Genomic DNA, 56,418 nt, shown 5'->3' with positions numbered 1-56,418 from the left:
GTCCTTGCTCGCGGCGATGGGCGTTCCCGCCTCGACTTCCCACTCCTGCGCATGGGCGATCATGTCACGCAACTGCGCCGTGTTCAATTGCGTGAAGAAAGGCGTCTTGCGCAGCAGGTGCAGATAGGTGACAGATGCTTGCATGGCAACTGGTGGATGCTTGGCGTTAAAGGAATAGGCGTAGCGGGCCAGCGGCAACAGCAGCGCGCCGGCGGCAAGCAGAACCAGGGACAATCGTTGAAACATGGTGGCCTCCAAGGGAAACCAGCACTGTAGGCGAGTCGGCAAGGCCGATAAAGGGGGCATTCCTGCCTGCACTGTGCCATGCAGGCCAACAATCATTGTTATTTCTGTTTGCACAGTAAAACCATATTAACCATCTTTATCCACAATCAAACAAAGATCACAATGACTGCACTGGCTCGGCATTTCGGGCCTCCCACCACGACAGGAGAAGCACCATGAACACAACACCCCATCCCGACAAAGTTGCCATCGTCACGGGCGCCTCGCGCGGCATTGGCGCCGCCATCGCCCGCCGCCTGGCACGCGATGGCATGCAGGTCGTCATCAATTACGCCAGCGGCAAGGACGCGGCGGACGAACTGGTGGCGGCCATTCTTGCCGACGGCGGTGCCGCCATCGCGGTCAAGGCCAACGTGGCCGATGCGGACGACGTGCAAGCCCTGTTCGATGCGGCCGAAGCGGCCTTCGGCGGTGTCGACGTGCTGGTCAACAACGCCGGCATCATGCCGCCCGTGCTGCCCGCCCTGGCCGACACGGACAATGCCACCTTCGACAGCCTGTTCGCCATCAATGTCAAGGGCAGCTTCAACACCATGCGCCAGGCGGCGACGCGTTTGCGGCACGGCGGCAGCGTGGTCAATTTCTCCAGTAGCGTGATCGGCCTGGCCCTGCCCGGCTACTCCGTCTACGGCGCCACCAAGGCAGCCATCGAGGCGATGACGAATATCTTCGCCAAGGAATTGCGCGGCAAGAACATCACCGTCAATGCCGTCGCCCCCGGCCCCACGGCCACCGCCCTGTTCTTGAACGGCAAGACGGAGGAAATGATAGAACGCATGAGCAAGATGGCACCCCTGCAACGCCTGGGCACGCCGGACGACATCGCCGCCGCCGTGGCCTTCCTGGCTGGCCCGGATGGCCGCTGGGTCAATGGACAGACATTGCGCGCCAATGGCGGCCTGGTATAACACCTGGCTAAACCTGCTGCGCGTCGGTTTTGCCAGGTGTCGTGAATATTCAATCAAATCCTTTACGAGCCATATCATGAAACAAGTCATTTTGATTACCGGCGCCTCGACCGGCATCGGCGCCCTCTCCGCCCGTGCCCTGGCCGCCGCCGGCCACACGGTCTACGCCAGCATGCGCGACACACAGGGCCGCAATGCGCCACGCGTGCAAGAGTTGCGCGATTTCGCCACGGCCCACGGCACCGACCTGCGCGCACTGGAACTGGATGTGCTGTCGCAAATATCGGCCGATGCGGCCATCGCCACCATCCTGGCCGAACAGGGCCGGCTCGACGTCATCATTCACAATGCGGGCGGTCTCGTCACTGGTCCCATGGAAGCGTTTTCACCACAAGAAATCGAACACGTCTTCGACACCAACGTGATCGGCGCCCAGCGGGTCAACAAGGCCGTCCTGCCCGCCATGCGGGCGCACGGCAGCGGCTTGCTGCTGTGGGTCAGCAGTACCACCACGCGCGGCGGCTTTCCGCCGTTCATGGGGCCATACGCGGCCGCCAAGGCGGCCATGGATTCGATTGCCGTCACCATGTCGTATGAATTGACGCGCTTTGGCATCGAAACGTCCATCGTCACGCCCGGCGCCTTCACGCGCGGCACGGCGCACTTCCCGAACGCGGGCAAGCCGGCCGATCTCGCCACCAGCGCCGCGTACGCGCGCTATGACGGCTTGATGGACCAGGTGGGCGCGCGCCTGTCGGCGCTGACGCCAATCGGTGCCGACCCGCAGGCCGTGGCCGACGAAATCGTGCGCGTGGTGGGCCTGCCCGCCGGCCAGCGCCCATTTCGCACGGTGATCGATTTTATCGGCGACGGCGCGCGCGAAGTATCGGCAATCGCCGAACAGGTGCGCATCGACTTTGCACGGCGCATCGGCATCGACGATTTGCTGTCCATCCACGCCGCAGCCTGAAGCAAGGGGTGAAAAAAAAACGCTGCCAGTTCGCACTGGCAGCGTTTTTTCTTGAACCGTCTCAAGCCGTGATCAGGCGCCGGCTTTTTCCAGCTTCTCGAAAATCTTGTTCAGCTTTTCATCGAGAGTCGCGGCCGTGAACGGCTTGACGACATAACCGCTGGCGCCAGCCTGGGCGGCGGCGATGATGTTTTCTTTTTTCGCTTCGGCGGTGACCATCAGCACAGGCAGCTTGGCCAGTGCCGGATCGGCGCGGATATGCTGCAGCATCGTCAGGCCATCCATGTTTGGCATGTTCCAGTCCGACACGACGAAATCGTACGATTCCGCGCGCAGCTTGGCCAGGCCCATCACGCCGTCTTCCGCCTCATCGACGTTGGCATAACCCAGTTCCTTCAACAGATTCCGGACAATGCGGCGCATCGTCGAAAAATCGTCAACGACTAAAAATTTCATCTTTGGATCAGCCATGAATAACTCCGTTGTTTCTGTAGCGGTTTGTTAATAATATCGACATGAATGCCGACATTATGGTCGACACTACGGCAGCAAGTTGTAGGATAGCATTTTCGTTGCTTTTAGGCGAACAAACTTGCCTCAGATCATATAAAACGTGGCTTACACGCGCAAAGCACGCATGCCATGCGCGGCCAGGTGTCCCAGCACCATGCCAGGCAACGCCGTCAGAGCGCCAACCTCATGCGTGGCACCGACGGCGATCGCCTCGCGCGGCATGCCGAACACCACGCAACTGGCTTCATCCTGCGCAAAATTATACGCTCCTGCGGCCTTCATCTCCAACATGCCTTGCGCGCCATCCTTGCCCATGCCGGTCAGGATCACGCCGACGGCATTCTTACCGGCAGATTGCGCGGCCGAACGGAACAGCACATCGACGGACGGGCGGTGGCGGTTAACCGGCTCGCCCTGGTCGATCTTGGTCATGTAGTTGGCGCCGCTGCGCGTCAGGGTCAGGTGCGAATGGCCGGGCGCGATGTAGGCGTGACCGGGCAGCACCCGTTCGCCGCCCGCCGCTTCCTGCACCGATATCTTGCACAGCGAATCGAGGCGTCGCGCGAACGAACGCGTAAAGCCTTCCGGCATGTGCTGCGTGATCAGGATACCAGGGCAATCGGACGGCATCTGCATGAGGAATTCGCGGATCGCTTCCGTGCCGCCCGTCGAGGCGCCCACGATGATCAGCTTTTCGCTCGACGTCAAAGGGCTGCGCAGCGCAGGCAGCGGCGCGGCCACCTTGTCGCTGGCCGACGGCAGGGTGCGCGCGCGGATGCGTGCCTTCGAAGCGGCGCGGATCTTGTCGGCGATCATGTCCGTGTACTCGCGCATGCCGCTCTGGATGGAAATCTTCGGCTTGGTGACGAAATCGACGGCGCCTAGTTCCAGCGCGCGCATGGTGATTTCCGAACCACGCTCGGTCAGCGACGACACCATCAATACCGGCATCGGGCGCAAGCGCATCAGTTTTTCCAGGAAATCGAGGCCATCCATCTTCGGCATCTCGACGTCGAGGGTCAGCACGTCGGGGTTGGTCTGCTTGATCATCTCGCGCGCCACCAGCGGATCGGGCGCCGCGCCCACCACTTCCATGTCGGGCTGGCTGTTCACGATTTCCGTCATGACGCTGCGGATCAACGCCGAGTCATCCACGATCAAAACCTTGATCTTCATATTCTTCCTTCCAGGCCTTGCGGCCCTTATTCTTTATTAAATTAGTACACCGGACAGACCGCCGCAAGCCGCACAGCACGACGCGCAGCAGGTTTGCTCTGGTGCTTATCAGAACAGCTCGACCTCGCCACCCACCGGCGCGACTTTCAAGCGGCTGGCGTAATCGAGTTCGCGGCGCACCAGCGTATCGTTATGCGTCTGCATCAGCTTTTTCACCAGCACCTTGCCGCTGCGGGGGAAGAAATACACTTTGCGCGGGTGGATGTCGTTGAGGTCTTCCGCCACCACGCGCATCTTTTCCGCCTTCAGGTAATTGATGACGAAAGCCGCATTGCGTTCGCCCACGTTGATCGCCGTGAAGCCGCGCAGCACGGCGCCGCCGCCGAACACTTTCGCTTCCATGTTCTCGCGCCGCGCACCCGCCTTCAGCAAATCGTTGATCAGGATTTCCATGGCGTAGGTGCCATAACGCATCGACGCGGAAATCGGGCTATTCGGGTCGCTGCCGCCATCGGGCAGCATGAAGTGGTTCATGCCGCCCAGGCCCGTGACGCGGTCGCGGATGCAGGCCGAGACACAGGAGCCGAGCACGGTGACGATCAGCATGTCCTTGTTGGTAAAGTAGTACTCACCAGGCAATATCTTGGCGGCGTCACAATTGAACGTCCTGTCGTAATAGACGTTAGTGGCGAATTGCTCTTTGGATTCCAGGCTCATATTTCACTCTCATGTACGATGCGACGATGCCTTGGGCGCGGCGCCCCGAGGCTGATCGAGCTCATAGACTGTTTTACCGCGCAGCTTCAATGAATCCGACACGTACAGAAAATTCTCCGAATGGCCCGCAAACAGCAAGGCATCCGGCTTCATCAAGGGCACAAAGCGCGACAGGATCTTGCGCTGCGTCGCCTTGTCAAAATAAATCATCACGTTACGGCAAAAGATGACGTCGAACTGGCCCGTCAATGGCCAGCTGTCGGCCAGCAGGTTGAGCGGCTTGAAGGTGATCATCTGGCGCAGCTCCGGGCGCACCCGCACCTGTCCTTCGCGATCGCCCTTGCCGCGCAAGAAAAAGCGCCGCGCACGGTCGGCCGGCATCTTGTCGAGCCGGTCCAGGTTGTAGACGCCATTGGCGGCCGTGGCCAGCACGTTCGTGTCGATGTCCGTGGCAATGATGGTGACCGGCGGCGTGAGCGTATTGAACGCCTCGCACACCGTCATGGCGATCGAATACGGCTCCTCGCCGGTGGAACTGGCCGAACACCAGATGGTGATCGGCCCGCTCAATTTTTTCACATGCTCGGCCAGCAGCGGGAAATGATGCGCCTCGCGGAAGAACGACGTCAGGTTGGTCGTCAGCGCATTCGTGAACGCTTCCCACTCGTCGCCCATGCGGCCCGCTTCCAGGTCGTCCAGGTAGCGGACGAACGAGGAGATGCCGGTCGCGCGCAGGCGCCGCGCCAGGCGGCTGTAGACCATCTCCTGCTTGCTGTCGGCCAGCGCGATGCCGGCCCGCTTGTAAATCATGGCGCGGACCCTTTCGAAGTCCTTGCCGGTGAAATCAAATTCCTTGACCGAATCCGTTTTAGTTTGCGGCATTTTGTTTTTACCTCTCTATGACTACTCTGACCAATGCCTTTGCAAGTATAACTAGCGGGACCGGGTTGGCGTCAGAACTCTTCCCAATCGTCGCCGCCGGCCGCCGCCAGCTTTTTCGCGGGCGGTGGCGTGCCGGCTTGCGCCGTCTTTGCCAACCGCCGTGTAGTTGCCGCCACACTCGGCGCCGGCCGTGCCGCCGCCTTGACTACTGGCGCGGGTACGGGCATGGCCGCCGGCGCCGCGCTCTCGCCATCGAGCTTGAAGATGCTGACGGCATCGGCCAGTTTCTGCGCCTGGTCCTGCATGCTTTCGGCCGCCGCTGCCGCTTCCTCGACCAGCGCCGCGTTCTGCTGCGTCATCTGGTCCATCTGCGCGATGGCCTGGTTCACTTCCTCGATGCCATGGCTCTGTTCCTGCGTTGCCGCCGTGATTTCGCCCATGATGTCGGCCACCTGCCGGATCGACGTGACGATCAGGCCCATGGTCTGCCCCGCCTCGTCCACCAGGCGGCTGCCGGCATCGACCTTGTCGACCGAGTCGCCGATCAGGCCCTTGATCTCTTTCGCTGCGCCAGCGGAGCGTTGCGCCAGATTGCGCACTTCCGACGCCACCACCGCAAAACCGCGTCCCTGCTCGCCTGCGCGCGCCGCCTCGACGGCCGCATTCAAGGCCAGGATATTCGTCTGGAACGCGATGCCGTCGATGACGCCGATAATATCGACGATCTTGCGCGAACTGTCCTTGATGGAGCCCATGGTATCGACCACTTGCGCCACCACCTTGCCGCCCTGCTCCGCCACCGAGGACGCCGACACGGCCAACTGGTTGGCCTGGCGCGCGTTGTCCGCGTTCTGCTTCACGGTCGACGTCAGTTCTTCCATTGACGATGCCGTCTCTTCGAGCGAACTGGCCTGCGTTTCCGTGCGCGCCGACAGGTCCGCATTGCCGCTGGCGATCTCGCGCGACGCCACGGTAATCGTGTCCGTCCCATTACGCACGTCGCTGACCGTCTGCACCAGGCTCTCGTTCATGTCCTTGAGCGCCTGCTGCAAGGCGCTCGTTTCATCCTTGCCTTCGACCACCACGCGCGACGTCAGCTCGCCGGCCGCCACTTTCTGCGCCACGGCCAGGGCGCCCGACAGCGGCACCGTGATCGAGCGCGTGATGAAGATGGCGCACCAGGCGCCGATCGCCACCGCCGCGCCGCCCAGGATGAACAATACCGTCATCAGGCGCGCATCGGCCGCCAGCGAGTCGTCCATGAAGCTTTGCTGCGCCACATGCTGCAAGTCGAGCAGCTTGTTGATATCGGCCAGGGTCTTCTTGTTCAAGGGGTCGATGCGGGTGGCAATCACCTTCGCCGCACCCTCGCTGTTAAACGCCAGCACCTGCCCCATCGCTTCCTTGAAGGCCGCATCGACATCGCCGTCGACCTTGGCGATATTGGCCAGCAGCGCCTTCTCGCCCTCGGACAGGCCCAGGCTGGCCAGCTTGCCGCGCGCGCCGTCGTACAGCTTGCGCTGCTCGCGCACCTTGCCCTCCTCCACCTGCATCAGGCCCACATCGCCCTGCAGGCCGATATTGCGCATGGCGATACCGGTTTCCAGCATCGCGCTTTTCATCAGCGACGCCTGCGTATTCTTTTCGCTTGCCAGTTCCAGGCCCGTGAGCAACTGGGCCTTGTTACGGTAATTCAGTGCATTCGCCGAAACGATCACTACCACCAGGATGGCGAGGATGCTGCCAAAACCTATCCCCAGCCGGGTGCCTATCTTGAAATCGCGCAAACTCATTACAGTCTCCAATATTTATGTGAACGGCGCCCGTTCAACCGGACGGCGCCGTGTTGTGGCCTGGTCTCTGACGGACCTTGCAGCCTGCCGGCGCGCCTCTGCCCGCGCCGGTACATGCATATCTGTAGTGATTCTTTGCGTGCCAAAACGGCGGCGCACCGGGCGCCGCCTTGCTGCCGCTTACGCCGCCAGCTTGTCGATCAGGCCCATCTCGCTGCTCGACATCAGCTTGTCGATGTCGACCAGGATCAGCATGCGCTCGTCGATGGTGCCCAGGCCGATCATGTAGTCGGTCGAGAAGGCGGTGCCCATTTCCGGCGCCGGTTTGACCTGCTCCGGCGTCAGGGTGGTGACGTCGGAAACGCTGTCGACCACCATGCCGACGATGCGACCGCCGATGTTCAGGATGATCACCACCGTGAACTGGTCGTACACGGGCGTGCCCAGGTTGAACTTGATGCGCATGTCGACCACGGGGATGATGATGCCGCGCAGGTTGATCACGCCCTTGATGAATTCAGGCGCATTGGCGATGCGGGTAACCGCTTCGTAACCGCGGATTTCCTGGACCTTCAGGATATCGATGCCGTACTCTTCGGAGCCCAGGGTGAAGGCCAGGAATTCACGGCCGGCGATGTCCTTGCCGTCGCCCGCATTGCTTCCGGATGTTTGTTGAGTATCTGACATGGTGCGTTTTCCTATCTTTATCTATCGGTATTACGAAAAAATGGACTCGTCGGCCAGCTGGCGAGAGGAACGGATCAGGGCGGCGACATCGAGAATCAGCGACACGCCGCCATCGCCCAGGATGGTGGCGCCGGAAATGCCCACCACCTTGCGGTAATTCGATTCGAGGTTTTTCACCACGACTTGCTGCTGTCCCACCAGGTCGTCGACAAACAGGGCCGCCTTGCGCCCTTCCGTCTCGAGGATCACGCAGATGCCTTCCGAGGGACTGGTAAAGCGCGGCGCGATGTCGAACATCTGGTACAGCGGGATCAAAGGCAGGTATTCGCCGCGCACTTTCACCACCTGCCCCTTGCCACTGATGTCCTTGATATCCTCAACGGCTGGCTGCAGGGATTCGATGACAAAGCCCAGCGGTAAAATATACACTTCGTCGCCGACGCGGATCGACATGCCATCGAGGATGGCCAGGGTCAGCGGCAGCGAGATCGAAATCGTCGTGCCGAAGCCCTTGGCCGAACGGATGTCGACGACGCCGCCCATGGCGCTGATATTGCGCTTGACGACATCCATGCCCACGCCGCGGCCCGACACGTCGGTGACCGCTTCGGCGGTGGAAAAACCGGGCGCGAAAATCAGCTGCCACACGTCGGCGTCGCTCATCGTCTCGGACACGTCCAGGCCCTGCTGCGCGGCCTTGGCCAGGATACGCTCGCGGTTCAATCCAGCGCCATCATCGGATACTTCGATGATGATGTTGCCGCCCTGGTGGCTGGCCGAGAGGAACAAGCGGCCAGCTTCGGTCTTGCCGGCGGCCACGCGGGCAGCCGGCATTTCCACGCCATGGTCGATGCTGTTGCGCACCAGGTGCGTAAGCGGATCGACGATGCGCTCGATGAGGCCCTTGTCCAGTTCCGTGGCGGCGCCATTCGTGATGAAGTCGACCTTCTTGCCCAGTTTCGTCGCCAGGTCGCGCACCATGCGCGGGAAGCGCGAAAAGACGAAATCCATCGGCATCATGCGGATCGACATCACCGCTTCCTGCAAGTCGCGCGTGTTGCGCGTCAGATGGCTGACGCTGTCGAGCAGTTTTTCATGCAGCATCGGGTCGAGCGCGCTGGCGCGCTGCTCGATCATCGCCTGCGTGATCACCAGTTCGCCCACCAGGTTGATCAGCTGGTCGACTTTCTCGATCGAGACGCGGATCGACGACGACTCGGCGCCGGCCTTGTCGCCCTCTTTCTTGGCCGGTTTCTTTTCCTGCTCCGCTTCGGCCACGGCGCTGGCCACGGCCGGCGCAGCGGCAGCGCTGGCGTTGCCCGCCCTGGCCGCGTCGGCGCGAATCTGTTCGAGCGGCTGGAAGAAGCCGTAGCCCTGTTCGGTATCGTTCTGCACGCCGGCGGCGGCGCGGATGTCCTCGAGCGGCTGGAAGAAGCCATAGCCGGGATCCGCCGCGCCCTGCGCGCCTGGCGTGCCTGGCAGCGGGTCGAAGAAACCGTAACCTTGCGCTTTTTCCTGCGCCGCGCGGGCCGCTTCGGCTTCGCCTGGCGCCAGTGGCGGCGCCTGCGTGATCACCATGTCGTCCGGATTGAGCACGAACGAGCAGATGGCCAGGATATCGTCCAGGCTTTCATGCGTCGTCACTTCCAGCACCTTGCGCGCGTCGGGCAAGGCGGACACGACGACGTCACCGAGCAAGCCCAGTTCGGCCGCCAGCGCCTCGACTTCGCGCGGCTCCATGGCCGGCAGCTCCAGGCGGATGCGATGGCCGCCGGCATGGCTGACGGCGGCCTTTTCCGCCGTATGGAAGGCTGGCGCGACGGGTGTAAGCGCGGCCACGGGCACGTCCTGCGAGAACGACTGCAGCATCATGCGCACATTGGCCACGGCATCCTGATCGACGGCGCTGCCCAGACGATGGCCGTCGAGCTGCATCTTGAGGATATCCTTGGCCGCCAAAAAGGCGTCGACATGTTCCGCCGTCAGGGCCATCTGGCCCTGGCGGATGCGGTCGAGCAGCGACTCGAGGATGTGCGTCACCTCGCTCATGTCGGAGAGGCCGAACGTCGATGCGCCGCCCTTGATCGAATGGGCGGTGCGGAAAATGGCATTCAGGTCTTCGGCGTCGGGCGCCGCAATATCAACGGCCAGCAGCAGCCGTTCTTTTTCAGCCAGCAGTTCTTCGGCCTCATCGAAAAAGACCTGAAAAAACTGGCTAATATCGATGGTCATAGGGTGACTCCGTCAATTGCATCGTTGTGCTGCGCGGCTGGCATCAGCCGATCACCTTCTTGACCACTTCGATCAGGCGTTGCGGATCGAACGGCTTGACCAGCCAGCCATTGGCGCCGGCGGCACGTCCCTTCGATTTCATCTCGTCCGACGACTCCGTCGTCAGCATCAGGATGGGCACCTTCTGGTAGGTCGGCAGCTCGCGCAGCAGCTTGATCAGCTCCAGGCCATCCATGCGCGGCATGTTCTGGTCCGTCAAGACCAGGTCCACGGTTTGCAGCTTGGCTTTTTCCAGTCCGTCCTGGCCGTCGACGGCCTCCACCACCTGGTAACCGGCGGCTTTCAGGCTGAACGCCACCATCTGGCGCAATGAGCTGGAATCGTCCACTGCAAGTATCGTTTTGGCCATCTTTGCTCCCACTTATTCCGGGCATCCTGCCCGAGTATTTGATTAATCAATCCATGCAACCACAAGCGTTCCACACTGGCATGCTAGAACAGCTCGATGTCGCCACTTTCCAAATGCTGTTGACTGACAGCCTTGCGCAGCACGCTGCGCAACTCCAGGCTTTGAATCGCCAGCGCCATGCTGACCCGCCCCAGCAAGGCGACAATTTCTTCATTGTCGCTCTCCGGCAACATCTCCGCGCCATGCTCGCCCAAGGTCCCGAGGAACTCGCGCAAGCCCGTCACGCGCTTCAAGGTGCGCTCGATCAGCTGGCTGGTCATGTCCTGGAACTGCAGGCTGGTGATGGCGGCATTCACGTAGCCCCCCACCTCCTCCTGCAACGCCAGCAGTTTTTCGCGCTGCTGCTCGGCCGGAATACCGCCGTCGAGCAGCAGGGCGATGGTGTCTTGCTGCGCAGCGACGGCTGCGTGTATCGCCATGAAATTGAAGGACAGCTTCTCGATCGCCTCTTCCAGCAAGATGCCGGTCTGCACCAGGTCGGTTTCCACCTCCGTCAAGTGCTTGCGGCCATGGTCCGACACGCCAGACAGCAGGCGCTTTACATGCGAGCCAAGTATTTTCTTTCTTGTCATAAAGGTCTCATTGTTTCAATACACCACGCGTCGACAGCCTTGCGTGTTATTTTTTCGCCGCTACCGGGCTGGGGGCTGGCGCCGCCGCGGGCGGCGCACCGGCCGCCAGCCCTGAAGCGACTGCGGCGGAAGCGGCATCGGTCACCGGCAGCTCGATCGCCGAACCATCGCGCAGGACATTTTCTTCCGTGCGTTTGTTCATGACGATGATGCTGATGCGCCGGTTGATCGGATTGAAGGGGTCGAGCTTGTCCAGGTGGGCGGCCGAACCCAGTCCCACCACGCGCAATACTTTCTCTTCCTTCATGCCGCCAATCACCAGTTCGCGCCGCGACGCATTCGCGCGGTCGGCCGAGAGTTCCCAGTTGCTGTAGCCGGCATCGCTCATGTAGGGCGTCGAATCCGTATGCCCGGACAGGCCGATGCGGTTCGGCACTTCATTGAGGACCGAGCCGATGGCGTGCAGGATTTCCTTGGTGTACGGTTGCAGATTCGCATTGGCAAGCGCAAACATCGGACGGTTCTGCTCGTCGACGATCTGGATGCGCAAGCCTTCGCTGGTGATATCGAGCAGCAACTGGTTCTTGTATTTTTTCAGCAGGGGATTGGCGTCGATGGTCGCTTCGATGCGCGCCTTGAGCGCCTGCAGGCGCTTGCCTTCCTCGCGTTCGAGCGCGGCCTTGGCAGAATTGAGGTCGAACGACTTGCGCTGCTGCTCTTCCTGCGCCTTGCGCACTTGTCCATCCTGGCGCGACAAGTCCTGCCCGCCGCCCTGGATCACGGAATTGCTCTCGCCGCTGCCGGAACCGCCCGCCATCGCCACTTTCAGGGGTGTCTTGAAGAATTCGGAAATGCCGTTCAAGTCGCCCTTCGAGGTGGAACCCAGCAGCCACATCAGCAGGAAGAAGGCCATCATGGCCGTGACAAAGTCGGCGTAGGCGATTTTCCACGCCCCGCCATGGTGTCCGCCAGCCGTCTTCTTGATACGCTTGACGATAATCGGGCGCATGCCTTCATCGGCCATGGCGTCCCCCTTCCGTGTGCTGCAAATGACTCATGGTGTCCAGGCGTATATTCACTGCTTACTTCGTTTTCGATTTCTTGATGTGGTCTTCCAGCTCATTGAACGTCGGGCGCTCGGTCGAGAACAGCACCTTGCGGCCGAACTCCACGGCCAGCGCCGGCGCATAGCCGTTCAGGCTGGCCAGCAGGGTCACTTTCACGCATTGGAACATCTTGCTCGACTCTTCCAGCTTCTGTTCCAGCAGGCTGGCCAGCGGACCGACGAAACCATACGCCAGCAAGATGCCGAGGAAGGTACCGACCAGCGCGTGCGCGATCAGCATGCCCAGCTCGGCCGGCGGAATGCCCACCGATTCCATCGTGTGCACCACGCCCATGACGGCGGCGACGATACCGAAAGCGGGCAAGCCATCGCCCACCTTGGCGATCACGTGGGCCGGCACGGCGCCTTCGTGATGGTGCGTCTCGATTTCGTTGTCCATCAGGTTTTCGATCTGGAACGCATCCATGTTGCCCGATACCATCAAGCGCAGGTAATCGGTCATGAATTCAACGATGTGGTGGTCGGCCAGCACGGCCGGATACTTGGAAAACAGCGGACTTTCCTCGGGCTTGTCGATATCGCCTTCGATCGACATCAAGCCTTCCTTGCGCACCTTGCTGAGCACTTCGAACAGCAGCGACATCAGTTCCATGTACAGCTCTTTGGTATAGCGCGAACCCTTGAACAAGCTGGGCAAGGCGGCGATCGTCGCCTTGATGGCCTTGTTATTGTTACCAACAAGGAAGGCGCCCAGGGCGGCGCCGCCGATCATCAGCAACTCCAGCGGCTGGAACAGCGCCGCCAGATGGCCGCCGGCCAGCGCGAAGCCGCCAAAGACCGAGGCGCAGACGATGATGTATCCGATTATGACTAACAAGTGCCCTGACTCCCAATAATGGCCGCGGCTGTGTGCCCGGCATGTTCAAACCTGTTCCTGTCTTCTGGCGGCTGCGCCGCCGGCAAAGACAGCGGCAAAAAAAGCAACCGGAAGTTAATTGAAATGCGCTGCTTTTCAATGCAAATCCGAGAAAATGCCGTGTGGAACTACAATAACGTGAGATTGCCCTACGGGCAAGCAAATAACGCAGACAATTGCTTAAAAGCACCATATGTAAAGTAAAGGGCCACCCTCTGTGGCGGCGATGGTCTTATCGGGCGCGCGTGCCGCGATCTGGAATTCGTAACTAAGAAGCATGCTACCGGGCAACATTTCCCTTTCCGCCTTGCGCCACAGGGCCGCCATCGCCGCCGGCGACAGGTAGGCAAAGACGGCATCGTAGCGGCCGAAATCGAGCGCCTCGTAATCGCCACGCAGGAAGCGCGCGCGGCTGCCCGCCAGCCCCGCGCGCACGCGGCTTGCCAGCCACGGCAGCGGCGCCAGTTCGATGCCGGAAAACTGCCCGTCGGGCCGGCGCCGCGCCAGGTCCAGCACCAGGCCGCCCAGGCCGCTGCCGATATCGACCAGCCGCACGCCGGGACGATCCGCGATGAGCTCGGCCACCGCCTGCCATACCTTCGGCCCCGACGGATAAAACGGCACTTGCGTACGGAACGTCGACCAGTACATGCTCAGCAGGAAAACAAAGGCCGCCAGGAATACGGCCGGCGGCAGATCGAGCAGACTGGCTGCCAGCAAGGCAGGCGCGAACAGCAGGCCGATGGCGCACCACCACCGCGCCAGTCCCGCGCGCCACGTGATGAGCGCCGCCAGCACGCCCTGCACCAGCGCCACGGCCGGCAACGACATGGCCACGCTGGCACGCGCCAGGCCATATACCAATAGCAACATCAAGGGAAAGGCCAGCACCTGGATCAGGATGGCCTTGAGCGCGGGCGCGCGCAGGATTTGTTGCAGCATGGGACAGTCAACGGAAGAAAACGCCAGTGTAAGCGAAAGCACCATGAAAAAACCGGAGTCCGGTCTGGCGACCGCTCCGGTTTTCACTGAGGCTATTATTGGGACAATATCAGGCGGTGACGCTCGGCGGCGCGACAGCGGCCGCTTCATCGCGCGCCTTCTTGGTCTTGCCGGCACGCGAAGGCATGTGGCACAGGCCGCAGACATAATCGGCGTTCAGGTCGAGGCAGTTGACGACAAACTTGCCGCCGCACTTGCCGCAAGGGGCCATGTCCAGCATCTTGCTGCTGAAAAAGCGCACCAGGGTCCAGGCCCGCGTCAGCGACAGCAGGGGCTCTTCACCCGCTTCGGGTGGCATCTGTTCCAGATACAGCTTATACGCCTTCATTACGGCTTCGATGCCCGTGGCGCCGGCGTGGTCAACGAGGAATTTGTGGATATTGATGAACAGCGAGGAATGGATATTCGGTTGCCAGGTGATGAACCAGTCGGTGGAAAACGGCAGCATGCCCTTGGGCGGCGAGACGCCCTTCAATTCCTTGTACAGATTCAGCAGGCGTTCGCGCGACAGCGAGACTTCGGTCTCCAGCAGTTGCAAACGGGCGCCCAGCTGTATCAATTCGATGGCCAACTGGATTTCCTGCGCTTCCGATACGACACTTTTCTTGGCCATGCTGCTTGCTCCGCGACTGACGAGTACTAATTTAAAAGCTTAAGCGATTTCTTCGACGCCTTGGCCGGCCATCAGGATAGCCGCGTGCGATTGTGCCAGCGAGCGGTCTTTATTGTAGTTCGTCAACATGCCCAGGATGGCGCTGTCGTCGAAGCGGAAGCGGGCCAGCATCATGTTGCCGCCAGCCAGTTTCAGGATCTGCGCATTGCTCATGCCTTCGATCAATTCCGCGATTTCGGCGGCAATGCCCAAACGGAAGATGGCCGTTACCTTGTCCGCACGAATCATTTGCTGGGCCAGCATCAGGTAGCTCAGGTTAGCGTCGCGAATCTCAGCCATCATGTCGTTAGCAGTCATTTCCATCTCCTCAATCCGTTGAATTCAGCTGGCGCTGTGTGTTGCCAGTGAGATACATTCTGCAGGAGCAACATTAAACGCAACAGAGGCGTAGCGCTGTATTTTTGGTCGGGGAATAGCGGATGGGATCGTAGGTGTTTGTCTGACAAACACTGCTCGATCATGCTCACACGCCAGCAATGGCGCGGATGTGGGAGGTTGGCTCTGTGTCGGATTTAGCCGACTTTTGGCCTGTAAAAAATATCACTTTTTTACAACAACTTGATAAGAATCAAGTCTATCTACCTAGATAACGGCTGCCCTGGCAGGAACTTTAGGGCTTTTTTGAAAAATATTTAAAAAGCCCGCATTCTTTTTCCGTCGGTTTGACACCATTCATGTAATCGTTGACGGCGGCGTCTGGCAAAACTTTAGGGTTATTTGAAAATATTTTAAAAAAATCGTGATCTTTTTCGTTGACGCCCCACAAACGTGCATTTTTTCACTACCTGCCCATGCCAGGAAACACGTTTTTGCGGCGGGGATTTGCTACACTGCCACTTCCGCGTGATACTTTAAGCCTCAAGCAATATCATGCCACCCAGACAAGTATCAATATGAAAGCCACCATGATTTCTCGACATGACTGCAGCGCGCGCGACCTCGATGACCCGCTGGCGCCCCTGCGCCAGCAATTCGACTTGCCGCAAGGCGTGATTTACCTCGACGGCAATTCCCTGGGCGCGCGGCCGAAAGCGGCGCTGGCCCGCGCGCAGCACGTCATCATGGCCGAATGGGGCACCGACCTGATCCGCAGCTGGAATACGGCGGGCTGGTTCGACCTGCCCAAGCGCCTAGGCGACCGCCTGGCCCCGTTGCTGGGCGCCGGCACGGGTGAAGTGGTGATCACCGACACCACCTCCGTCAACCTGTTCAAGGCCCTGGCCGCCGCCTTGCAGATGCAGGCCAGCGATCCCGCGCAGGCCGCGCGCAGAATCATCGTCAGCGAACGCAGCAACTTCCCCACCGACCTGTACATGGCGCAAGGCCTGGCCGCCTGGCTCGACCGCGGCTACCAGCTGCGCCTGGTCGACAGCCCGGACGAACTGGCGCAAGCCATCGACGCCGATTGCGCCGTCGCCATGCTCACGCACGTGAACTACCGCACCGGCTACCAGCACGACATGGCCGCCATCAGCAGCCATTGCCACGCACAAGGCGCGCTGGCGCTGTGGGACCTGGCCCATTCGGCCGGCGCCGTGCCGTTGGACCTGAACGGCGCCGGCGCCGACCTGGCCGTCGGCTGCACCTATAAGTACCTGAACGGCGGCCCCGGCTCGCCCGCCTTCATCTGGGTGCCGGAAAAACACCAGGCGCGCTTCCGCCAGCCTTTGTCCGGCTGGTGGGGGCACGCCACGCCATTCGCCATGGAGCCCGGCTTCGCGCCAGCCGACGGCATCGCCCGCGCCCTGTGCGGCACGCAGCCGATACTCTCGCTGGCCCTGGTCGAATGCGGCCTCGATATCTTTGCGCAAACGAGCATGGAAGCCATCCGCCGCAAGTCGCTGGCCCTGACCGATCTGTTCATCGCGCTGGTGGAACAGCGTTGCGCCAGCCATCCGCTGGGCCTCGTCACGCCGCGCGGGCATGCGCGGCGCGGCAGCCAGGTCAGCTTCACGCACCCGCACGGCTATGCCGTGATGCAGGCGCTGATCGCGCGCGGCGTGATCGGCGACTACCGCGAACCGGCCATCATGCGCTTCGGCTTCACGCCCCTGTACACGAGCTTTGCCGATGTGTGGGATGCCGTGGAAATCCTGCGCGACATCCTCGACACACTAGCCTACGACATCGCCGCCAAGCGCGATGCGGTCACCTGAACCATCCCATGAGCGACGACAAGAATATGAACAAGGAAAACACCAGCGGCTGCCCCATGCATGCGGGCGGCCAGGATGCGCAGTGGCATGGCGCGCAGATGGATTTCAGCGAATCGATGAGCTACGGCAATTACCTGGCGCTGGACCGCATTCTGACGGCCCAGCATCCGCTGTCGCCGAATCACAACGAAATGCTGTTCATCGTACAGCACCAGACGAGCGAATTGTGGATGAAGCTGATGCTGCACGAAATGCACGCCGTGCGCGCCAACCTGCAAAGCGGCGACCTCGCGCCCGCGTTTAAAATGCTGGCCCGCGTGGCGCGCATTATGGACCAGCTGGTGCATGCCTGGGACGTGCTGGCCACCATGACGCCGCCCGAATACACGGCCATCCGCCCTTACCTGGGCGCCTCCTCCGGCTTCCAGTCTTATCAGTACCGCGAGATCGAATTCATTTTGGGGAACAAGAACGCGGCCCTGCTCAATGTACATACGACGGCACCGGAAACCTACAAGGTGCTCGACGCCGCCTTGCGCGCGCCGTCCGTCTACGACGAGTCGATCAAGCTGCTGGCGCGCAGCGGCCTGCCCATCTCCCCCGAGCGCCTGAACGCCGACTGGACCCTGCCGACCAGCGCCGACGCCTCCGTCAAGGCGGCGTGGCTGGAAGTCTACCGCGACCCGTCGAAACACTGGGCCCTGTACGAACTGGCCGAAAAGCTGGTCGACCTGGAAACGGCCTTCCGCTTCTGGCGCTTCCGCCACGTGACGACGGTCGAACGCATCATCGGCTTCAAGACGGGCACGGGCGGCACGGCGGGCGTCAGCTATTTGCGCAAGATGCTCGACGTGGTATTGTTCCCGGAGCTCTTTGCCCTTCGCACGGAGTTATAACTTTAAGGAGCATCGATGTCGTCTCTCGTCCTGACCCTGGCCGGCCTGTGGAATTCCGGGCCGCAGCACTGGCAAACCCATTGGGAAACACGCCACCCGCAATGGTCGCGCGTGCCGCACCGGGAATGGCAGACGCCGGACAAGGACGAATGGGTGGCGGAACTCGACCGCGCCATCGCCGTCTGCGAGCGCCCGCCCGTGCTGGCGGCGCACAGCCTGGCCTGCACGCTGGTAGCTCATTGGGCGGCCAGCGGTTCGCCGCACAAGATCGCCGGCGCCTTCCTGGTCGCCCCCAGCGATGTGGAAGCGCCCTCCTACCCATCCGGCACGACGGGCTTTGCGCCGATGCCGCTGCAAGCCTTGCCGTTCCCCAGCCTGGTGGTCGCCAGTGGCGATGATCCCTACGTCAGCTTCTCGCGGGCACGCGCGTTTGCCACCGCCTGGGGCAGCGATTTCACCATGATCGGCGACGCCGGCCATATCAATGGCGACGCCGGCTACGGCCCCTGGCCGGACGGTGAACAGCTGCTGCTGGACTTCTGCGCCGCGCACCAGCCCTGAACGGGGCGCGCACGCGCACACGATAGAAGCACCGCTATTTGCCCACAAGGAAGAACGCAGGCAGAATCGTGGCCTTTCCATAGCGGCGCCCCGGCGCCAGCCACACGATGAAACGTCTGCTTCTGCCCTTGCTCCTCTGCTCCGCGCTGGCCCACGGCGCGCCCTTTTATGAAGGCAAGAGCCTCGCCCATCCCGCCATCAGCGCCTCGCAGGACAGCGGCCTCGATATCGCCTTCCTCAAGGAAAAAGAAGGCGTCAATGGCTATTACTGCGAGTGCAAGGGCAGCGGCTCGAAACCCATATTGCTCGACCAGTTCGGCAATGCCGTCATCCGCTCCGTCTTCTACGCCTCGCTGGACCAGGAGACGAACGACAGCGTGCAAACCATGCTGGTGCTGTTCCGTCAGGGCGACAAGAATGGCTTGCGCGCCTACCGCTACGACCGCAGTTCCGGCAAGTACCGGCGCCTGGACGGCTTGCAGCCGGCCCTGAACCGCATCGTGGCGCAAAGTGCCGCGCCCAACGCGGGCCAGGTCAAGGCGGCGCTGGCGAAGCTGGCGCCGATGGACTACAGCGTCGCGCGCGGCAAGAGCGGCAATGCGGACTTCGACGCCATCGACCATACGCAGGGCACCATCGTCGGCTACTACAGCGATGAGGGCAAGCCCGTGGCGGCTGGCAGCCAGGACGCCATCATCTACAAGAAAACCTTCCAGAAAAATGGCGAGCGTTTTCTCACCGCCAGCTACACCCTGTACAGCGATGTCGGCGCCGGCATCCTGCGCAATTACCGCCTGTGGCAAGTGACGTGGGAAACGGCGCCGAAGCAGTTTACAGGCAGCCAGGAAGGCCCTTCCGTCATCTACAGCCTGGCCTGGGACGACGGTTCGGTGGTCGAGCGGGGCCAGTACGTGAAGGGCAAGCGCCAGGGCCTGTGGGTGCGCGACGGCATGCACGAAGGCAGCGAAAAAGGCCATTTCGTCAACGGCCTGCAGGAAGGCCTGTGGTCCTTCAACTATCCCAAGCAGAGCGAGAGCGGCATGTACCGGGCCGGCAAGCGCGAAGGCCGCTGGACGGTCGTCAACTATGCCGATGCAGAGGAAGTGACGGGCTTCGACACCTACGCGGGCGGCCAGCTGAACGGCCCGCACGAACGCAGCATGGGCGGCAAGCTGCAAACGCGCGGCAACTACGTCAACGGCGCGCGCCATGGCGCGTGGATCACGGAAGACGGCGACGGCAGCTTCATCGAAGGCTTGCGCGACGGGCCGTGGAAGCTCAAGCTCAAGGACAAGGCCACGCAAAGCGTCACTTACGTGCAAGGCAAAAAACAGGGCGAGGCCCTCGACACGGATGCGCAAGGCGCGCTGCGCGTGCGCGACCATTACCAGGCGGGCGTGCTCGAAGGCAGCCGTACGCGCTATCTGGGCCCGGCCGGCAAGGAATACGCGGTCTACACGGCCTCCTACCGCAGCGGCCAGCTCGATGGGCGCGAACAGGCGTTCGACGACAGCGGCAAGATCCTGCGTCTCGACACCTTGTGGGACATGGGCAAGAAGCAGGGCCTGGACGCGCGCTACTACCCGAACGGCAAGCCGGAGCGCCTGGCCGTCATCGACCAGGGCCGCCTGCTCACGCACCTGCGCGAGTACTATGAGGACGGCCAGCTGCTCAACGACATCCACCGCTGCACCTTCAAGGAGTCCGGCAGCACGCGCGACGACGTATGCGAGTACCACCACATGTACTACCCGGACGGCAAGCCGCAGTATTACTACGCCTTCCAGTTTGGCCAGCGCCAGGAAGGCTATTCGAACTACCCGAACGGCAAGCGCAAGGACGAACTGCTGGTCGACCGCGCCGCCGACACCTCCGTCCTCAACGTCTATTACGAAAGCGGCCAGCTCAAATGCACGGAGCCGCGCAGCGGCCACAGCACCCGCACGGTCAACGGCGAGACCATGATCAGCTACGCTTCGACCGACCGCGACGGCGACAATATCTGCTACCACCCGAACGGCAAGGTGGCCAGCATCTATACCTTCCGCAAACGCGTGCTCGTGGAGTGCGGCAAGCGCTACGACGACACGGGCAAGCAGACGTTTCCGGGGCCGGAAGGCTGTCCTCCCCCCAGGAAAGTCGACTATCCGATAGGACTATGATCATGACGCAAACAACACAGCCGCAGCGCATCCAGAATCCCGGGCGCATCGACGCCAGGGCGATCCGCGCCGCCATCGCGGGCGGCCAGCAGGTGCTGGTGCAGTTCGATACCCTGGGCGAGCCGGAGCCGCTGCTGGCCGACCTCGACGCCCTGGCCGCCAACTGCGGCACGGCGCTGACCATCCGCATCTACGGTTACGACCCGCGGGTGTTCGATGCCCGCATCCTGCGCGCGCTGCCGCATGTGGCCAGCCTGTCCATCGATTGCCACTGGCAAGCCATCCATCTGGAAACCTTGGGCGAGCTGCGCCACCTGAAGCGCCTGAGCCTGGGCGTGTACCAGCTGGCCGAGGCCGACATCCTGCAGCTGGACAATTTGCACGGCCTCGAATTCCTGTATCTGGGCGAGTCGGCCAAAAACAATATCGACCTGGCGCCCCTGCGCCAGTATGCGCACCTGGCCAGCCTGGCCATCGAGGGCCACCACCAGCATATCGACACCCTGGCCAGCCTGCCGGCGCTGCACGAGCTGTCGCTGTACCGCATCAAGAACAAGGTGCCGCTGGATTTTATTTCGGAGATGGCCCGCCTGGACAGGCTGCTGTTGCAGCTGGGCGGCCGCGAATCGCTCGCGCACATCGAGGCGCCGCTGTTGCGGAAATTGGAAGTGATACGCGTACGCGGCCTGGAAACACTGGGCGATATCGGCCGTTTCCCGCTGTTGCAGGCCCTATGGGTGGAAGACCAGATCAAGCTGCGGCAGATCGCGCTGGGCCCCAATCCCGCGCTCGAACGCCTGAATCTGCACACCTGCAAGACGCTCGACAGCCTGCCCGGCCTGGCCACCTTGCCCGCCCTGCGCCAGCTGTCGGCATCCGAGACCATGCTCGACATCGACGCCTTGCTGGCGCATGGCTTGCCCGCATCCCTGACGCATGCGCGCCTGCGCACGGGCAGGAAAACACGCGACGACGCCATCGCCGCGCAGCTGGCGCAACTGGGCTACGAACAGGCGCGCCCTTGCTAATATCAGCGGCCGGCCGCCAGCTTGCGCTGCCATAGCGCCACGTCGATCATCACGCCATCCGCGCCCGTGTTGCGGATGTAGACGCGGTAACTGCCCTGCCCCATGTCGCCATCGAGGTAGGCCGTGCGCTCGTTGCGTTGCAGCCTGGCGCCCTTGGCCACCCGGCGATAGCGCTCCACCACCGTATCGAAACTGGCATAGCTGCGCAGCGCCACTTCCAGGTCGCGCGGCGGGCGGCCTTCGGCATGGTCCAGTACATTGTTCTGCTTCTTGCCCTTCAAGGTAAGCGGATAGGCAAACACGCCGGCGCCGGCCGACGTCAACACCGTGGACTTATCGAGCAACAGCGGCAGCAGCGCCGGCGGATACGCGGGCGGCAGCTGGGCGCGGTTCCAGCCCGGCAGGGCCGGTTGCGCCAGCACATATTCGACGCTGGCGATCCTCTGCCCATCGGCGCCCGCTTCCTTGTCGCCCGCGATCAACGCCAGCATGGGCGGCAATTGCCTGGCCCAGGCCAGCAAGGGCGCCGCATCCCCGACCAGCATGCCCTTGCGGTGGAATACCGTCAGCACCGCATTCGGATCGGGATTGCAGACTTTCGCCAGCGGCTGGCCCTCCAGGTGGCAATGCCCGTTGACCAGGCCAAAGGCGATGATGGCGCCGCGCTTGTCGAGCAACATGGCGCCCCGCTCACGGCCCTGCTTGCGGTCATTCATCGACGCCAGCAACTGGCGGCCATCGGCCAGCACGGTACGCGTGGCGTCGCGCTTTTCGCTGATCGCTTCGAGCGCCTGCGCCAGCAGCAGTTCATCGTCTTCCGTGTAGCTGCCGCGCGCGTAACCGAAGAAATCGAACAGGGCCGCGCGCACTTGCGGGTCTTCGCTCAGGCGCGGCAAGGGACCGCCGGCCAGCAGCGAGGACAGGCTTTTCCCGGCCGGCGCAGAGGGTGCCGCCGTGGCGCGGGCAGGCTGGGAAAGGACGCAGGCCGCTGCCAGCAAGGCGCCGCCCAGGGTACGGTAATTCGAAAAAATGATATGCATGATTCTGTCTGTCGGGGATTTGGCCGCTCTTACGGCCACGCATGGCGCGCTGGCGATTCTAGCATGGCGCCAGCCCCCATGCCGTGCGGCTGGCGGACGGTGCGTGCGGCGGCGCGGCTGCTATGATGGCCGCAATGACGACTCCCACCCACGCCTCGCCCCTGCTTGTCCTCCTGCCCGGCATGGATGGCACAGCCCGGCTATTCCACCGTTTTGACGCCGCCTTGCGCGCGCAGGCCGCCATCGACACCCTGGCCATCGCCTATCCGGCTGCACCGCTCGATTACGCGGCGCTGGAAGCATTCGTGCGCGAGCGCTTGCCGCAGGACCGCCCTTTCGTCGTGCTGGCCGAATCGTTTTCCGGACCGCTGGGGGCAGCCCTGCGCGCCGATCCGCCGCCCGGCATGCGCGCCCTGATCCTGTGCTGTTCATTCGTGCGCAATCCGCGTCCGATGCTGGCGCCGCTGCGCCACCTGCTCGGCCTTGTGCCCTTTGGCGCCATGCCCGGCTTCGCCCTGCGCCAGGCGCTGCTGGCGCCCCACTCCACGCCGGAATTGCAGGATGAACTGGCAGCGGCGCTGGCGCAAGTGCCGCCCAGCGTACTGCGCCAGCGCCTGCGCGCCGTGCTGGAAACCGACGCCTCGCGCAGCTTCGCGCGCGGCAGCCTGCCCGTGCTGTATCTGCGCGCGCGCCACGACCGCCTGGTGCCGCCGGCGAACGCCCTGCAGATACTGCTGCAGGCGCCCGGCGCGCAACTGGCCGACATCGCTGCGCCGCACATGCTGCTGCAGGCGGCGCCGGAAGCGGCAGCCAGCGCCGTCACCGCTTTTCTCGCTGGCCTGTCAGCCGCGCAGGTATCCGCTTAAACGCGCGCTGGCCAGCACGGCCAGCCAGCTCAAGCCGCCCGCCAGCGCGCTGAAGTAGATCGCCCGCAGCGGATGCTGGGGCAACAGATACGCGAGCACGGCCGCGCCCAGCAAGCCGCACAGCGCCGGCTTCCACCTGCCGGGCGGCAGCAGCGCCAGTAGCAGATTCGTCCCCGCATACACGTAAAACACGAGCAGCAAGGCCAGGCCGCCGGCCACACCGCGCGAGCCGAGGCTGCCGAACAGCTGCGTGTACAGGTAAAAACCCAGCCAGCTCAACACAATAAACAGCAGGCAGCCCAGCGCGTGCGCGCCCAGGCCCGCCACCAGGCGGTTTTTCATGGTTGCCTGAGTACGGGAACGAAGCGGTGGCCGCAGGCATGGCACATGAAGGTACGCGCATATTTGTCCTGCATGGCGGCGGCATCCTTGTCCCAATTGGCGATGAAGGCCGTTTGCGACCAGGCGATGGAGACGACGCCCCCTGCCACGAATATCCAGAACAGGCCATTTGCGCCGGCCTGGTAAAAGACGACGGCGGCGATGACGAAAGCGATGACGCCCAACACGATCAGTCCTACCTTCTGGCCCGCCTGCATCGCCGGCCTGGCGGCCTGGCGCGACAACAAGGTCTGGCTGCGCGTATGCGCATGGCCGTGGATGAAATCACCATCGATCCTGCCCGACATATGGGTCGATGTGCCGGAAATGCCGGAGGCATGCACCATGGAGAGGCGTTGAACGTTGGAACTGTCACATGCAGGGCAATGCGCCATTGCTATTTCCACAAAATAAAATAATCGCGCACTGTAGCATAAAAAAAAGCCGGCCCTTTCACGCAGAAAGGGCCGGCTTGATTACGTCGACAGCAAGGCGTTTACTTCGCCGTATTGAGCAGCAATTCGTTCAGGCGTTTCACGAAACTGGCAGGGTCGGCCAGCGAACCGCCTTCGGCCAGCATGGCCTGGTCGAACAGGATGTTGGCCCAGTCGCCGAACTTGCCGCCTTCCGCGTCTTCATACTTCAGACGCGTCACCAGCGGGTGGTTCGGGTTGATTTCCAAAATCGGCTTCGATTCCGGCGCGCTCTGGCCTGCCGCCTTGAGCATGCGCAGCAGGTTGCCCGACAATTCGTTTTCATCGGCCACCAGGCAGGCTGGCGAATCGGTCAGACGGAACGTGACGCGCACGTCCTTGGCCTTGTCGGCCAGCATAGTCTTCATCTTGCCTACCAGGTCGGCGTACGAGGTTTCCGTTTCTTCGTGCTCTTTCTTTTCCGCTTCGTCTTCCAGCGCGCCCAGATCCAGGCCGCCCTTGGCGACGGAGACCAGTTCCTTGCCTTCGAAGTCCTGGATAAACGACAGCATCCATTCATCGACGCGATCCGTCAACAGCAGCACTTCGACGCCCTTCTTGCGGAAGATTTCCAGGTGCGGGCTGTTCTTGGCGGCAGCGTAGTTGTCGGCCGTGACGTAATAGATCTTGTCCTGGCCTTCCTTCATGCGCGCCACGTAGTCGGCGAACGAGGTGATTTGTTCATCGCTGTCGTTGGCGGTCGACGCAAAGCGCAGCAGCTTGGCCAGACGTTCCTTGTTGGCCGCGTCTTCACCAATGCCTTCTTTCAGCACCTGGCCGAATTCCTTCCAGAAGACGGCGTACTTGTCCTTCTTGTCCTGCTCGTCCGCGTTCGCCAGCTCTTCCAGCATGCCCAGCACGCGCTTGGTCGAGCCTTCGCGAATGACTTTCACGTCGCGCGACTCCTGCAGGATTTCACGCGACACGTTCAGCGGCAGGTCGGCCGAGTCGATCACCCCGCGCACGAAACGCAGGTAGGTTGGCATCAGCTGCTCGGCATCGTCCATGATGAAGACGCGCTTGACGTACAGCTTGATGCCGCCGCGCTTGTTGCGGTCCCACATGTCGAACGGCGCCTTGGCCGGGATGTACAGCAGCTGCGTGTATTCGCTGCGCCCTTCCACGCGGTTGTGCGTATGCGTGAGCGGCGACTGGAAGTCGTGCGATACGTGCTTGTAGAATTCGTCGTACTGTTCCGGCGTGATATCGGCCTTGTTGCGGGCCCACAGGGCGCTGGCCTGATTGACGGTTTCGAATTCGTCTTTCAGGACGGTTTCCTTTTTCTCGTCGTCCCACTCTTCTTTCTGCATCACGATCGGCAGCGAGATATGGTCCGAGTATTTGCGGATGATGGACTTGATCTTCCAGCTCGACAGCAATTCGTCCTCGCCTTCGCGCAAGTGCAGGATGATGTCCGTGCCACGGCCCGTTTTTTCGATGGTCTCGATGCTGTAATCGCCTTCGCCGGCCGATTCCCAGCGCACGCCTTCAGAGGCGTCCGCGCCGGCGCGGCGCGTTTCGACGGTGATCTTGTCGGCGACGATGAAGCCCGAATAGAAGCCCACGCCGAACTGGCCGATCAGGGCTGCGTCCTGCTGCTGGTCGCCCGACAGCTTGCCGAAGAATTCCTTGGTGCCCGACTTGGCGATGGTGCCCAGGTGCGAGATCGCCTCGTCACGGGTCATGCCGATGCCGTTGTCGGAAATGGTGATGGTGCGCGCATCCTTGTCGAAGCTGACCTTGATCTTCAATTCGTGATCGTTGCCGTACAGGGCGTCGTTATCGATCGCCTCGAAGCGCAATTTGTCGGCCGCGTCGGACGCGTTCGAGATCAATTCGCGCAGGAAGATTTCCTTGTTCGAGTACAGGGAATGGATCATCAGGTGCAGCATTTGCTTCACTTCGGTCTGAAAACCCAGGGTTTGCTTTTCGGAGACAGCCATTTTTACCTCATAGTCTTGTGGATGGACGGATTCTACGGAGTTGGGGATGGTACAAGCGATTTCAAGAGCTCCCGAAAAATGTGCTGTTTTACCCCAGTGTGCGGCCGAAAAACGCCCAGATGCGCTCGTCCTGCACCGTGGCCAGGTTCAGGCGCATGCGGGTCGACGGTAGCTGGCGCGGGGAAAACAGGCTGCCCGGCGCCAGCACCAGGCCTTCGGCCAGCGCTTTTTCGGCCAGGACATTCGTGTCGCAGCCCGCATCGGCCCACACGAACATGCCCGCCGATGCCGGCTCGAAGCACAAGCCCGCCTGTTCGACCTTGCGGTAGGTACCGTCGCGCACCTTGTCGAGCCGCGCGCGCAGGCGCTCCGCATGCTTGCGGTACAGCCCTTGCGAGAGGATTTTATACACGACCCTTTCGCCGATGTCGCTGGTGGTGAGGGTAGCCAGCATCTTGCGGTCGGCCAGGCGCTGCGCCCGTTCCGGGGACGTGGCGATGAAGCCCACGCGCAGATTCGCCGCCAGGCTCTTGGAAAAGCCGCCCAGGTAAATCACGCGGCGCAGCTGGTCCAGCGCGGCCAGGCGCGTGGCCGGCTGCACCGCGCCACCGGGATGCATGTCGCAATAAATATCGTCTTCGACGATGAGAAAATCATGCTGTTCGGCCAGACGCAGCACCTGAAACGCCTTGGCCGCCGACAGCGACGTCGAACTGGGGTTGTGCAGCACCGAATTGATCACGTACAGCCTGGGACGGTGCAGGGCCGCCAGCTCGGCCAGCACGGCGATATCGGGGCCATCACCGAGGCGCGGGATGCCGATGACATTCATGCCCATGGCGGCAAAGGCACCGAACATCAGCCAGTACGCGGGATCGTCGACGAAAATGGTCTCGCCGGGGCGGGCAAACTCGCGCGCCACCAGGTCCAGCGCCTGCATCACGCCCACCGTGGTGACGATCTGCTCGGGCGGGCAGGCGATTTCCAGCTCCGCCAGCTTCAGCTGCAACTGCTGGCGCAGCGGCAGGAAACCCTGCGGCGCGCCGTAACCGAGCAGCAAACTGCCAGGCTGGCGGCTGACGTCGCGCAAGGCGCGCGCCACCAGGTCGCCATCGAGCCATTCGGCGGGCAGCATGCCGGAACCGGGCGCGGGGATGGACGGTGTCTGGCGAAACATGTTACGGATCAACCACACCACGTCCATCGGCTGCGCCACCGCGTCCTGCGCGCCAGCGGGCGGCGCCGGCGTGTTCAGGGGCGAGCGCTCGCGCACGAAAAAGCCGGCGCCGCGCCGCGATTCCAGGTAGCCGCGCGCCACCAGCTTGTCGTAGCTGGCCACCACCGTGGCGCACGACACGTCCAGGCTGGCGGCGCACTGGCGGATCGACGGCATGCGCGCGCCGCCGCGCAGCAGCTTGTCGTCGATGCGCGCCGCCAGCGAGCGCGCGATCTGGTCGATCAGGGTTTCGCCCGAGGCGCGCGACAGCAAGGGCAGGGACGGAGAGGCGAGTGTATTGCTCATATGACCATCACAGTATGTGGAATTATGCGTAAAAGTGTATTTGTACTGTATTGCTATTGCGCCCTAGGATAGCAGTACCGGGCACATTCATCCACCTCTGCCCGCCTTTATCTCACACACCCGCACCAGGACAGCCATGCCATCGCACGCCACCACCACCCCCAGTTCCCTCCCGCGCCTCGGCGCCGACCGCACAGGCTTGTTGCTGGGCTTGATCGCCGTCGCCCTCTTCAGCCTGACCCTGCCCTTTACGCGCATGGCCGTGGCCGAACTCGATCCCACTTTTGTCGCCCTGGGCCGCGCTCTGGTGGCGGCCATGCTGGCCGGCCTGTGGCTGTGGCAGCAGCGCGCGCCCATGCCGCGGCGCGAGCAATGGTTGCCGCTGGCGCTCGTGTCGCTGGGCTGCGTGCTGGGCTTTCCCTGGCTGACGTCGATCGCCATGCGCAGCCTGCCTGCCTCGCACGGCGCCGTGCTGGTGGGCATCCTGCCGCTGGCCACGGCCGTCTTTGCCGTGCTGCGCGGCAAGGAACGTCCATCACCGGGTTTCTGGCTGATGGCCCTGCTCGGCACGGCGCTGGTGGTGGCGTTCGCGCTGCGCCAGGGCGGCGGCAGCTTCCACCTGGCCGACTGGCTGATCTTTGCCGCTGTGCTGCTGGCTGCACTCGGCTATGCGGAAGGGGGACGCCTGGCGCAAGCCATGCCGGGCCAGCACGTGATTTCCTGGGCGCTGCTGCTGGCCGTGCCGTTTGTCTTGCCCGTGGTGCTGTGGAACGCCTGGCCGCAGCGCGCGCTGATGGCGCAGGCCAGCGGCGCAGCTTGGCTGGGCTTTGCCTATATTTCCGTGTTTTCCATGTTTATCGGCTTCTTTTTCTGGTACCGGGGCATGGCGCTGGGCGGCGTGGCGCGCGTGGGACAGACGCAGTTGCTGCAGCCTTTCCTCACCCTGGTGGGCGCGGCGCTGCTGCTGAATGAACCCCTGACGGGGGAAAGCCTGCTGTTTGCCGGCGCCGTGATCGCCGTGGTGGGGATCGGGCGCAAGCTGAAGTAACGCTCCCTGACGCCCATTTGCAACGCCCTTGCGCGTGCGGATGGGCAGAGCGACGTGCAAGCCGTACAATACCGCAGCACCATGGCGACGCCTATCCGGCGCCGCTTGCGCACGCACCGCCACAAGCGGGCCAACAAATCCAGCCGGCGCAGCTCGGCATCTTCTGTGAGACTCGTATGAAAATTGAAAATCCGAATCCGATCCAATGGCGCTTTGCCGAACGCGCGGAACAGCTGCAAAGCTCGTTCATCCGCGAAATCCTGAAGATCACGCAGCGTCCCGAGATCATCTCGTTTGCCGGCGGCCTGCCCTCGCCCGCCACCTTCCCCGTGGAAGAAATGAAGACCGCCTTCGACAAGGTCCTGTCGAACAATGGCAAGGTCGCCCTGCAATACGGCCCGACCGACGGTTACCTGCCGCTGCGCCAGTGGATCGCCGATTCGCTCTCGGGCAATGGCAGCACCATCATGCCGGAACAAGTGCTGATGACGTCCGGCTCGCAACAGGCGCTGGACTTGCTGGGCAAAGTTTTGATCGACGAAGGCAGCAAGGTATTGGTGGAAACCCCCAGCTACCTGGGCGCCCTGCAGGCGTTTTCCGTCTACCGTCCCGAATTCGTTTCCGTCGACACCGATGACGAAGGCCTGGTGCCGTCGTCGATCAATCCCGTCGCCGATGGCGCGCGCCTCTTGTACGCGCTGCCGAACTTCCAGAACCCGACGGGCCGCAGCCTGTCCGTGGCGCGCCGCGTGGAACTGGTGGAAACCTGCGCTCGCCACGGCCTGCCGCTGATCGAGGATGATCCGTACGGCGCCCTGAGCTACAGCGGCGAGCCGTATCCGAAGATGATCAACATGAATCCCGATGGCGTGATCTATATGGGCTCGTTCTCGAAAGTGCTCACGCCCGGCATCCGCCTCGGCTACGTGGTGGCGCCGATGCCGCTGGTGCGTCGCCTGGAGCTGGCCAAGCAGGCAGCCGACCTGCACACCTCGCAGCTGACGCAGATGGTCGTGCATGAAGTGATCAAGGATGGCTTCCTGGACCGGCATATTCCCAGCATCCGCAGCCTGTACGGCAACCAGTGCCAGGCCATGCTGTCGGCGCTGGAAGAGCACTTCCCGGCCGGCGTCACGTGGACCAAGCCCGAAGGCGGCATGTTCATCTGGGTCACCCTGCCGAAGCACATCGACGCGATGAAACTGCTCGATGAAGCCATCGCCAATAAAGTGGCATTCGTGCCGGGCGCGCCGTTCTACGCGAACACGCCGGAAACGCACACCCTGCGCCTGTCATTCGTGACGGTGCCGCCGGAACGCATCCGCGAAGGCGTCGCTATCCTCGGCAAACTGATCGCCGCAAAAATGTAACTCGCCTCTTCACGCCCCGCCCGCCGCGGGGCGTGTCCCAGCTGCCCCCTGCGCCAGGGGGCACGCGTCTTTTCCGCCTAAAAACCGCCTTCACGATAGCAACTGCGTGTATTTATTCTTAAAAATAGTATAAAAATAATATTTTACCACGTCGCACAACGTCGATTTTTTCACCCAAAAAATTAGCAAAGCGGTATGATTTGACCGCTGTATCCGATTTGAATCCGGACAGCATCACCGACAGCGGCAAACGCTGGCAGCGCAGAGTACATCGAGAAGGCCGGAAGCAATGAGTTCAGGCAGTGTGGATTATTCCCAGCGGCGCGACGCCGCCATTTTGATTGTCGACGATGCGCCGGCCAACCTTGAGGTGCTGCGCAAGCTGATGAGCGAACAAGGTTATCAAACCTATGTCGCCACGTCCGGCGAACGGGCGCTGGCGATCGCCCAGCGCGCGCGCCCCGACCTGATCCTGCTCGACGTGCTGATGCCGGACATGGACGGCATCGAAACGTGCCGCCGCCTCAAGCAGCACCCGCTGACGCAGGGTATCCCCGTCATCTTCATGAGCGCCAAGACGGAAACGGAAGACGTGGTGGCCGGCTTCGACTGCGGCGCCGTCGATTACATCAGCAAGCCGCTGCGCATGGCAGAAGTATGCGCGCGCGTGCGCGCCCAGCTGCAAATCCGCAGCAACAATGAAACCCAGCAGGAACAGGCCGAGCGCCTGCGCACCATCGTCAACAACATGGCCGAGGGTTTGCTGATCATCGAGGCGGACGGCCGCATCCAGTACACCAATCCGGCCTGCGACCAGTACCTGGGCTACCGCGAAAACGAACTGGCCGGGCGCTCCATCGGCGAGCTGCTCAGCCCCCTGGTGACGCAGGAATACCTCGATTACTTCGCCATGCACGCGGCCAATCCGGAAAAAGCGCACAACCACGGCACGCGCGAAGTGGCGATCCGCCACCGCAACGGCGAGGCGCTGAGCATGGACCTGACGCTGACGCCCATGTACCTGCGCCAGCCCCTGTATATCGGCCTGCTGCACGACATCACGCACCACAAGCAGTCGGAAGACGCCTTGCAGCGCGCCGCCTACCTCGACCCGCTGACGCAGATCGCCAACCGCCGGCATTTCGACAGCTTCCTGGAAAAGGAATGGCAGCGCGCCGTGCGCGGCGGCGGCGTCCTGTCGCTGGTGGTGCTCGACGTCGACCACTTCAAGCTGTACAACGACAGCCTGGGCCATCCGGCCGGCGACAGCTGCCTGCAGCAGGTGGCGCAAGCCATCGCCTCGCACGCCGCACGCCCGGGCGACCTGGCGGCCCGCTACGGCGGCGAGGAATTCGTCCTGCTGTTCGCCGACACGGATGCCGAAGGCGCCCTGCACCTGGCCGCAGCCATCCGCACGCACATCGAGGCACTGCAACTGCCGCACCCGCGATCAGTCACCTCGCCGTGGATCACCGTCAGCATCGGCGTGGCGACGATCCGCCCGCACCAGCTGGACAACCGCGAAGCGCTGTTCGTCGCCGCCGACCGCGCCCTGTACGTGGCCAAGGAAGGGGGCCGCAACCAGGTGCGCGTCACGCAATCGGGCAGCGCGGCCTGGGAAACGGTCAAGGCGCTCGTTCAGCGCTAGCCGGTCACTTTTCAGGATAGCCGGTGATGTCGGCGATTTCACGGTACAGGGGCTGCAGCCGCGCATACATCTTCTGGTACACGCGCCGGTACAGTTTTTCATAGACCTTGCTGTGCCCGGGATGCGGCTGGAATACCTTGCCCTTGCGCGTCATCGCTTGCACGGCGGCGGGAAAATCCGCATGCCAGCCCAGGCCCACGGCGGCGGCGATGGCCGCGCCCAGGCCCGAACTTTCATACACGTGGGCGCGCGCGGCCGGCAAGCCGAAGATGTCGGCCGTCAGCTGCATGGCAGAGTCGCTTTGCGAACCGCCGCCCGCGATGCGCAGCTCCGTGATGGCGATGCCGCTGCGCTGCTCGATGCGCTCCTTGCCTTCGCGCAGCGCATACGCGAGGCCTTCGAGGATGGCGCGGTAGATGTGCGCGCGCGTGTGCACGTCGCCAAAGCCGATCATGGCGCCCTTCGCTTCCGGCCCCGGCACCTTGATGCCGGGACTCCAGTACGGCTGCAGCATCAGGCCCATGGAGCCGGGCGGCACGGCCTCGACCAGGCGGTCGAACAGCGCTTCGGCGGACAGGCCGGTGCCGTCTTCGGCCGCGGCCGCCCGTTCGCGGTCGCCGAACTGCTCCTTGAACCAGTTGACCATCCAGTAGCCGCGGAAGATCTGCACTTCCGTGCTGTAGGCGCCCGGCATGGCGGCCGGATACGGCGGAATGAAGCGCGTCACTTCCACGTATTTGCGGTTGGTCGTGTTGATGGTGGCCGTGGTGCCGTAGCTCAGGCACGCCACGTGCGGTTCGACACAGCCGGCGCCCAGCACTTCGCACGCCTTGTCGGCCGCCGCCGCCAGCAGCGGCGTGCCCTCAGGAATGCCCGTCGCCGCGGCGGCGGTTGCCGTGATGGCGCCCATGCGCGTGCCGGGCGTTACCAGCTCGGGCAGCATCGAGGGCTTGACAGCAAGGGCCTGCCATTTCCAGTCGAAACGCCCGGCCCACGCATGGCGCTTGTAGTCGAAGGGAATATACGCCACTTGCGACCCGGTCGAATCGACGTAGCGCCCGCAGAGGCGGTGGTTCAGAAAACCCGACAGCAGCAGGAATTTGTGCGTGCGGCGCCAGATATCGGGCTGGTGCGCGCTGATCCAGTTGATCTCGGCCTCGCGGCGAAAGTACGTAATCGTGCCATCGAGGCGCGTGGCGCGGAAGGCGGCGCGCCACCATGGCGCCAACTGGGGGATATCGCGCGTGCTGCGCTGGTCCAGCCAGGTGATGGCAGGCCGCAACGGTGCGCCATGTTCATCCACGTTGACCACCGTGCCGCGCTGCGTGGTGACGGCCACGCCTGCGACCGACGATTTATTGATGTCCGTGCTGCGCCACAGCTGCAGGCACGCTTCGCACACGGCTTGCCAGTAGCCGTCGGCGTCGTGCTCGGCCCAGCCGGGATGCTCCGAGTAATACGCTTCCAGGAACACTTGCGCCTTCGCCGCCAGCTTGCCGTCCCGGTCGAACAGCAGCGCACGCACGCTTTGCGTGCCATTGTCGATGGCAAGAATGTACGGCCCCGGGCCGGCTACGCTGACCATGGCCTTAGCCCACGCTGGCCAGCGCGGCGCGCAGCGCCTGCAGCAGCGCCTGCGGATCTTTTTCCGGCTGCGCGCTGAAGACAGGCGCTTCCCAATCCTGCCCCCGCACGGCCACCACGCGCAAGCGTCCCTGTGCATTCCAGGCCGGATACCAGCCCACGTCGACGATGTCGCCATTCGCGCACGTGATTTGCAGCAGGTCTTCGCCCAAGTCGTCGACTAGGACGTCCACGCTCTGGCGCAAGTCCAGCGGCGACAGGCTGTCGTAGGTGATGCGGGCGTCGCCCAGCGCCAGGGGCTGGCCAAACAGGGTGGTCTCGATGATGCTCTCCTTTTTATATTTTTATCGTTTCTTCACTCGCCTTGCGGCACGCTGTAATGGCGGCGCCACAGGGCCAGGTAGCGCGCCTGCTCCGCATCCCAGCGTACATCATCCCAGCCCAGTTCATGCTGGCAGATGGCGCGCAGGCGCGGCATGATAGCAAGCGCGCCGCCAGCCAGCTGCAAACCGAGGCGCGTACGCCGCAGCAGCAAGTCGTCCAGGTGCCGCACGTCCTCCATGCGCGCGCCCCAGCGTAGCTGCGCCCACAGGGTCTGCGTGCCGGGAATCGGCTCCAGTTCGCCGTCCTGCGCCGCCTCGCACAGCGCCTGCGCGGCTGCGCCATGACGGCCCAGCAGGCGTTCGCGCTGTTCCCCATCGAGCACCAGGGCCTTGCCCGACAAGGGCGGCGTTGCGGCGAAAATCGGCAAGGGACGCAGATCCGCCTGCCAGCCCGGCAGCAGCGGCGCGGCGCGGCGCAAGGCATCGAGGGCGATCACGCGAAACGTCGTCAATTTGCCACCCGCCACCGTCAGCAAGCCGTTTTCCAGCCATAGCGCATGTTCGCGCGCTTCCTTCGACGGGTCAAGCTGGCCGCTGTCGATCACGGGGCGCACACCGGCAAACGTGGCCAGCACGTCGTCTTCGCCCAGCGCCAGCTGCGGGAACTGCCAGCGCAGCGCCGCCAGCAGGTAATCGAGTTCCGCGCGCGTGATGGCCGGCTCCATATCCAGGCTGGCGCCGTGATCGACATCGGTGGTGCCCACCAGGGTTGCGCCCTCCCAGGGATAGGCAAACACGGGACGGCCATCGTGCGGATGCATCAGGCTGACGGCTTGCGCCAGCGGCAAACGCCAGGCGGGCAGCAGCAGGTGGCTGCCGCGCAGGGGCCGCAGTTTCGGCTTTTCTCCCACCTGGCCGCGCAAGCCATCGGCCCAGGCGCCCGTGGCGCTGATCACCAGGCGCGCGCGCACGGTGCATACCGTGCCATCGAGCGCATCGTTCAAGGTGGCGCCGGCGACCTTGTCACCTTCACGCAGCAGCGCTGCCACGCCCAGGTAATTGACGGCCACGCCGCCATGGCGGCGCGCCTCCTGCAGCACGCGCAGCACCAGGCGCGCATCGTCCGTCTTGGCGTCCTGGTACAGCATGCCGCCCCGCAGATCGTCGCGCCGGATGTGCGGTGCCAGCATGGCAAAATCCGCCGCATCGACATAGCGGCGCGCGCGCCGGCCCGCCATCACGTCGTAGATGGCCAGTCCCAGCATGAACTGGCGCCGACCCGGCTTCCTGCCCCTGTAGTCGCCAAAGGCAAAGCCCTGCGGCTCGACCAGCCCCGCCGCATCCTTCAGCAAGGCTTGCCGCTCATGCACCGATTCGCGCGTCATGCCGAACTGGCCCTGCTTCAGGTAGCGCAAGCCGCCGTGCACCAGCTTCGAGGAGCGGCTCGACGTGCCCCAGGCGAAATCGCGCTGCTCCACCAGCAAGGCCTTCAAGCCGCGCCGCGATGCTTCCAGCAAGATGCCGGCACCCGTGATGCCGCCGCCGACGATCAAGATATCCCACTCGCGCGCCAGGATGCCAGGCAACTCCGCCCTGCTCACAAGCCGCCTCCCGCTTCGGGAAGCAGTTTGCCGGGGTTCATCATGCCCTGCGGGTCGAACTGGCGCAGCAGCGCTCGCATGGCAGCGATGCCCAGCTCGCCCTTCTCCGCCGCCAGCCACGGCGCGTGGTCCGTGCCCACCCCATGCTGATGGCTGATGGTGCCGCCGTTGGCGACGATGGCGGCGCTGGCAGCGTCCTTCAGACTGCGCCAGCGCGCCATGTTTTCTTCAAAGGTGGGCGCCAGCCGGTACACATACGTGGTGTAGACGCTGGCACCCTGCGCGTACACGTGCGACAAATGCGTGTACGCATGCACCTGTTCGCCGTGCTGCGCCAGCGCGCCGGCGCCCGCCTGCTCCAGCGCAGCCATCATCGCCGTGACGCGCGGCCAGTCGACGGCCGTTTCCACCGTGTCGATGACATAGCCGTGTTCCCAGGCCCCGTTGCGCAGGTACACGTTGCGAAAGCGCCCCTGCTTCCATTTATCGCCCATATGCCGTCCCACGTGCACGCCCCCGTGCCGCCGCGCCAGCGCCAGGGCGCCGCGCAGGGCCGCGCGCGCCGTTTTTTCTTCTCCGCTGACGCCCAGCATCAGCATGCATTTGCCTTCGCCGCAGCCGCGCAGCGACAAATAGCGTTCCAGCAGTCCCACCAGTTTTTTATGCCCGGCCAGGGTCAACATGGTTTGCGTTTCCAGCGCATTCGACAGGCGCAGCATGCACAGCGGCAGGCGCGACTGGGCCAGTACCCGCACGGCTGCCTGCGCCTGGCCCCAGTCGGCGAAAAACACGGCGTGGAATGCTTCATAAGGCGGCAGCGGCGAAACGCGCACCGTCGCCTGCGTCAGGATGCCCAGCCGCCCTTCGGAACCGAGCACCATTTCGCGCAGGTCGATGCCGGCCGCCGAAGCGGGAAACGTGGGGATGCTCAAGGTGCCGGCCGGCGTTTCCACTTCGCCGCCCGCGAACAGCTGCTCGATGCGGCCATAGCGCAACGATTGCTGGCCCGACGAGCGCGTGGAGATCCAGCCGCCCAGGGTCGAATACTCGAACGACTGCGGATAATGACCGAGCGTGTAGCCCTGCGCGCGCAGCTGCGCTTCCAGGTCGGGGCCAAACACGCCCGCGCCGAACGTGGCCAGCTGCGCTTCGCGGTCCAGGTGGCCCAGCGCGCACAGGCGCGCGAGGCTGATCGCCAGCACGGGACGCGGCCCCGCCGCCACCGTCAAATGCCCGGCCACGCTGGTGCCGCCACCATGCGGAATGACGGCCACGCACGCCTGGCGCGCATACGCGAGCAGCTGGCGCACCTGCAGCGCGCTGTCGGGAAAGGCCACCCCGTCGGGCACGGCACCGATGCGGCCATGGCGCAGCTTGAACCAGTCGGGCAGGCTTTGACCGAGCGCATGGCGCACGCGCGTGGCAGGCTTAGTGTCGATCAGCGGATGCGGCGCCAGGCGCGAAGCGGGCACCCGCGCGCAAGCGTCGTCGAAAGTGGCATCGACAATGCCGCTGCCAGGCCCCAGGCGCTCGCCCAGGAAGGCCAGCGCGTCCTCGCTCAGCGCATACGTGATGCTCTCGTCTCCCCATCCATTCCAGCGTTGCATCGATATCCCCTGTGTTCGGCCAGTTGCGTGCCACGGCGGCTTGCTATACTGTTCTTGCCTGATTTTCTTGCTAGATCAATAGCATATGCCGCCACAGACGAAGGGTATTGGTTTTTCATGACAATCGCATTGTTCCATCATGACAAATACTGACGGCCGGGTCGCCGGCGCCTATCTGCTGCCGCTGCTGGAAGCGGCCGGCGCGCACGGCATCGATAGCGCCAGCCTGGCGCAGGCGGCCGGCGTGGCGCCACACGGCCTGGAAGCGTCCGCGCCTGGCCTGGCCGCGCGCGACTACGTGCGCCTGCTCGATGCGGGCGCGCAGTTGGCCGGCGATGCGCATTTCGGCCTGCACGTGGGCCAGCGCGTGCGCATGGGCACGTACAGCGCGTATGGCTTGATTTTGCTCAGTTGCAGCAACGTGGGCCAGGCGCTGGAACAGACGGCTCGCTACGAGCGGCTGGCGCACGACCTGGGCCGTTCTACCCTGCAGCGCGATGGCGCTGTCGCGCATTACTACTGGGCCAGCAATTATCCGGGTGCCAGCCGGCACCTGGTCGACAGCGTCTTTGCCGGTGTCAAAGTCTGCGGCGACTGGCTGGCCGGCATGCCGCTGCCGCCGGCCCAACTGGCCTTCACCCACGATGGCGGCGGCGACTTGCTGCGCCATGCGGCGCACCGCGACGAATACGTGCGCGTGCTGGGCAGCCTGCCCGCCTTCAACGCCCCCGCCAACACGGCCACCTTCGACGCGCAATTGCTGGACTGGCCCGTGCCGAACGCCGACGTCAGCCTGTACCCCGTGCTGTGCCAGCATGCGGAACAATTGCTGGCACAGCGCCAGGCAGAAGCGGACACCGGCGGCGCCATCGACGCGCAAGTCCACGCGGCCATCGTGGCGGGCTTGCGCCAGGGTTCGGCGCGGCTGTCCACCGTTGCCGCCACCCTGGCCATGACGCCGCGCACCTTGCAGCGCAAGCTGGCCGACGCGGGCACCAGCTTCCAGGCCCTGCTGGACCAGGCCAGGTACGGCCTGGCGCGCGATTATCTGCGCGAGCCGGATTTGTCGCTGGTCGACATCGCCTTCCTGCTCGGTTATCAGGAACAAAGCGCGTTCAATCACGCGTTTCGCACCTGGGCGGGCACCAATCCCGGCGCCTGGCGGCTACAGGAAATCCTTGACAGGCAGCAAGCCGTTTAGCCGTGCGCGGGGCATGCGCGGCCCGTTTTCTGGCTATACTGGCATAGTCAGGTTTTCCACGATCACTCCAACCCGCAATGCAAAGGATTAATATGCAACTCAAAGACAAAGTCGCACTGATTACCGGCGCCGCCAGTGGTATCGGCAAGGAAATGGCCATTGAATACGCGAAGCAAGGCGCCAAGGTCGTCATCGCCGACCTGGCCCTGGAAGCGGCCAGCAAGACGGCCGAGGAAATCAAGCAGGCTGGCGGCCAGGCGTTTGCCGTCGCCATGGATGTCTCGAGCGAAGAGCAAGTCGACAAGGGCGTGGCCGATGCGGCGGCCCACTTCGGCAGCATCGATATCCTGATCAGCAATGCGGGCATCCAGATCATCAGCCCCGTCGTCGACTATCCGTTCGACCAATGGAAAAAGATGCTGGCCATTCACATGGACGGCGCCTTCCTCACCACCCGCGCCTGCATGCGCGAAATGATCAAGGCCGGCCGCGGCGGCGCCATCATCTACATGGGTTCCGTGCACTCGCACGAAGGCTCGCCGTTCAAGAGCGCCTATGTTGCCGCCAAGCACGGCTTGCTGGGCCTGGCCAAGGTGGTGGCCAAGGAAGGCGCCAAGGATGGCATCCGCGCCAACGTCATCTGCCCCGGCTTCGTGCGCACGCCGCTGGTCGACAAGCAAATCCCTGAACAGGCGGCCCAGCTGAACATCAGCGAAGAGGACGTGATCAAGAAAGTGATGTTGAAAGACACCATCGACGGTGAATTCACCACCACGCAAGACGTGGCGCAAACGGCCGTGTTCCTGGCGGCGTTCCCGTCGAACGCCCTGAGCGGCCAATCGATCGTCGTCAGCCACGGCTGGCACATGCAGTAGTGGTGACACCCGCCCACATCGGCTGCGCGGCGCCCTGTGCGGCCTGCGATGCTCGCTGTGCTCCAGCACAGCTGCGCGTCTCGGCCACACATCGCTGCCGCTCGCGATGATGTGGGTGGACGTTGCAGCGTTAGCGTATCAACCTTCCTGCGCCTTTCCCGAAAGCTCCCAATTGCAAGACAACACTTACCGTCACCCGCGCGCGGGCTGGCCGGGGCGATTGTTTGCCGCGCTCGCCAATTGCACGCACTTTGCCAACGTGCGCCAGGCCGTCATGTCGCGCCTGCCCTTCCTGCCCCTGCACAGCGACGTGCGCGATGTCGTCTACGTGAGCTGGCTGGTGGACGCCGCTGCCGCGCAGCAACTGCTGCCCGCCGGCGTGACCTTGTGGAAACGCGACGGCAAGACGCCATTTACCGTGCTGACCTACCGCCACGGACATTTCGGCCCGGCCCTGCTGGGCCCTTTACGCAAGCTGTTGCCATCGCCCCTGCAAAGCAACTGGCGCTTGTACCTGGACCACACGCCACCGGATGCGCCGGCCGTACCCTGCGTGTACTTTTTGAAAAACATCATGGCCAGCTTGCCGCACGCGCTGGGCACGCGGCTGTTCAGCGATATCTTGCCGACCCACCTGGCCGCCGGCATGGCGCTGGAAGTCACGGCCACGCAGGCCCGCTGCAGCATTGCCAGCGGCGCCGGCAGCGCGCCGTCGCTGGACGTGCAGGCGGACATCGTTGCGGAGCATGGCCTCGATGCCGCCTGGCAGCAACTGTTCGGCAACTGGCGCGACGCCGTCGCCTTCCTCGCCTGCCAGGATGCGGCCATTGCGCATGTGCCGCGCAACGGCAAGCTGGTCTTCGGGGAAATCGACTTGCCCGTTGATGTGGATCAAGTGCAAGCGCTGACGGCCTTGCGCGCCGACTGCGGCTTGCTGGCGCAATTGCCACCCGTGTCAACGCCGTTTGCCTTTCTCGTGCCCAAGCTTGCCTTCAAGGCGCTGTCAGAGCGCCTGCTGTAGCACGGCGGCGCTCGGGCGCGCGCAGGGACGTGGTCGGACCTGCCGGGCCGCCGCGCCGCCGTTCCAGCTTGAACAAGGCCATCGCCTGTTCCAGCTGCAAGGTCTGGTCTTGCAGCGAGGCCGAGGCGGCCGCCGATTCCTCCACCAGCGCCGCGTTCTGCTGCGTGACTTCATCCATCTGCGTGACGGCCATGTTGACCTGGCCGATGCCGTGGCTTTGCTCGCGCGACGCCGAGGCGATCTCTTCCATGATGCCGTGCACGCCCTGCACGGCGCCCAGCATCTCGGCGCTGCTGGCGCCCGCCTGCTGCGCCAGCTTGGCGCCCGCCTGCACCTGCGCCAGCGATGCCGTGATCAATTGCTTGATTTCCGTGGCGGCCGCCGCACTGCGGTGGGCCAGGCTGCGCACTTCGCCCGCCACAACGGCGAATCCCCGCCCCTGGTCGCCCGCGCGCGCCGCTTCCACGGCAGCATTCAAGGCCAGGATATTGGTCTGGAAGGCAATGCCTTCGATGATGCCCGTAATGTCGCCGATCTTCTTCGAAGAGGCGTCAATATCGGCCATCATGCTCACCATCTGGCCGACGATCTCGCCGCCGCGCCCGGCCAGGCCGTGGACCTTGCCCGCCATGTCGCTGGCCTGCACGGCGTTGCCGCTGTTTTGCTGCACCGTGGCCGCCAGCTGCTCCATGCTCGACGCCGTCTGCTGCAGGGCTGACGCCTGCGCTTCCGTTCGGCCCGACAAGTCCATATTGCCGGCGGCGATTTCCTGGCTGGCCATGCTGATACGCAAGAAATTGCCACGCACGTCGCCGACGATGGAAAGCAAGTTTACGCGCAACTGGCGCAGGGAACGCAGCAGTTGCCCCATTTCGTCGCGCCGCGTCGTATCGAGCTCGCCCGTCAGGTCGCCGCCCGCCATCACGTCGCAAGCCTGGCGCGCCTGCTGCAACGGTTGCAGCACGGCGCGGTGCAGGCTGTGCCAGAAATACAGGGTCGCGCCCAAGGCCGCCACGGACAGCCCCGTCAGCCAGCCGGCCGCGCCGGCCGGCAGCAGGCCCGCATTCCACGCCAGTTGCAGCAGCAATACCAGGCTCAGCAAGCCCAGATTCCAGCCGATGCGCTTGCCCAGCGGCAAGTCGCGCAGGCGCGCGAACCTGGCCAACCAGTCAGTCCGCACGGCTGCGCCCTGGCTGATGACGAGGCCGTCGGCCTGCCCCGCCTTGATGCGCGCGTACAGGGCCGAGGCCTGCGCCACCTGCTGGCGCGTGGGCTTGGTGCGCACGGACATGTAACCGACGGCCACGCCGTCTTCCACCACCGGCGTCACGTTCGCCAGCACCCAGTAGTAATCGCCATTCTTGCAGCGGTTTTTCACCATGCCGCTCCACGAACGCCCCGAACGGATGGTGGCCCAGAAATCGGCGAACGCTTCGACCGGCATGTCGGGATGGCGCAGGATGTTCTGCGGCGCGCCGATCAATTCTTCCGCGCTGTAACCGCTGACGGCGATGAAATACGGGTTGGCATAGGTGATATTGCCTTGCAAGTCGGTAGTCGAGACGATGGTCTCGGTATCGCTCAGGTTGATTTCGGTATCGCTGACGGGAAGATTGAGTCGCATGGTCACATCCTCAAAGGTAGCCCGTGCAGGCACGGGGAAGCGGGCAAATGCAAGGCGGCAGGAAGCCGGCGGCAATCTGCACCGATACATTAATTTTAATATCTAATTATTAATTTAAATCGGCAATTTTCACTGGCGAAATTGCCTTGCGAATCTGCAAATATTGCAGGCGGCAGCGTGGCCGCAGGGGGATGGCGGGAACGGCGCCGGAACAGCGTGACTGTCCCGGCGGCAAACAACGCGGCGGCTTAGCGCGGCACGTAGCGCCAGTTGGCGTTTTCCAGCATGAAGGTCAGTTCCGTCTTGATGGCTTCCGGACGGCTCGGCACGCTCAATTCCGTATCGCACACCAGATAGCCCGTCTTGCGCTTGACCTCGCACTCGTTGATGGCCTTGACCTGCATGGTGCTCTGCGCTTCCTGCATCTGCACATCCTTGGCCGCTTCCGGATTGCGCGCCACTTCTTCCTTGGCCCAGGCGCGTATCATGGCTTGCGCCTCGGCCGGCGACGGTCCCGCGAACTTGGCATCCTTGCGCTCGACGCCCACCCAGGTACCGTTCTCGTTGCGCAACGGCAGCACCATGAAAGCATCGCGCATGCCCCCGCTCATGGCGACCAGGCACACCACTTCGCCCGGCACTTCCTGCGAATCCTGGCAGCCGGTCAAGCTGGTGACCTTGACGGCGATCGGTACCGTCACAGTCGATTGCATTTTGGCCCGGGTCTTGGCCACGCCCACCTGCACGGCGGCGTGGATTTGTTCGAGCGTCGGCATGGTGGCCGCCTGGGCCGGCAAGGCGGCAAACAGGGCGGCGGCGGTCAGGGCGAGGGAAGTCAGGCGCATGGGTGTCGAGAGTAGTGAGCAAAGGCCGGCAGTCTAGCACTTTACATAAAGACAGTTGTTTCTATTGAGAATGATCGTCGCCATCGGGCGCGAGAAAGGCGCCGCCCCCGTCCGCCTGTCCGCGCAGGCGCAAGCCGATGGCGCGCAGCATCTCGACCAGCTCCCGCAAGCGCAAGCCCTCGTCCGTCAGCCGGTATTCCACCTTGACGGGCACTTCCGCGTAAATCGTGCGCGTCAGCAAGCCCGCCTCTTCCAGCGCGCGCAAGTCCAGGGTCAGCATGCGCTGCGAGATATTCGGCACGGCGCGGCGGATTTCGCTGAAGCGCTTCGGCCCCGCCATCAGATAGCTGAGCAGCACGATGCGCCAGCGCCCACCCAGCAGTCGCATGGCTTCTTCCACGGCGCAGCCGGAGACATTGTCTTTCATGGTTGGCTTTCCATCTGGTATAAAAAATGTACCTATACCACATTATTCCGCCTTCTTCCAAATAGTAACCATCACGATTAGACTGCCCTTCTTTTATCTCACCGGAGCTCCAGCATGGAAACCACCCTGATCTACAGCGTGCCGTTCGGCTGCTCGTTTGCCGCCATCGCCGCCCTCGAATGGAGCGGCCTGCCGTACCAACTTGCCCGCGTGGAAGCGCGCGACCCGGCCAGCAAGCAGCATCCCGCCTTTCTCGCCATCAATCCCCTGGGCCAGACGCCGGCCCTGCTCACGCACGCGGGCGCGCCGCTGCTGGAAAGCATGGCGATCCTGCTGCATATCGCCGCGCGCGCGCCGCACACAGGCCTGCTCTTTGCGCAGGGCACGCCGGACTACGACCACCTGAACAGCGTGCTGTCGTTTTTGCACACGACCTTCCACGCGGCCTTCATGCCCGCCTTCCAGGCCGCGCGCGCGCCGGAAACCGACGCGCGCGCGGCCGTCTGGCGCGAGATGGCCGTCGAGAAGGTCAACAAAAGCCTGGCGCACCTGGAGCGCCTGCTCGCCGGCCGCACCTGGCTCGCTTCCGATACCGGCCCCACCATCGCCGACGCCTACCTGGCCGCCACGGCGCGCTGGGCAGAACCGCTGCGGCTGGCGCGCCTGGCAGACTATCCGGACACGGCGCGCGTGCTGGCGGCGCTGGAACAGGACCCCGGCATCCGCTTTGCCCACGCCATCGAGGACGGCTTGCCGGCCACCAGCCAGGGCGGCTTCCTGGGCCACGTGGCGCTCGACCAACTGGCACTGCCGGCCGGCTAACCGGCGGTCAACTCCCGCAGCAGGCGCGTCTTTATTGCTATGATGTCGGGCTGCCGGCGGTACAGCCGGCCACATCAATACCATATCGATAACGTCGTCATAAGAATCGGGAGTTTGAATGAGTTTACGTCTGCTGCTCTTGGGAGCATTCAGTGCCGCCATGGCCACCACCGCCGCCGTGCCGGCTCTGGCTGCGCCGCGCGGTTTCACCGTGGAAGACATGGTTGCCATGGAGCGCGTGGGCAGCCCCGTGCTGTCGCCGGACGCCACGCGCGTCGTCTACACGGTGCGCACCACCAACCTGGACAAGAACCGCGGCAACACGCAGCTGTGGATGATCGACCTGCGCGCGCCGAACGCGGCGCCACGCCAGCTCACGCGCGGCGAAGCCAGCGCCAGCGACCCGCAATGGTCGCCGAACGGCGACGCCATCTACTTCCTGTCCGGCCGTTCCGGCTCCTCGCAAGTGTGGCAGCTGCCCCTGAACGGCGGCGAAGCGGCCAAGGTCACCGACCTGGCGCTGGACGTCGACACCTACCGCCTGTCGCCGCAGGGCGACCGCCTGGCCTTCAGCATGGGCGTCTTCCTCGATTGCGCGGACCTCGCCTGCACGAAGAAGCGCCTCGATGAAAAAGCCAAAAACAAGGCGAGCGGCATGGTCTACGACCAGATGTTCGTGCGCCACTGGGATACCTGGGCCGATGGCCGCCGCAACGCGCTGTACTCGGCACCGATCGACGCCACCGGCAAGGTCAGCGCCGCGCCCGTGAGCCTGAGCGGCACCCTCGATGGCGACGCGCCGTCGAAGCCATTCGGCGACAACGGCGAATACCACTTCAGCCCGGACGGCAAGACGGTAGCCTTCTCCGTGCGCGTGGCCGGCCGCACGGAATCGTGGTCGACCAACTTCGACGTCTACACGATTCCTGCCGCTGGCGGCCAGGCGCCGCGCAACCTCACGGCCGACAATCCGGCCTGGGATGCGAAAGCCACGTATTCACCCGATGGCCGCACCCTGGCCTATGTCGCCATGACCAAGCCCGGCTTCGAAGCGGACCGCTTCCACCTGGTGCTGATGGATGTCGCCACCGGCAAGAAGCGCACCGTGGCCGACGACTGGGACCGTTCCGTGGCCGACTTCCGCTGGACGCCGGACAGCAAGGCTTTCCTCGTCGCCGCCGATGACGTGGGCCAGCACCGCCTGTTCCACATAGACGCGGCCAGCGGCAAGGTCAATGCATTGACGGGCAAGGGCGCCGTGGGCGACTTCGACGTGCGCGGCAATACCATCGTGCTGGCGCAAGCCAACCTGGCCTCGGGCGCGCAGCTGTACACGCGCAAGCTCGACGCCAAGTCGGAAAGCGCACCGATGGTCCAGCTGACGAAGCAGAATGCGGCAGCCCTGGCCGACGTGCGCTTCGGCGAATATGAACAGTTCTCGTTCGCCGGCGCGAATGGCGAAACCGTCTACGGTCACGTCATGAAGCCGTGGAATGCCAAGGCGGGCGAAAAGTATCCGGTCGCTTTCCTCGTCCACGGCGGCCCGCAAGGCAGCTTTGGCAACAGCTGGAGCTACCGCTGGAATCCGCAAGTGTATGCGGGCGCCGGCTACGCCACCGTCTTCATCGACTTCCACGGTTCCACCGGCTATGGCCAGAAATTCACGGACTCCATCAGCGGCGACTGGGGCGGCAAGCCGCTGGTCGACCTGCAAAAAGGTCTGGAAGCGGCGACCAAGAAGTTCGCCTGGCTGGATCGCGAGCGCAGCTGCGCGCTGGGCGCATCGTATGGCGGCTACATGATGAACTGGATCGCCGGTAACTGGCCGGACGGCTTCAAATGCCTGGTCAACCACGACGGCGTGTTCGACAACCGCGGCATGGCGTACGCGACGGAAGAACTGTGGTTCACGGAATGGGAAAACGGCGGCCCGTACTACGACGCACCGGCCAAGCACGAACAGTTCAACCCCGTCAACTTCGTGAAAAACTGGAAGACGCCAATGCTGGTGGTACAGGGCGACCTGGACTTCCGCATCCCCACCGCGCAAGGCCTGGGTACCTTCACGGCGCTGCAGCGCCAGGGCATCCCGAGCAAGCTGCTGGTCTTCCCGGACGAAAACCACTGGGTGCTGAAACCGGCGAACTCGCTGCTGTGGCATCACACGGTGCTCGATTGGCTCAATACCTACACTAAAAAGTAAGCCTGTTCCAAAGTAAAAAGCCGCACAGTTCGCACTGTGCGGCTTTTTTACGTCCGTCAAACTGCATCAATACGCAGTGAGCGCCTTGGCGAACTTCACGATCCACAAGCGGCTTGGACGCTCGCGGTCGTCGCCGCGCGCCACGCGGATGGTGTTGGCCGCGTTGCAGCCGGCAGCGCTGCTCGTGACGATGGCGCCGTTCGCGTCGACCGTGCACTTGGTCACGTCGGCATCCGCCACTTCCACGCCATTTGCGTCAAAGATCTTGGTTTTCAGGCCAAAGTCGTTGTCATTGGCCAGCGCGATGGTGGAGTCGTCGATCAGGGTCAGGCCTTCCGCCTTTTCCGCCGCCCAGCCGATGGCGTTCAAATCCAGCAGCAGCGTTTTCTTCAGCGGCGTGACGGCGGCCCAGTCGGCGCCATTGACGGCCACGCCGCCCATGCTGCTTTTTTCCAGGTCCGACGTCGTCGCGTTGAAGGCGGCGGCCGCGATGTCCGTGGCGCCCTTCAGTTCCACCAGCATCAGCTTGTTGAAGACCTTGCCCGACGGCGCTGCGCCCTGCTCGATGACGAGGAATTTGCCCCCGCCCAGCGCCACCATGTCGCCCAACTTGGCGTTGCCCGTGCGGCCGTCCTGGTAGTCGGCGGCATTGAGCGGATACGCATACATCTTGCCGCTGGTACCCGTCGTCGGGTCGAATTCGATCCAGCGCGTGAAGCGGGCGAAGCGCTCGACCTGTTCATTCTTCTTCGTCACCGAATAGGGTGCCGTGCCGTCAGACAGGGGGCTTTGCAGGAAGGCGTACAGCTTGTCGTTGCTCGCATCTAAAGTCATGCCTTCCATGCCGCGGTTCGCGCGGCGCTTGGCGAACAGCGCAGGCAAGCCCTTGCCCGGCTCGTACTTGGCCTGGATGATGCCCGTGGCGGCATCAATCTTGACAATGAAAGGGCCGTATTCGTCGGACACCCACAGCGCATTGCGCTTCGCATCGACGACGATGGCTTCCGAATCGAGGCCGCCCGCATTGAAGACGGCCTTGCCGGCTGCATCGAACTTCATCGCATCCATGACGGGAATCTCGGCCGAATTGCCGACGGCGCCCACTGGCACGGGCAAGCCCGAGCTGTTGACGGTGGCCGATACCTTGATCGGTGTCGACGAACTCAGGACGGCGCCGTTCTTGCCCACCGTGAGCACGCCGAACGATGGAGTAAAACTGGGCGACGGGAAGATCTTGCTGCCGATGGTGCCCTTGCCCGAGGGATCGGGCACCAGCGGACCGTCGCCGTTCGGGCCGCGATCCGTCAAGCCATAGAATTCCAGGTCGCCTGCCGCATTCTTGCCCTTGTAGGCCAGGCCGGAGCCGTACGACGGCAGAAAGCCGTTCGGGAATTCGCCCTTGATCTTGGCGTTCGCGCCTTCGTACGGCACGTAGAATTTATCGGCCGCCTGGATCTGGTAGCGCGTCACCGTCACTTTCACTTCGCCCACGGGATTGGCTTGCGTCAGCGCTTCATTGACGGGCGCACCCGCCTTGGAAGCCAGCGTATCTTCGAAATGCTCGCGCACGAGGGCGCGGCGCTCCGCATCGACCGTGCGGCCGGCGAATTTCGCGCCCACGGCAGTCAAATGTGCGGCCAGGGCCGTGTTGAAGGCGGCCGGGGCGGCGGTAAAGTCCAGGGTCTTGCCGGCCAGCGCCGCCTTCACTTCGGCCGTCAGCCTGATGCCGTTTGACGGATCGCTGTCGTCGTCGAGCAGTTGCAGCGCCAGCAGGCGGTTGATGACCTTGTCATCCGCCACGTTCGTGCTGGCGGCCAGCACCAGCGGCGTGACGATGGCGCCGCATGGCGCCGAGCCCAGGGCCAGGCCGCCCATGCTGAAGGCCACCGTGTCGCCCGGGTTGCAAAGGAATTCGCCCTTGGCATTGGTACTGGCCTTGGCGGCGCTGCCTGCCACGTAATCGAGCCCTTCCACCGCGCCGTCGAGGAACACGCCCGTTTGCGCCACGGGCTTGGAAGGCTCCGCCGGCGTATTGTCGCTGCCGCCGCAAGCGGCCAGGGTCAGGCCGGCGGCGATGGCCAACAGGGTCAGTTTCGGGATCGACGTTACGGCAGTATTCATGCATTCCTCGGCTAAGGTGGGTGGATTTAGCCGTGGAGCATAACCAGTCAACGTGACAAGCCCATGACAGTCCTCAAGCCTGTGGCATATCCGCCACGGGTCCGCCGATGCCGCCAAAGCGGCCATCGGCCTGGCGCCGGAATTCCTTGGGCGTGACGCCCTTCACCTGCAGGAAGCGGCGGTTGAAATTGGCCACGTTCTGGAAGCCCACGTCGTAGCAGACGTTCGACACGTATTGATCCGTGTCCATCAGCAGCTGGCACGCCTTGTTGATGCGCAAACGGCTGATGAAATCAGTAAAACTGTTACCCGTCGCCTTGCGGAAGAAGCGCGAGAATTTACTCAGCGACATGCCCACCTGCTCGGCCAGCATTTCCGCCGAAATCGGCTCGCGGTAATTGTCCGTGATGTAGTTGAGGACGGAATTGACCTTGGCCAGGGTGGCGTCATCGTCGTACGAACGCAGGGAAGCACTCGACAGCAAGCGATAATTGGCCGTGCGCGCCAGTTTGCTCATCAGTTGCACGAATTCGGCGAAGCGCTCGGCGCCATGCGTGGCGCGGATGCGCGCCAGGTGCTGCTCGGCCTCGTGGCCCATGTCGAAAAATTCCACGCCATAGCTGGAGCGTTCCAGCAGCGGCAGCAGTTCGCGCAATTCGGGGATGACGCGCGCGGCGCCCGTCAACGGCGCATGGGCGAATTGCACGATCATGTCGCGCAGGGCCACGCCGCCTTCCGGCATCACGTTGGAAATCCAGTTGTGCGGCAGGCGCGGGCCCGTCAGCACCAGGTGGCCGGGCGAGAATTCGCCGATATAGTCGCCCACGAACAATCGTCCACTGGTGGCGACGATCAGGTGCAGCTCATATTCCTCATGGCAGTGCCAACGCACGCGCGAGCTGGGATAGCCGTGTTCCAGGTAATTGATGATGCCATCGTAGCTTTCGCGTTCCAGTTCGGGCGCCTTGCGCTCGCTGTCCTTCTGCCATAGGTGTTCCATGCTCGTCTCTCTCAGGCTGTCCCCGCCTGTGCCATCCAATGTACCTCAAAAAGCCTCACTCGCCAAAACGGCCCAGCGCCTGCTGGCGAAACTCCTTCGGCGTCATGCCCTTCAGTTCCAGGAAGCGCCGGTTGAAATTGGCCACATTGTTAAAACCCGCCTCGTAGCAGATGTTGCTGACGTAGCGCTCCGTTTCCATCAGCAACTGGCACGCCTTGTTGATGCGCAGGCGATTGACGAAGTCCGTGAAGCTGTTGCCCGTGGCGCTGCGAAAGAAGCGCGAAAACGTCCGCTCGGGCATCTCCACCTGTTCGGCCAGCTGTTTCAGCGAAAACTGGCTGCTGTAATTGTGCACGATGAAGTTGATGGCGGAACTGATGCGCGCCAGGGCCACGTCGTCGTCGCTCGACTGCATGGGCACCGTCGACAACAGCTGGTAATCGCTGGTCTGCGCCAGTTCGCCCAGCAGGCTCAAAAATTCGATCAGGCGCGGCAGGCCGCTGCTGTCGCGGATGCGCTGGAAGCGCCGCAGCGACTGTTCGCTGACGCCAAAGAATTCCACGCCGTGCAAGGCGCGCTGCAGCAGTGGGAAAATATCCTTCAATTCGGGAATGGCGGCAGCCATCGAGGCCAGCGGCGCATGTGAAAACTGGATCACCATGTCGCGCAGGGCCACGCCTTCCGGCGGCGTGCCAAGCGAGACCCAGTTGTGCGGCACGCGCGGTCCCGTCAGCACCAGGTGGCCAGGCGCGAACTGGCCGATGTAGTCGCCGACAAACACCTTGCCGCTGCTCTCGACGATCAGGTGCAGTTCGTACTCGTCGTGGTAATGCCAGCGCACCAGCGCATTCGGAAAGCCGTGCTCAAGGTAGCGGATGAAACCGAAACTGCCTTTCGGCTCGAAGCCGGGCGTGGCGTCGCGCTGCTGTTCCAGCTCCATCTGCGGCAGCGAGACATCGGCTTTGCGTGGCATGGCGCGCGCTCTCCGTCAGGCGACGATCTGTTCCAGCGCCGCGCGCGCGCCCAGCCCATACAGGCTGGCCAGTGCATCGCTCACCGCCTGCGTGAACGCTGGTGTGTCGGAGAGGTCGCCGAACAGCTCGCGCAGGGACAGCAGCGCTGAAGCGTCCGCCCCGCCCTGCAGCGCCAGCGCGCGCAGGCGCGCCGCATACGGATCGTTCAGGGGCATCTCGCGCCCCGCTTCGTCATGGCCTTCCAGGTAGCGGAACCAGCACGCCACGGTAAACGCCAGCAACTGGATGGCGCCGCCCCGGGCCAGCGCTTCGCGCACGGAGGGCAGCACGAATTTCGGGATGCGCGCCGAGCCTTCCGTGCCGATGCGCGCCAGCTGGTCGCGCACAGCCGGATTCGAGAAGCGCTCGATCAGAGTGTCTTTGTAGCTGTCCAGGGCTATGCCTTCCACTTCGTCCAGCAAGGGCGTCACTTCCTGATCCATCATGCGCCGCACGAGCAGGCGGATGCCAGGATCTTCCATCGCTTCATGCGCAAACGTATAACCGAGCTGCATGCCGATGTAGCACAGAGCCTGGTGGCTGGCATTGAGCAAGCGCAGCTTCATCTTTTCATACGGCAGCACGTCGTGCGTCATCTGCGCACCCACCTTTTCCCAGGCTGGCCGTCCCTGCGGGAATTCGTCTTCGATGACCCACTGGCGGAACGGCTCGCACACGACGGGCCAGGCGTCGATGATGCCAAAGCTGTCGCGCACAAGCGCCCGGTGTTCATCCGTGGTGGCCGGCGTGATGCGGTCGACCATGCTGTTGGGAAAGCTGCCATGCATGGCCAGCCAGCGCGCCAGTTCTGCGTCGCGCAGGGCGACAAAAGCCAGCAGCATCTTGCGCGTCACGTCGCCATTGTTTTGCAGGTTATCGCAGGACATGATGGTGAACGGTGCCAAACCCCGCCGATGGCGCAGGGCCAGGGCGGCAGCCAGGTAGCCGAACGAACAGCGCGGCACATCTGGATGCGCAAGTTCATGCACGATGTCGGGGTGAGTCGCGTCAAACTCGCCCGTGCCCTGGTTCACATAATAGCCCCCCTCGGTGATGGTCAGCGCGACGATGCGCGTGCCAGGGTCGGCCAGCTTATCCAGCACGGCTTGCGGGTCGTCGGGCGCATATAAATATTCGCCGATGCAGCCGATGATGCGCGCCGTATCGCCGGCCGCGCTGCGCTCGACCACCGTGTACAAGCCATCCTGCGCCCGCATGGCGTCGCGCATGGCCGCGTCATGCGCCAGCAGGCCCACGCCGCAGTATCCCCATTCTGCGTTGCCGGGCAAGGCCAGCAAATCGTCGAGGTACACGGCCTGGTGGGCGCGGAAAAAGCCGCCCACGCCGATATGCACGATGCTGGGCACGAGCACGCCGCGCGCATACGCGGGCACGGCCACCTGGGCTGGCAGCTGCGCCAGATTCGCCTGGTTCAATGCGATCGCTTCCATTACAGCGCTCCTTTCGCCGCCGCGTAGGTCTTGCCGGCGCGGTCAAAATAATGGACGAAACCCGGCTCGAACGTCAAATGCGTCTGCTGGCCCGGCTGCAGGCTGCTGCGCTCCGCGCCGCGCGAGACTACCTGCACATTGTTCGGCAAGCGCACATAGGTCAGCGTTTCCACGCCCAGCGATTCCACCAGGTCGACGGTGACGGGCACGCTGCCCGGCTGCGCCGCGCCCAGGTGCACGTGTTCGGGGCGGATGCCGACAAAGCCGTCCGCCTGCGCCGCGCTGCCCGCCTGCGCCAGCAGTTGCGGCGCCGCGTCGGCCGGTACCACGTTCATGCTGGGCGTGCCGATGAATTGCGCGACGAAACGGTTGGCTGGACGGTCATACAGTTCCAATGGCGAGCCATGCTGCTCGATCTGCCCGTCGCGCAGCACCACGACGCGGTCGGCCAGGGTCATCGCTTCGACCTGGTCGTGGGTCACATAAATCGTGGTGGCGCCCAGTTCGCGGTGCAGCTTGGCGATCTCGATGCGCGTCTGCACGCGCAGTGCCGCATCGAGGTTGGACAGCGGTTCATCGAACAGGAATACTTTCGGGTCGCGCACGATGGCGCGGCCGATGGCCACGCGCTGGCGCTGCCCGCCCGACAATTCTTTGGGCGTGCGTTCCAGGTAACGCCCAAGGTCGAGGATGGCGGCCGCCTTGTCGACTTTCTCGCGGATGATGGCCGGATCGACGCCCGCCAGTTTCAAGGCGAACGACATGTTCTGGAACACCGTCATGTGCGGGTACAGCGCATATGACTGGAACACCATCGCCAGGTCGCGCTTCGATGACGGCACGCTGGTGATGTCGCGCCCGTCGAGAGACAGCTTGCCGCCGTCGATCGGCTCCAGGCCCGCGATCAGGCGCAGCAAGGTTGATTTTCCGCAACCTGACGGCCCCACGAAGACGACGAACTCGCCCTGTTTGATCTCCAGGTCGATGCCCTTGATGGCGCGGTGCTCGCCAAAGAATTTCTCGATATTGCTCAGTTGAAGGTAAGCCATGATGTGTGTCTCTATTCTGTAGTTTATTTGACTGCGCCGAAGGTCATGCCTTGCACGAGTTGTTTTTGGCAGAACCAGCCCAGCGCCATGATGGGCGCGATGGCCATCAGGGAAGCGGCCGACAATTTGGCCCAGAACAGGCCTTCCGGGCTCGAATACGAGGCGATGAGCCAGGCCAGGGTGCCCGCGTTGGAGGCGCCCAGGTTCAGCGACCAGAACGATTCATTCCACGACCACACCATGCACACGAGGGCCGTGGAAGCGATGCCGCCCACGGACAGGGGCAGCACGACGTGGCGGAATTCATCCCACACGGTGGCGCCATCCATGCGCGACGCCTCGAGGATTTCGCGCGGCAACTCCTTCATGCTCGTGTACAGCAGCCAGATCATGATGGGCAGGTTCATCAGCATGAACATGATGGTCAGGCCGATGCGCGTGTCGAGCAGGCCGAAGTACTGGTAACAGATATAGATCGGCATCAGGGCGCCCACGCCGGGCATGTAGCGCGAGCTGAGCATGAATTTCAGCAAGCCGATGGTGCCGCCCGTGGGAAAGAAGGCCATCGAATACGCAGCCGGGATGGCGATCAACAGGCCGATGGCCGTCGAGAGCACGCTGGTAAACAGCGAATTCCACGCGTAGCCGAAGTAATTGTCGCGCGCCAGCACTTCGCGGAAGCTGTCGAGCGTGGGCGTGAAAAACAGCAGCGGCGGCGTGGAAATGGCTTGCCCTTCCGTCTTGAAGGCCATCAGACCGAGCCAGAAGATGGGAAAGAACAGCAGCAGCGCGAACAGCCAGGCGGCGGTCGTGCGGCCATACAAATTGAGTTTGCTATGCATCAAGGTCTCCTTATTTCGACAGATTCTTGCCGATGACGCGCATCAGGAAGAAGGCGGCGATGTTGGCGATGAGCACGGCGAACAGGGCACCGGCCGAGGCCGCTCCCACGTCATAGGACAGCAGTGCCTGCTGATAAATCATGAAGGTGATGGTGGTCGTGTCGAAACCTGGCCCCCCGCCCGTGGTGGTAAAAATTTCCGCAAAGATCGACAGCAAAAAGATCATCTCGATCATCAGCACCACCGAGACGGCGCGGCCCAGGTGGGGAATGTAGAGGTAGCGCAACTGCTGCAGATACGTGGCGCCATCCATGCGCGCCGCTTCCAGCTGTTCCCGGTCCATCGATTGCAGGGCCGTCATGAAGATCAGGCAGGCGAACGGCAGCCATTGCCACGAGACCATCATGATGATGGAAAACAGCGGGTGGGCCGACAGCCAGTCGACGGGCGTGGCGCCAAAGAAGATGCTGATCTGCGCGAACAGGCCGTAAATCGGGTTGAGCAACATGTTCTTCCACATCAGGGCATTCACGGCCGGCATGACGAGGAAGGGCGAGATCAAGAGCACGCGCACGATGGCGCGTCCCGGAAACGCTTCATTGATCAGCAAGCCCAGCGCCGTGCCCAGCACCACCGTGATCAGCATGACGGAAAACAGCAGGGTAAACGTGTTCTGCAAGGCCGGCAGGAAAGAGGCATCCGTAAAGAAAAAGTGAAAATTGGCCAGGCCATGGAAAGGATGGCCGCTCGGATCGAGCATGGAATAGCGCACGAACGCGTAATACAGGGTAATCAGCAGCGGGATGATGGAAATGACGGAGACGGCGACCACGGCCGGCGTCAGCAAAGTCCGGGGGATAATGCGTTTCATAATGTTCTCTTGGGGCAAGGGGAAACAATCGCCGGCAGAAATCTGGGGTCAGACCCGGCGGGTCTGACCCCGGCTTTTCAGCTAGTGGATTAATAGCAATGCCAGTTATTAACCGGCATACGTGCTATTTGTAATACCCGCCTTTACGCATCTCGCGCTCCGCCGTCTGCTGCGACAACTCCAGCGCCTGGTCCACCGTCACCTTGCCCAGCAGCGCTGCCGCCATCTGCTGGCCGGCGGCCACGCCGATCACCTGGAATTCGGGGATGGACGCGAATTGCACGCCCACGTACGGCGATGGCGGCAAGGTGCTTTGCACGGCGCGCGTGGTGGCCAGGGCCTTGCCTTCCGCGGCGGCAAATTTCGCCACTTTCTGGAACTCGGGGCTGGCATACGTCGACTTGCGCGTGCCGGTCGGCACGTTGGCCCAGCTGGTTTCCTTGGCAACCAGTTTCACGTAGTCGGGCGAGGTGGCCCAGTTGATGAAGCGCTGCGCTTCATTCGGGTGCTTCGAGCTTGCTGGAATGGCCAGCGACCAGATCCACAACCAGTTGGCGCCCCGCTCCGTCACGCCCACGGGCGACTGGGCGAACGCCACCTTGTCGGCCACCTTGCTTTGCTTGGGATCGGTGATGAAGGAAGCGGCGATCGTCGCGTCGATCCAGATGCCGCACTTGCCCTGGTTGAACAACGCCAGGTTTTCATTGAAGCTGTTGGCAGCCGCGCCCGGCGGGCCGTATTTCTTCATCAGGTCGACATACATGTTGACCGCGTCTTTCCACGGCTTGCTGGTAAATTGCGGCTTCCATTTCATGTCGAACAACTGGCCGCCATAGGAATTGGCCATGGTGGTGATGAGCGCCATGTTGTCGCCCCAGCCCGGCTTGCCGCGCAGGCAGATGCCGTACACGCCGTTGGCAGGATCGTGCAGCTTGGCCGCCACGTCGCGCAACTGGTTCCAGGATGGACGGTCCTCGATCGTCACGCCCGCCTTTTTCACCAGGTCGCTGCGGTACATGATCATCGAGCTTTCGCCATAGAACGGTGACGCGTACAGCTTGCCGTCGCCGGAGAGCCCCTCGCGGATGGCGGGCAGCAAGTCGTCGATATCATATTTGGCGTCCGGCTTGATGGGAATCAACCAGTTTTTCTTGCCCCAGATGGGCGTTTCATACAGGCCGATGGTCATCACGTCGAACTGGCCGCCCTTGGTGGCGATGTCCGTGGTCATGCGCTGGCGCAAGACGCCCTCTTCCAGGGTCACCCATTTGAGCTTGATGTCGGGATTGGCTTGCTCGAAGAACTTGCTGAGCTTTTGCATTTCGATCATGTGGCCGTTGTTGACGGTGGCGATGACGAGGTCGGTTGCGGCGAAGGCGGACGAGGCGAAGCAGAAGGCGCCGGCGCACAGCGCGGCAATGGCGGAACGTTTCATTGTGTGTCTCCAGTGTTTTTGTCGTTGGCAATGCTCGGTTACTTGGCACCACGACCACAATGTAGCACCGGACTTTGATACTTTCTGATACTCCAAAACCGCAATTCGATACTCTTTTGCAAGCTTGCTATGCGCGAGAGTATCGATATGCAGCAAAAACAACACTCTGAAAGAAAGTATCAGCACTTGCACGTTTTGTATCAGGGTGGTTAAAAAAGCGCTGCTAGACTTGGTTTTCGGCATTAGACCGTGTGCGGTGACCGCCCCCCGGGGCGTCACCGCTACCACCTACATTCTTCTGGAGACCGCATGAACCGCACTGCATTGAAAACCTTACCTGCCCTGCTCCTGGCCATCGCCAGCGCTTCCGCCCTTGCCGACCCCATGTACCCATCCGACGCCGAAGGCTTCCACGGCTACCTGCGCGCTGGCGCCGGCAGCAATACTTCGGGCGGTGGCGGTTCGCAAGGCTGCTTCGGCCTGGGTGGCAACACCATGAAATACCGTCTGGGCAATGAGTGCGACGC

Annotated in this window: 52 protein-coding genes (1 of these 52 only partly in view); 17 read left to right on the top strand and 35 right to left on the bottom strand. The window is 63.3% G+C overall.

Features of this window, described 5'->3' with window-relative positions; translation table 11 throughout:
* On the bottom strand, window positions 1–246 hold the 5' end (the start) of the coding sequence (locus CSQ93_RS26595; protein WP_158301377.1) for a hypothetical protein. It extends 279 nt beyond the left edge of the window; 246 of the gene's 525 nt are visible here — the first part of the coding sequence; it begins with the start codon at window positions 244–246; its stop codon lies off the left edge, out of view.
* 215 nt (window positions 247–461) lie between these two features.
* On the opposite strand from CSQ93_RS26595, the gene CSQ93_RS26590 reads away from it, so the two are divergent.
* Window positions 462–1,214: an SDR family oxidoreductase gene (locus CSQ93_RS26590; protein WP_099380618.1), complete on the top strand. Its 753-nt coding sequence runs from the start codon at window positions 462–464 to the stop codon at window positions 1,212–1,214.
* A 76-nt stretch (window positions 1,215–1,290) separates the two neighbouring features.
* Complete coding sequence (locus tag CSQ93_RS26585; protein WP_099380624.1) at window positions 1,291–2,184, top strand: SDR family NAD(P)-dependent oxidoreductase; 894 nt, start codon at window positions 1,291–1,293, stop codon at window positions 2,182–2,184.
* A 72-nt stretch (window positions 2,185–2,256) separates the two neighbouring features.
* On the opposite strand, the gene cheY is transcribed toward CSQ93_RS26585, so the two are convergent.
* The 14 genes from cheY to flhD form a co-directional block, all read right to left on the bottom strand.
* The gene (cheY, locus tag CSQ93_RS26580; RefSeq protein ID WP_010396677.1) at window positions 2,257–2,655 is read right to left on the bottom strand and encodes a chemotaxis response regulator CheY; all 399 of its coding nucleotides are present in this window, start codon (window positions 2,653–2,655) and stop codon (window positions 2,257–2,259) included.
* A 147-nt stretch (window positions 2,656–2,802) separates the two neighbouring features.
* Window positions 2,803–3,873: a protein-glutamate methylesterase/protein-glutamine glutaminase gene (locus CSQ93_RS26575; RefSeq protein ID WP_034778028.1), complete on the bottom strand. Its 1,071-nt coding sequence runs from the start codon at window positions 3,871–3,873 to the stop codon at window positions 2,803–2,805.
* A 108-nt stretch (window positions 3,874–3,981) separates the two neighbouring features.
* Entirely contained in the window at window positions 3,982–4,590 is a 609-nt protein-coding gene (cheD, locus tag CSQ93_RS26570; protein WP_034758343.1) for a chemoreceptor glutamine deamidase CheD, read from the bottom strand.
* A gap of 9 nt (window positions 4,591–4,599) precedes the next feature.
* Window positions 4,600–5,472, bottom strand: a complete 873-nt coding sequence (locus CSQ93_RS26565) for a CheR family methyltransferase (RefSeq protein WP_034778025.1) — start codon at window positions 5,470–5,472, stop codon at window positions 4,600–4,602.
* Between the two features lie 71 nt (window positions 5,473–5,543).
* Window positions 5,544–7,265 carry a methyl-accepting chemotaxis protein gene (locus tag CSQ93_RS26560; protein WP_099380617.1) on the bottom strand — a complete coding sequence of 574 codons (1,722 nt, stop codon included), beginning with the start codon at window positions 7,263–7,265 and terminating at the stop codon, window positions 5,544–5,546.
* A gap of 180 nt (window positions 7,266–7,445) precedes the next feature.
* On the bottom strand, window positions 7,446–7,952 hold the full coding sequence (locus CSQ93_RS26555; protein ID WP_034758356.1) for a chemotaxis protein CheW: 507 nt from the start codon (window positions 7,950–7,952) through the stop codon (window positions 7,446–7,448).
* 30 nt (window positions 7,953–7,982) lie between these two features.
* Window positions 7,983–10,184 carry a chemotaxis protein CheA gene (gene cheA, locus CSQ93_RS26550; protein WP_099380616.1) on the bottom strand — a complete coding sequence of 734 codons (2,202 nt, stop codon included), beginning with the start codon at window positions 10,182–10,184 and terminating at the stop codon, window positions 7,983–7,985.
* 43 nt (window positions 10,185–10,227) lie between these two features.
* On the bottom strand, window positions 10,228–10,593 hold the full coding sequence (locus CSQ93_RS26545; protein ID WP_034758362.1) for a response regulator: 366 nt from the start codon (window positions 10,591–10,593) through the stop codon (window positions 10,228–10,230).
* A gap of 83 nt (window positions 10,594–10,676) precedes the next feature.
* Window positions 10,677–11,225, bottom strand: coding sequence for a chemotaxis protein (locus CSQ93_RS26540; RefSeq protein ID WP_099380615.1), 549 nt, complete (start codon window positions 11,223–11,225; stop codon window positions 10,677–10,679).
* Between the two features lie 46 nt (window positions 11,226–11,271).
* Entirely contained in the window at window positions 11,272–12,249 is a 978-nt protein-coding gene (motB, locus tag CSQ93_RS26535; RefSeq protein ID WP_099380614.1) for a flagellar motor protein MotB, read from the bottom strand.
* A 58-nt stretch (window positions 12,250–12,307) separates the two neighbouring features.
* Entirely contained in the window at window positions 12,308–13,168 is an 861-nt protein-coding gene (motA, locus tag CSQ93_RS26530) for a flagellar motor stator protein MotA (RefSeq protein ID WP_077401985.1), read from the bottom strand.
* Window positions 13,169–13,387: 219 nt separating this feature from the next.
* Complete coding sequence (locus tag CSQ93_RS26525) at window positions 13,388–14,149, bottom strand: class I SAM-dependent methyltransferase (RefSeq protein WP_099380613.1); 762 nt, start codon at window positions 14,147–14,149, stop codon at window positions 13,388–13,390.
* 109 nt (window positions 14,150–14,258) lie between these two features.
* On the bottom strand, window positions 14,259–14,822 hold the full coding sequence (gene flhC / locus CSQ93_RS26520) for a flagellar transcriptional regulator FlhC (protein WP_077401979.1): 564 nt from the start codon (window positions 14,820–14,822) through the stop codon (window positions 14,259–14,261).
* Window positions 14,823–14,861: 39 nt separating this feature from the next.
* Entirely contained in the window at window positions 14,862–15,179 is a 318-nt protein-coding gene (flhD, locus tag CSQ93_RS26515; RefSeq protein ID WP_034758381.1) for a flagellar transcriptional regulator FlhD, read from the bottom strand.
* A gap of 608 nt (window positions 15,180–15,787) precedes the next feature.
* On the opposite strand from flhD, the gene kynU reads away from it, so the two are divergent.
* The 5 genes from kynU to CSQ93_RS26490 all read left to right on the top strand — a co-directional run bounded on the left by kynU (window position 15,788) and on the right by CSQ93_RS26490 (window position 21,685).
* Window positions 15,788–17,038, top strand: a complete 1,251-nt coding sequence (gene kynU, locus CSQ93_RS26510; RefSeq protein WP_099380623.1) for a kynureninase — start codon at window positions 15,788–15,790, stop codon at window positions 17,036–17,038.
* A gap of 8 nt (window positions 17,039–17,046) precedes the next feature.
* Window positions 17,047–17,934, top strand: coding sequence for a tryptophan 2,3-dioxygenase (kynA, locus tag CSQ93_RS26505; RefSeq protein WP_099380612.1), 888 nt, complete (start codon window positions 17,047–17,049; stop codon window positions 17,932–17,934).
* A gap of 15 nt (window positions 17,935–17,949) precedes the next feature.
* Window positions 17,950–18,495, top strand: coding sequence for an RBBP9/YdeN family alpha/beta hydrolase (locus CSQ93_RS26500; protein ID WP_099380611.1), 546 nt, complete (start codon window positions 17,950–17,952; stop codon window positions 18,493–18,495).
* A 107-nt stretch (window positions 18,496–18,602) separates the two neighbouring features.
* On the top strand, window positions 18,603–20,657 hold the full coding sequence (locus tag CSQ93_RS26495; protein WP_099380610.1) for a hypothetical protein: 2,055 nt from the start codon (window positions 18,603–18,605) through the stop codon (window positions 20,655–20,657).
* Between the two features lie 2 nt (window positions 20,658–20,659).
* A complete protein-coding gene (locus CSQ93_RS26490; RefSeq protein WP_158301376.1) occupies window positions 20,660–21,685 on the top strand; it encodes a hypothetical protein in 1,026 nt (341 codons plus the stop codon).
* A gap of 2 nt (window positions 21,686–21,687) precedes the next feature.
* On the opposite strand, the gene CSQ93_RS26485 is transcribed toward CSQ93_RS26490, so the two are convergent.
* Complete coding sequence (locus tag CSQ93_RS26485) at window positions 21,688–22,725, bottom strand: hypothetical protein (RefSeq protein ID WP_099380608.1); 1,038 nt, start codon at window positions 22,723–22,725, stop codon at window positions 21,688–21,690.
* Window positions 22,726–22,859: 134 nt separating this feature from the next.
* Here CSQ93_RS26485 and CSQ93_RS26480 point away from each other — a divergent pair, with 134 nt between their 5' ends.
* Complete coding sequence (locus tag CSQ93_RS26480; RefSeq protein ID WP_099380622.1) at window positions 22,860–23,591, top strand: alpha/beta fold hydrolase; 732 nt, start codon at window positions 22,860–22,862, stop codon at window positions 23,589–23,591.
* Here CSQ93_RS26480 and CSQ93_RS26475 read toward each other — a convergent pair.
* The 4 genes from CSQ93_RS26475 to CSQ93_RS26460 all read right to left on the bottom strand — a co-directional run bounded on the left by CSQ93_RS26475 (window position 23,568) and on the right by CSQ93_RS26460 (window position 27,910).
* Window positions 23,568–23,933 carry a hypothetical protein gene (locus CSQ93_RS26475; protein WP_099380607.1) on the bottom strand — a complete coding sequence of 122 codons (366 nt, stop codon included), beginning with the start codon at window positions 23,931–23,933 and terminating at the stop codon, window positions 23,568–23,570. The genes CSQ93_RS26480 and CSQ93_RS26475 overlap by 24 nt on opposite strands.
* The gene (locus CSQ93_RS26470) at window positions 23,930–24,319 is read right to left on the bottom strand and encodes a hypothetical protein (RefSeq protein WP_099380606.1); all 390 of its coding nucleotides are present in this window, start codon (window positions 24,317–24,319) and stop codon (window positions 23,930–23,932) included. The genes CSQ93_RS26475 and CSQ93_RS26470 overlap by 4 nt, the downstream gene beginning before the upstream one ends.
* 149 nt (window positions 24,320–24,468) lie before the next feature.
* Window positions 24,469–26,388 (bottom strand): molecular chaperone HtpG, encoded by a 1,920-nt coding sequence (gene htpG / locus CSQ93_RS26465; protein WP_099380605.1) that lies wholly within the window; start codon window positions 26,386–26,388, stop codon window positions 24,469–24,471.
* An 88-nt stretch (window positions 26,389–26,476) separates the two neighbouring features.
* Complete coding sequence (locus tag CSQ93_RS26460) at window positions 26,477–27,910, bottom strand: aminotransferase-like domain-containing protein (protein WP_199534522.1); 1,434 nt, start codon at window positions 27,908–27,910, stop codon at window positions 26,477–26,479.
* Between the two features lie 136 nt (window positions 27,911–28,046).
* Here CSQ93_RS26460 and CSQ93_RS26455 point away from each other — a divergent pair, with 136 nt between their 5' ends.
* From CSQ93_RS26455 to CSQ93_RS26445, 3 genes are all read left to right on the top strand, one after another.
* On the top strand, window positions 28,047–28,958 hold the full coding sequence (locus tag CSQ93_RS26455) for a DMT family transporter (RefSeq protein ID WP_099380603.1): 912 nt from the start codon (window positions 28,047–28,049) through the stop codon (window positions 28,956–28,958).
* Between the two features lie 176 nt (window positions 28,959–29,134).
* A complete protein-coding gene (locus tag CSQ93_RS26450; RefSeq protein ID WP_099380602.1) occupies window positions 29,135–30,328 on the top strand; it encodes an aminotransferase-like domain-containing protein in 1,194 nt (397 codons plus the stop codon).
* A gap of 289 nt (window positions 30,329–30,617) precedes the next feature.
* Complete coding sequence (locus CSQ93_RS26445) at window positions 30,618–31,976, top strand: diguanylate cyclase (RefSeq protein WP_099380601.1); 1,359 nt, start codon at window positions 30,618–30,620, stop codon at window positions 31,974–31,976.
* A gap of 4 nt (window positions 31,977–31,980) precedes the next feature.
* Here CSQ93_RS26445 and CSQ93_RS26440 read toward each other — a convergent pair whose 3' ends face one another.
* The 4 genes from CSQ93_RS26440 to CSQ93_RS26425 all read right to left on the bottom strand — a co-directional run bounded on the left by CSQ93_RS26440 (window position 31,981) and on the right by CSQ93_RS26425 (window position 37,091).
* Window positions 31,981–33,561: an FGGY-family carbohydrate kinase gene (locus CSQ93_RS26440; protein ID WP_099380600.1), complete on the bottom strand. Its 1,581-nt coding sequence runs from the start codon at window positions 33,559–33,561 to the stop codon at window positions 31,981–31,983.
* A gap of 4 nt (window positions 33,562–33,565) precedes the next feature.
* Window positions 33,566–33,793: a hypothetical protein gene (locus CSQ93_RS26435; protein WP_158301375.1), complete on the bottom strand. Its 228-nt coding sequence runs from the start codon at window positions 33,791–33,793 to the stop codon at window positions 33,566–33,568.
* A 122-nt stretch (window positions 33,794–33,915) separates the two neighbouring features.
* Entirely contained in the window at window positions 33,916–35,484 is a 1,569-nt protein-coding gene (locus CSQ93_RS26430; RefSeq protein WP_099380598.1) for a glycerol-3-phosphate dehydrogenase/oxidase, read from the bottom strand.
* Entirely contained in the window at window positions 35,481–37,091 is a 1,611-nt protein-coding gene (locus CSQ93_RS26425) for an FAD-binding oxidoreductase (protein WP_099380597.1), read from the bottom strand. The genes CSQ93_RS26430 and CSQ93_RS26425 overlap by 4 nt, the downstream gene beginning before the upstream one ends.
* A 139-nt stretch (window positions 37,092–37,230) precedes the next feature.
* On the opposite strand from CSQ93_RS26425, the gene CSQ93_RS26420 reads away from it, so the two are divergent.
* The 3 genes from CSQ93_RS26420 to CSQ93_RS26410 all read left to right on the top strand — a co-directional run bounded on the left by CSQ93_RS26420 (window position 37,231) and on the right by CSQ93_RS26410 (window position 40,188).
* The gene (locus CSQ93_RS26420) at window positions 37,231–38,292 is read left to right on the top strand and encodes an AraC family transcriptional regulator (protein WP_099380596.1); all 1,062 of its coding nucleotides are present in this window, start codon (window positions 37,231–37,233) and stop codon (window positions 38,290–38,292) included.
* A gap of 92 nt (window positions 38,293–38,384) precedes the next feature.
* A complete protein-coding gene (locus CSQ93_RS26415; RefSeq protein WP_099380595.1) occupies window positions 38,385–39,167 on the top strand; it encodes a 3-hydroxybutyrate dehydrogenase in 783 nt (260 codons plus the stop codon).
* Window positions 39,168–39,339: 172 nt separating this feature from the next.
* Window positions 39,340–40,188, top strand: a complete 849-nt coding sequence (locus CSQ93_RS26410) for a DUF2071 domain-containing protein (RefSeq protein WP_099380594.1) — start codon at window positions 39,340–39,342, stop codon at window positions 40,186–40,188.
* Here CSQ93_RS26410 and CSQ93_RS26405 read toward each other — a convergent pair.
* From CSQ93_RS26405 to CSQ93_RS26395, 3 genes are all read right to left on the bottom strand, one after another.
* Window positions 40,160–41,812: a methyl-accepting chemotaxis protein gene (locus CSQ93_RS26405; protein ID WP_099380593.1), complete on the bottom strand. Its 1,653-nt coding sequence runs from the start codon at window positions 41,810–41,812 to the stop codon at window positions 40,160–40,162. The genes CSQ93_RS26410 and CSQ93_RS26405 overlap by 29 nt on opposite strands.
* A gap of 248 nt (window positions 41,813–42,060) precedes the next feature.
* Window positions 42,061–42,657 carry a hypothetical protein gene (locus CSQ93_RS26400; RefSeq protein WP_099380592.1) on the bottom strand — a complete coding sequence of 199 codons (597 nt, stop codon included), beginning with the start codon at window positions 42,655–42,657 and terminating at the stop codon, window positions 42,061–42,063.
* A gap of 61 nt (window positions 42,658–42,718) precedes the next feature.
* Complete coding sequence (locus CSQ93_RS26395) at window positions 42,719–43,084, bottom strand: winged helix-turn-helix transcriptional regulator (RefSeq protein WP_099380591.1); 366 nt, start codon at window positions 43,082–43,084, stop codon at window positions 42,719–42,721.
* 114 nt (window positions 43,085–43,198) lie between these two features.
* Here CSQ93_RS26395 and CSQ93_RS26390 point away from each other — a divergent pair, with 114 nt between their 5' ends.
* Together CSQ93_RS26390 and CSQ93_RS26385 are read left to right on the top strand one after the other, a co-directional pair.
* Entirely contained in the window at window positions 43,199–43,906 is a 708-nt protein-coding gene (locus CSQ93_RS26390; protein ID WP_099380590.1) for a glutathione S-transferase family protein, read from the top strand.
* Between the two features lie 118 nt (window positions 43,907–44,024).
* Complete coding sequence (locus tag CSQ93_RS26385) at window positions 44,025–46,109, top strand: S9 family peptidase (protein ID WP_099380589.1); 2,085 nt, start codon at window positions 44,025–44,027, stop codon at window positions 46,107–46,109.
* 66 nt (window positions 46,110–46,175) lie between these two features.
* Here the strand turns inward: CSQ93_RS26385 and CSQ93_RS26380 are convergent, their stop codons facing one another.
* The 8 genes from CSQ93_RS26380 to CSQ93_RS26345 all read right to left on the bottom strand — a co-directional run bounded on the left by CSQ93_RS26380 (window position 46,176) and on the right by CSQ93_RS26345 (window position 55,891).
* Window positions 46,176–48,230: an esterase-like activity of phytase family protein gene (locus CSQ93_RS26380; protein WP_099380588.1), complete on the bottom strand. Its 2,055-nt coding sequence runs from the start codon at window positions 48,228–48,230 to the stop codon at window positions 46,176–46,178.
* A 73-nt stretch (window positions 48,231–48,303) separates the two neighbouring features.
* A complete protein-coding gene (locus CSQ93_RS26375) occupies window positions 48,304–49,230 on the bottom strand; it encodes a helix-turn-helix domain-containing protein (protein WP_099380587.1) in 927 nt (308 codons plus the stop codon).
* A 55-nt stretch (window positions 49,231–49,285) separates the two neighbouring features.
* Entirely contained in the window at window positions 49,286–50,203 is a 918-nt protein-coding gene (locus CSQ93_RS26370; protein WP_099380586.1) for a helix-turn-helix domain-containing protein, read from the bottom strand.
* 15 nt (window positions 50,204–50,218) lie between these two features.
* A complete protein-coding gene (locus tag CSQ93_RS26365) occupies window positions 50,219–51,694 on the bottom strand; it encodes a mannitol dehydrogenase family protein (protein WP_199534521.1) in 1,476 nt (491 codons plus the stop codon).
* A complete protein-coding gene (locus CSQ93_RS26360; protein WP_099380585.1) occupies window positions 51,694–52,743 on the bottom strand; it encodes an ABC transporter ATP-binding protein in 1,050 nt (349 codons plus the stop codon). Before CSQ93_RS26360 ends, CSQ93_RS26365 begins: the two co-directional genes overlap by 1 nt.
* A 23-nt stretch (window positions 52,744–52,766) precedes the next feature.
* Window positions 52,767–53,585, bottom strand: a complete 819-nt coding sequence (locus tag CSQ93_RS26355; protein WP_099380584.1) for a carbohydrate ABC transporter permease — start codon at window positions 53,583–53,585, stop codon at window positions 52,767–52,769.
* 10 nt (window positions 53,586–53,595) lie between these two features.
* On the bottom strand, window positions 53,596–54,456 hold the full coding sequence (locus tag CSQ93_RS26350; RefSeq protein WP_099380583.1) for a carbohydrate ABC transporter permease: 861 nt from the start codon (window positions 54,454–54,456) through the stop codon (window positions 53,596–53,598).
* Between the two features lie 124 nt (window positions 54,457–54,580).
* Window positions 54,581–55,891 (bottom strand): ABC transporter substrate-binding protein, encoded by a 1,311-nt coding sequence (locus CSQ93_RS26345; protein ID WP_046684817.1) that lies wholly within the window; start codon window positions 55,889–55,891, stop codon window positions 54,581–54,583.
* Window positions 55,892–56,200: 309 nt separating this feature from the next.
* Between CSQ93_RS26345 and CSQ93_RS26340 the strand changes: the two genes are divergently transcribed.
* The coding region (locus CSQ93_RS26340) for a carbohydrate porin (protein ID WP_199534520.1) at window positions 56,201–56,418 on the top strand (218 nt) is incomplete at its 3' end.

It is taken from the genome of Janthinobacterium sp. BJB426 (genome assembly GCF_002735705.1).
Taxonomy (GTDB): Bacteria; Pseudomonadota; Gammaproteobacteria; order Burkholderiales; family Burkholderiaceae_D; genus Janthinobacterium.
Note: the sequence above shows the minus strand (reverse complement) of the source record. Positions and strands in the feature narration are given on the sequence as shown.

Bases quoted from the DNA above. Each gene is read 5' to 3' on its own strand.
- CSQ93_RS26560 (WP_099380617.1), bottom strand. From the start codon at position 7,265: ATGAGTTTGCGCGATTTCAAGATAGGCACCCGGCTGGGGATAGGTTTT.
- CSQ93_RS26385 (WP_099380589.1), top strand. From the start codon at position 44,025: ATGAGTTTACGTCTGCTGCTCTTGGGAGCATTCAGTGCCGCCATGGCC.
- CSQ93_RS26395 (WP_099380591.1), bottom strand. From the start codon at position 43,084: ATGAAAGACAATGTCTCCGGCTGCGCCGTGGAAGAAGCCATGCGACTG.
- CSQ93_RS26525 (WP_099380613.1), bottom strand. From the start codon at position 14,149: ATGCTGCAACAAATCCTGCGCGCGCCCGCGCTCAAGGCCATCCTGATC.
- cheD (WP_034758343.1), bottom strand. From the start codon at position 4,590: ATGAGCCTGGAATCCAAAGAGCAATTCGCCACTAACGTCTATTACGAC.
- CSQ93_RS26540 (WP_099380615.1), bottom strand. From the start codon at position 11,225: ATGACAAGAAAGAAAATACTTGGCTCGCATGTAAAGCGCCTGCTGTCT.
- kynA (WP_099380612.1), top strand. From the start codon at position 17,047: ATGAGCGACGACAAGAATATGAACAAGGAAAACACCAGCGGCTGCCCC.
- htpG (WP_099380605.1), bottom strand. From the start codon at position 26,388: ATGGCTGTCTCCGAAAAGCAAACCCTGGGTTTTCAGACCGAAGTGAAG.
- CSQ93_RS26555 (WP_034758356.1), bottom strand. From the start codon at position 7,952: ATGTCAGATACTCAACAAACATCCGGAAGCAATGCGGGCGACGGCAAG.
- CSQ93_RS26545 (WP_034758362.1), bottom strand. From the start codon at position 10,593: ATGGCCAAAACGATACTTGCAGTGGACGATTCCAGCTCATTGCGCCAG.
- cheY (WP_010396677.1), bottom strand. From the start codon at position 2,655: ATGGCTGATCCAAAGATGAAATTTTTAGTCGTTGACGATTTTTCGACG.
- motB (WP_099380614.1), bottom strand. From the start codon at position 12,249: ATGGCCGATGAAGGCATGCGCCCGATTATCGTCAAGCGTATCAAGAAG.
- CSQ93_RS26355 (WP_099380584.1), bottom strand. From the start codon at position 53,585: ATGCATAGCAAACTCAATTTGTATGGCCGCACGACCGCCGCCTGGCTG.
- flhC (WP_077401979.1), bottom strand. From the start codon at position 14,822: ATGGCCAAGAAAAGTGTCGTATCGGAAGCGCAGGAAATCCAGTTGGCC.
- CSQ93_RS26390 (WP_099380590.1), top strand. From the start codon at position 43,199: ATGGAAACCACCCTGATCTACAGCGTGCCGTTCGGCTGCTCGTTTGCC.
- CSQ93_RS26360 (WP_099380585.1), bottom strand. From the start codon at position 52,743: ATGGCTTACCTTCAACTGAGCAATATCGAGAAATTCTTTGGCGAGCAC.
- kynU (WP_099380623.1), top strand. From the start codon at position 15,788: ATGATTTCTCGACATGACTGCAGCGCGCGCGACCTCGATGACCCGCTG.
- CSQ93_RS26455 (WP_099380603.1), top strand. From the start codon at position 28,047: ATGCCATCGCACGCCACCACCACCCCCAGTTCCCTCCCGCGCCTCGGC.
- CSQ93_RS26585 (WP_099380624.1), top strand. From the start codon at position 1,291: ATGAAACAAGTCATTTTGATTACCGGCGCCTCGACCGGCATCGGCGCC.
- CSQ93_RS26460 (WP_199534522.1), bottom strand. From the start codon at position 27,910: ATGAGCAATACACTCGCCTCTCCGTCCCTGCCCTTGCTGTCGCGCGCC.
- CSQ93_RS26575 (WP_034778028.1), bottom strand. From the start codon at position 3,873: ATGAAGATCAAGGTTTTGATCGTGGATGACTCGGCGTTGATCCGCAGC.
- CSQ93_RS26590 (WP_099380618.1), top strand. From the start codon at position 462: ATGAACACAACACCCCATCCCGACAAAGTTGCCATCGTCACGGGCGCC.
- CSQ93_RS26375 (WP_099380587.1), bottom strand. From the start codon at position 49,230: ATGGAACACCTATGGCAGAAGGACAGCGAGCGCAAGGCGCCCGAACTG.
- CSQ93_RS26400 (WP_099380592.1), bottom strand. From the start codon at position 42,657: ATGCGCCTGACTTCCCTCGCCCTGACCGCCGCCGCCCTGTTTGCCGCC.
- CSQ93_RS26485 (WP_099380608.1), bottom strand. From the start codon at position 22,725: ATGCATATCATTTTTTCGAATTACCGTACCCTGGGCGGCGCCTTGCTG.
- CSQ93_RS26440 (WP_099380600.1), bottom strand. From the start codon at position 33,561: ATGGTCAGCGTAGCCGGCCCGGGGCCGTACATTCTTGCCATCGACAAT.
- CSQ93_RS26405 (WP_099380593.1), bottom strand. From the start codon at position 41,812: ATGCGACTCAATCTTCCCGTCAGCGATACCGAAATCAACCTGAGCGAT.
- flhD (WP_034758381.1), bottom strand. From the start codon at position 15,179: ATGACTGCTAACGACATGATGGCTGAGATTCGCGACGCTAACCTGAGC.
- CSQ93_RS26490 (WP_158301376.1), top strand. From the start codon at position 20,660: ATGACGCAAACAACACAGCCGCAGCGCATCCAGAATCCCGGGCGCATC.
- CSQ93_RS26415 (WP_099380595.1), top strand. From the start codon at position 38,385: ATGCAACTCAAAGACAAAGTCGCACTGATTACCGGCGCCGCCAGTGGT.
- CSQ93_RS26445 (WP_099380601.1), top strand. From the start codon at position 30,618: ATGAGTTCAGGCAGTGTGGATTATTCCCAGCGGCGCGACGCCGCCATT.
- CSQ93_RS26380 (WP_099380588.1), bottom strand. From the start codon at position 48,230: ATGAATACTGCCGTAACGTCGATCCCGAAACTGACCCTGTTGGCCATC.
- CSQ93_RS26500 (WP_099380611.1), top strand. From the start codon at position 17,950: ATGTCGTCTCTCGTCCTGACCCTGGCCGGCCTGTGGAATTCCGGGCCG.
- CSQ93_RS26350 (WP_099380583.1), bottom strand. From the start codon at position 54,456: ATGAAACGCATTATCCCCCGGACTTTGCTGACGCCGGCCGTGGTCGCC.
- CSQ93_RS26495 (WP_099380610.1), top strand. From the start codon at position 18,603: ATGAAACGTCTGCTTCTGCCCTTGCTCCTCTGCTCCGCGCTGGCCCAC.
- cheA (WP_099380616.1), bottom strand. From the start codon at position 10,184: ATGACCATCGATATTAGCCAGTTTTTTCAGGTCTTTTTCGATGAGGCC.
- CSQ93_RS26470 (WP_099380606.1), bottom strand. From the start codon at position 24,319: ATGGTGCATGCCTCCGGCATTTCCGGCACATCGACCCATATGTCGGGC.
- CSQ93_RS26370 (WP_099380586.1), bottom strand. From the start codon at position 50,203: ATGCCACGCAAAGCCGATGTCTCGCTGCCGCAGATGGAGCTGGAACAG.
- CSQ93_RS26420 (WP_099380596.1), top strand. From the start codon at position 37,231: ATGACAAATACTGACGGCCGGGTCGCCGGCGCCTATCTGCTGCCGCTG.
- CSQ93_RS26475 (WP_099380607.1), bottom strand. From the start codon at position 23,933: ATGAAAAACCGCCTGGTGGCGGGCCTGGGCGCGCACGCGCTGGGCTGC.
- CSQ93_RS26480 (WP_099380622.1), top strand. From the start codon at position 22,860: ATGACGACTCCCACCCACGCCTCGCCCCTGCTTGTCCTCCTGCCCGGC.
- CSQ93_RS26425 (WP_099380597.1), bottom strand. From the start codon at position 37,091: ATGCAACGCTGGAATGGATGGGGAGACGAGAGCATCACGTATGCGCTG.
- CSQ93_RS26365 (WP_199534521.1), bottom strand. From the start codon at position 51,694: ATGGAAGCGATCGCATTGAACCAGGCGAATCTGGCGCAGCTGCCAGCC.
- CSQ93_RS26450 (WP_099380602.1), top strand. From the start codon at position 29,135: ATGAAAATTGAAAATCCGAATCCGATCCAATGGCGCTTTGCCGAACGC.
- CSQ93_RS26565 (WP_034778025.1), bottom strand. From the start codon at position 5,472: ATGCCGCAAACTAAAACGGATTCGGTCAAGGAATTTGATTTCACCGGC.
- CSQ93_RS26345 (WP_046684817.1), bottom strand. From the start codon at position 55,891: ATGAAACGTTCCGCCATTGCCGCGCTGTGCGCCGGCGCCTTCTGCTTC.